Raw genomic sequence first — 56,588 nt, forward strand, 5'->3', positions numbered from 1 at the left:
TCTTGCTTGTTATAATTTGTCTTCACAAACAAATTGTAAAGCAAATGAAACGAGAGGCCAACCCCCAAAAAGGTTAGCCTCTCGTTTTGTTGTTCTGGCCTATTTTGCAACAGCCCCTTCTTTTTTATTCCCATGACATGAATAGTCCGCCCCTCTCCCTCATAGTCTGGTGTTACCATACAGGAAATGAGGGATTGACACCATGAAAGCCGTACTCGCCCTGTCTCTGGTACTGCTGTGCCTGCTGCCCACCCATGCCCGGGCCGCTGAAGTGGATATCACCGCGCCCTCCGCCATTCTCATGGAGAAAAGCACCGGAGAGGTGCTCTTCGAGCAGGATGCCCACGCTGTCTACGAGCCCGCCTCGGTGACCAAGGTGATGACCCTGCTGCTGGTGATGGAGGCCATCGACGCCGGGACGCTCTGCTGGGATGACGTGATCACCGCCTCCCCCTACGCCTGCTCCATGGGCGGCTCCCAGATCTGGCTGAAAGAGGGAGAACAACTCACCGTCAGCGAGATGATGAAGGCGGTGGCCGTGGCGTCTGCCAATGACTGCGCCGTGGCTCTGGCGGAGGCAGTCTCCGGCAGCGAGACCGCCTTTGTCCAGCGCATGAACGAGAGGGCCAAAGAGCTGGGCATGGAGTCCACCGTCTTTTGCAACTGTACCGGACTCCCCGCAGAGGGCCACGTGTCCTCCGCCTACGACATCGCCCTCATGAGCCGGGAGCTGATTTTGAATCACCCCCAGCTGCGGGAGTACACCACCATCTGGATGGACACCCTCCGGGACGGTGCATTTCAGCTGACCAACACCAACCGGCTCATCTACTCCTACCCCGGGGCCACAGGGCTGAAAACCGGCTCCACCGACACCGCCCTCTACTGCCTGTCCGCCACAGCAGAGCGAGACGGCATGGAGCTCATCGCCGTGGTGATGCACGCCGCCACCCCCTCTGACCGCTTTGACAGCGCCGCTGCCCTGCTCAACTACGGCTTTGCCAACTACTCCCTCACCCAGGTCTATCCCGATCAGGTACTTCCCCCCATCTCGGTGCTGTTGGGGGAGCAGGACACGGTACAGCCTGTGCTGGACCACAACTGCACCATCCTCACCCACCAGAGCCAGAGCGCCGCTGTCACCACTCAGGTCCATCTGCCGGAGGAGGTCTCCGCCCCGGTGGATGAGGGGCAGAAGCTGGGCGAGATGATTGTGTATCTGGACGGCGAGGAACATGAACGGGTAGACCTGGTGGCCTCCACCGGGGTGGCCCGCCTCACCGTGTGGGGCATTTTCCAGCAACTGCTGGACACCCTGCTCTTCCTCCCCACCCATGCATAACAAAACGGCGTAGGAAGCCCTCAAACGCTTCCTACGCCGTTTCCTATGTTGATTACTTCTCGGTTGCCACCAGCATCTCACCGGCCCGGTAAATGTCGCCAGCGCCTACCGTGAGAATCAGGTCGCCGGGCTGAGCCAGCTCCCGGAGCTTGGCGGTCACATCCTCCAGAGTGGGGCAGAAGATACTGCCGGGAATCTGGGCAGCCAGGTCCGCCGAGGAGATGCCCAAATCGTTGGTCTCCCGGGCAGCGTAGATCTCCGCCAACAGGGTGATATCCGGCTTTTTCAGCACCCGCACAAAGTCGTCAAAGAGCTCATGGGTACGGGTATAGGTATGGGGCTGGAAGGCACAGATGACCCGCTTGTGCCCCAGACTCTTGGCCGAGTCCAGCAGCACCTCCAGCTCACCGGGGTGGTGAGCGTAGTCATCACACACCTCTGCCCCGTTGTAGTCTCCCTTGTACTCAAAGCGGCGTCCAGGCAGACGGAAGTCCCGCATGCCCTGCTCCACGGCCCAGCCGGGAACCCCCAGCACCGCAGCAGCGGCAGAGGCCGCCAGCACGTTTTTCACGTTGTGCATGCCGGGAATGGACAGCTCCACGTGGGCGTACACCTGGTCCCGGTACACCACGTCGAAGGTGGCAAAGCCGTGGTTCATCTCCAGGTTCTCGGCGTGCACGTCGCCCTTCTCCACACCGAAGGTAATCATAGGACGGGTCTCCCCCTCCAAAGCCTTCATGGTGTTGGCATCCTCACAGTTGGCCACGATGTACCCGCCGTCTGGCACCAGATCGGCAAAGGCCCGGAAGGAGTGCTCCACGTCCTCCAGGTCCTTGAAGAAGTCCAGGTGGTCCGCCTCAATGTTCAAAATCACCGCCACCGTGGGACGGAAGGAGAGGAAGGAGTTGCAGTACTCGCAGGACTCCAGAATAATGGTGTCACCCTGGCCCACCCGGTGCCCGGCCTTCAGCAGGGGCAGAGTGCCGCCGATCATCACCGTGGGGTCCAGCTGGGCGGCCATGAAGATGTGGGTGCAGATGGAGGTGGTGGTGGTCTTGCCGTGGGTGCCGGAGATGCACAGGGCGTTCTTATACCCCGTCATGATGGCGCCCCAGGCCTGGGCCCGCTCGAATACGGGGATACCAGCGGACAGAGCAGCGGCGATCTCCGGGTTATCGTTGTGTACGGCGGCGGTGCGCACCACGCAGTCCGCCCCCTCCACACTCTCAGGCAGATGTCCAATGGTCACCGGAATGCCCAAGCTGCGCAGATGTGCCACGGTGGCGCTCTCCTGCCGATCGGAACCCGTGATGATGACTCCGTTGCCCAGCAGCACCTCAGCCAGAGAGGCCATGGAGACACCGCCAATGCCCACCAGATGGGCCCGCTTTCCCGGTTTGATATACTCATGGATGTTATTGACTGACATATGCACACCCCATATAATAAAATTATCCTAATTCTTCTGGTACTATATACTCAAAACCATTATATTATACTATGCGCCATGGAGAATGGCAACCGGATTCTTCCCTTTTTTCCGTTTTTCCACAAGGAAAGGAGCACACCATGGATTACCTCACCCCCCTCCCACCTGCCGTCGCCCACTGCTGCCGCACTCTGTGGCAGGCCGGGTTTGAAGCTTATCCCGTGGGCGGCTGCGTCCGGGACCTGCTGCTGGCCCGCACGCCCCAGGACTGGGATATCTGCACCTCCGCCCTCCCCCCACAAGTCCAGAGCCTTTTCCCCCATACCGTCCCCACGGGCATCGACTATGGCACCGTGACGGTGGTGCTGGACGGGCATGGTTTGGAGGTAACCACCTTCCGGTGTGAGGGCGGGTACCGAGACGGCCGCCGCCCCGATGCCGTGTCCTTTGTCTCCTCCCTCACCGACGACCTGTCCCGTCGGGACTTCACCGTCAACGCCATGGCTCTGGCTCCAGACGGCACGGTCATCGACCCCTTTGGTGGACAGGCAGACCTGGAGAGCCGGGTCATTCGCTGCGTGGGAGACCCCATGCAGCGGTTCCAGGAGGACCGGCTGCGCATGTTCCGGGCCATCCGCTTTGCCGCCCAGCTGAATTTTACCCTGGACCCGGAACTGGTCCACGCCCTGGAGGAGTTGGGCCCCCAGCCTCACCACCTGCCCGCTGAGCGCATCCGCCCCGAGGTGGAGAAAACCCTGTGTGCCCCTGCTCCACACTGGGCCGGGCTGCTGTTCTCTTCCGGGCTCCTCAGCGGCCCGGAGGTGGACGCCTCGCCTCTCTCAGGCCTTCCCCGCGAGCCTCTGCCCCGCTGGGCAGGGCTGGCCTCCCTGATGGCAGAGAGTGGCCACGACCCGCTCTCTCTGCTTCAAAGCCTCATCCGGGACAAAAAGCTCATCGTGCCCCTGTCCCGTGGCCTCGCCCTATTTCGGGTGGACCTGCCTCAAGACGCCTCTGGCTGGCGGCACGCCCTGGCCCGGTATGGTATTCCTGCCTGTGAAGCGGGGGCTGCCATGGCCCAAGTACAGGGCAAAAAGGCCCCCAGGGAACTGCTGGACCAGGTATTGGCCCAAAGGCCCTGTCTCAGTGCCAAGGAACTGGCCCTGTCTGGGCGAGATCTGGCAGCCATGGGGTTGTCAGGTCCGGACATTGGCCGAGTCCAGGGGATGCTGCTGGGCCACGTGCTAGACCACCCGGAGGACAACACCCCGGACAAGCTCCGCCTTTTGGCAACTCAGCACATAAAATAAGCGGACAGAGCTAGGCACTGTCCGCTTTGCTTTTGAGTTTTTACAGCATCTGACGGCTGCGGGAGATGTTCATGGTGCCATCCTGCATCTCGCCCACCCAGTCCAGGCTGCGACCGGTACCCAGAGCCACACAGGAAATGGCGTCGTCGGCCACATAGGTCTCGATGCCGGTGTGGGATTCGATGAGCTTGTCAAAGCCCCACACCAGAGATCCGCCGCCGGTCATGACGATACCGTTGGTGGAGATATCCGCCACCAACTCAGGGGGCGTGCGCTCCAGCACCCCGTGGACCGCCTCCAAAATGCGGGCGCAGGGCTCCTCAAAGGCCTCGATCATCTCGCTGGAGGTGACGGTGAACACCCGGGGCAGGCCAGTCATCAGGCAACGGCCCTTGATCTCCATGCTGACCTCCTCAGGCCGGGGGAAGACACAGCCGATCTTCATCTTCAGCTCCTCGGCGGTACGGTCACCGATGAGCACGTTGTGGCGCTTGCGAATGTACTTCACCACTGCCTCGCTGAAAGAGTCGCCAGCCACCTTGATGGAAGCGGACTCCACAATGCCGGACAGGGAGATGACGGCGATATCAGCGGTGCCGCCGCCGATGTCCACCACCATGTGGCCGTCGGGCTGAGTGATGTCGATGCCAGCGCCGATGGCAGCGGCCAGAGGCTCCTCAATGAGGTACACCCGGCGGGCGCCAGCCTGGATGCCGGCGTCGATGACGGCGCGCTCCTCTACCTCGGTGATGCCGGAGGGCACGCAGATCACCACACGGGGCTTGAACAGACGGATGGGGGCCACCTTGCGGATGAACTCCCGGAGCATCCGCTCGGTCATATCGTAGTCGGAGATGACGCCCTCCCGCAGGGGACGGATGGCCACAATGTTGCCGGGGGTACGGCCCAGCATGTTCTGAGCGTCGGTACCCACCTTCAACAGCTTCCCAGTATTCTTGTCCAGGGCCACCACGGAGGGCTCCCGCAGCACGATGCCCTTATCTTTGATATATACCAACACACTGGCTGTACCCAGGTCAATTCCGATATCCTTTGCAAACATGTTATCACCTCATAGCACTTTCCACACAATACAATGCATACTATGAAATAGTATACTGGAATACAGCCATTTTTGCAATGCACATTGCTCCACAAACTTCGACACCATTCGCCCCCTGGTTTTATCTGAATTTCTCCCCAAAATACACCAAGCCCCCAGCTGTCCCAAATCGCAGCTGGGGGCTTACTTCTGGCTAGAAATTTCCAATGGACGCTACCTACTCTTTCTTTGGATTTTTGACCTTGGATTCCGAAGAGAAATGACGAACTCATGGTTTCTGCAAACGCTCACACCTTGGTTTCCGCCTTGTCTGCCACTGGCATCAGGGGATTCTCCTACGTGTCTTCTGCTTACTCAAGCCTGTTTGGAACTTTCCGAGTTTCACTTCACTTTGCGCAACCCAATCATCGAAGTCTGGATGTGTGTTACCTTCTTCCTTCATATTTTTCATATCGCGATATGTTTACTGAAGTAGTCGGTTCCGGTTAGTACATCGGACTCACCCTTCCTTTCTTCTTGTCTGTATTGTACTATGACCATCCCGTTTTGTCAACAGTTTTTATGAAATTTTTCTAAGAAATTTGAAGCAAAAACCGTGCGGCCTCAAGACCGCACGGCGTGTGCTCATTTATGGTATCCAGACCCCTCTTGGATCTTAAATGCCCGGTAAATCTGCTCCAGCAGCATCACCCGGGCCAGGTGATGGGGGAAGGTCATGGGGGACATGGACAGGCGCAGATGGGCCTTGTCCTTCACCGTCTGGCTCATTCCGAAAGAGCCGCCCACCAGGAAGGTGATATCCGAGGCTCCCTCCACCATCCAGCGGCTTACCTGCTGGGCCAGCTGGGGGCTGTCCATGGTCTTGCCCTCAATGCACATGGCCACCACTTTGCCTGCCTTGGGCAGCTTGGACAAGATGGCCGCCCCCTCCCGCTCCAGAGCGGCTTGGATTTGGGCCTGGGTAGGACGGTCCGGCAGCCGCTCCTCGGGCAGCTCGGTGACGGTGAGGCGGCAGTACCCACCCAGACGCTTGGCGTATTCCGCCGCTGCCTCCAGGTAAAACTTCTCTTTCATCTTGCCCACGCAGATGATATGTACACTCACCATGTCCTCACACCTCCATCCACGCCGAGGCCTCGCTGCGGGGGGCTACGCACAGCTCCACCTGCTGCTCTCCAATCCCCGCCTGGGCCGCCAGTTTGGCGGTGGCGGGCTGGTTGTTCTCCTTAGATAAGTGGGCCAGCACCACTTGCCGGGTGCCTCGCTCCACCGCCCAGCGGGTGAGCTGGGCTCCCACCTGGTTGGACAGGTGGCCCCGCTGCCCTGCAATGCGGCTCTTCAAGTATTCCGGGTAGGGGCCTGTGCGCAGCATCTCCGGGTCGTAGTTATACTCCGCCACCAGGGTGCTGGCCCCCTGTACCGCCTCCAGTACCGGCTGGGTCACCACACCCAGGTCGGTACAGAAGGTGAGCTTCCGGTCCCCACGGGTCACAGTGTAGCCCACGGGGCTGACACAGTCGTGGCTGACGGGGAAGCTGCCCACCACCAGGTCCCCCAGAGCAAAGCGCTCTCCAGGGTCAAAGACCCGAAACCGGGACTGCAACTCTGGATTCTTTCGACAGATCTCCCGGGCCGTACCCTCGGCGGTGTACAGTTCCACATCCAGCTGGCGGCACAGCACCGGGATGCCGCTGATGTGGTCGCTGTGCTCGTGGGTAATGAGAATGGCAGACAACTCCCCCGGCTGAATGCCCAGGCTCTTGAGCCCAGTGGTGATGCGCCGGGCGGATACCCCGGCGTCAATGAGGATATGGGTGCTGCCGTCGGTGATGACCGAGCAGTTGCCAGAGGAGCCGCTGGCCACGGTGGCAAACTTCAACAAACTTCTCTCCCTCCCCACAAAAAGCGGCAGCCCCCTTGTCGGGACTGCCGCAGTCCATGTGTATCTTTGATGTTTAGCCCGCTGCGTTGGCGTTCTCCACCTGGGGATCAGGCAGGTCCACCACCTCGATCTGGGCTCCAATGCCGGTGAGCTTGGCCACGATATCCTCGTAGCCCCGCTCCACATGGCGGATGTTGCCCACCTCAGAGACGCCCTGTGCAGCCAGAGCGGCCACCACCAGAGCGGCGCCGGCCCGCAGGTCACAGGCCTCTACCGGGGCGGCCATGAGCTGGGGCACGCCCTCAATGATGGCGATCTTGCCGTCCACCTGAATCTTGGCACCCATGCGGCGGAACTCTTCGGTATAGCGGAATCGGTTATCCCACACACCCTCGGTGATGACGCTGGTGCCCTCTGCCAGACAGAGGACCGCGGCGATCTGGGGCTGCATGTCGGTGGGGAAGCCGGGATAGGGCATGGTCTTGATGTTGGCCCGGTGCAGAGGGCCATTGCGGCGGACAATGAGGCTATCGCCGTCCTCTTCCACCTCGACGCCCATCTCCAGCAGCTTGGCGGTGATGCACTCCATGTGCTTAGGGATGATGTTATTCACCCGCACCTCGCCGCCTGCGGCGGCCACAGCGGCCATATAGGTGCCCGCCTCGATCTGGTCGGGGATGATGGAGTATTCGCCCCCGTGGAGGTGCTCCACGCCCCGCACCTTGATGACGTCGGTGCCAGCACCGGTGATTTGAGCGCCCATGGAGTTGAGGAAGTTGGCCAGGTCCACGATGTGAGGCTCCTTGGCGGCGTTTTCGATGACCGTGAGCCCATCGGCCAGAGTGGCGGCCAGCATCACGTTCATGGTGGCCCCCACGGTGACCACATCCAGGTAGATGTGGCTGCCCTTGAGCCGTCCGTCGGGCACCTTGGCGCACATAAAGCCGTTTTTCACTTCCACGTCCGCCCCCAGGGCCCGCAGACCCTTCAGGTGCTGGTCGATGGGTCGGCCGCCGAAGTCACAGCCGCCGGGCAGAGGCACTTCTGCCTGGCCAAAACGCCCCAAAAGCGCGCCAAGCAGGTAATAGCTGGCACGGATTTTACGCCCGGACTCGTAGGCCACCGGGCTGTTATGGATGGCGGTGCAGTCCACCTCCACCGTGGAACGGTTGATGGTGCGCACGTTGGCCCCCAGTTCCTGGAGGATATTGAGCATCAAGGTCACATCGCTGATCTGAGGCAGGTTGCCAATGCGGCACACGCCATTGACCAACAGAGCAGCGGGAATGATACCGACAGCGGCATTCTTGGCCCCGCTGATCTCGACTTTGCCATACAGCGGTCTGCCGCCGTGAATGAAATATTTTTTCAAAAAAGACACCTCATAGCGTCCCCGGCCTGGCCGGGTTGGTAATCGCTCCCTGAAATGGGGGCTATCTATATGGAAGAATTCTATCCTTTGGATAGAACGTACAACTTTGCTTTAATGCGCATATATTATAGCATTGCCCCCACCCCATGGCAACCTAAATTTTGTTTCTGCCGGATTTTCTCCTCTTTGCCCATAGTCTCTCCCGTTCAGGGGCTACTATTCTGATAAAGTTTGTGAATTTTTTGTTACACCCCTTGCAAAACATGGGAGTAAGTATTATAGTACAGTTAGCACTCGACCAACACGAGTGCTAAAACATGCAATTCGAGGTGTACCACTCATGGAGAAAAAACAGTTTCAAGCCGAGTCCAAACGGCTGATGGACCTGATGATCAATTCCATTTATACCCACAAAGAGATCTTCCTGCGTGAGATCATTTCCAACGCCAGCGACGCCATTGACAAGCTGGCCTATCTGGCCCTCAGCGATGGCAGCATTGATGTAAAGCCTTCTGACTTTACCATCACTGTGACACCGGACAAAGAGCACCGCACCCTCACCGTCACCGATAACGGCATCGGCATGACCCAGGAGGAGCTGGAGAACAACCTGGGCACCATCGCCCGCAGCGGCTCTCTGCAGTTCAAGCAGGAGATGGGCAAGGACAACGCCGCCGATATCATCGGCCAGTTCGGCGTGGGCTTCTACTCCGCTTTCATGGTGGCCCGCGAGGTCACCGTGCTCACCCGCCGCTTTGGCGACCAGCAGGCCTACCGCTGGGAGTCCTCCGGCGTGGACGGCTACACCATCACCCCCTGTGAGATGGAGGGCTGGGGCACCCAGGTCATTATGACCATCAAGGACAACACCGAGGAGGAGAACTACGACGAGTATCTGGACAGCAACCATCTCCAGAGCCTCATCAAGAAGTACTCCGACTACATCCGCCACCCCATCCGCATGGTGGTGGAGGACTACCGCATGAAGGAGAAGCCCGCCGACGCCCCCGAGGACTACAAGCCCGAGTGGGAGACGGTGCAGGAGGAGAAGACCATCAACTCCATGGTGCCTCTGTGGCAGCGCCCCCGCTCCAAGGTGGAGCAGGAGGAGTACGACCGCTTCTATCAGGAGAAGTTCATGGACTGGCAGGCTCCCCTGGCCACCATCACCACCTCCTCGGAAGGCACCGTCACCTACAAGGCCCTGCTGTTCATCCCCGGCCAGACTCCCTTTGACTTCTACACCCGGGAGTATGAGAAGGGGCTGCAGCTGTACTCCTCCGGCGTGCTCATCATGGACAAGTGCGCCGATCTGCTCCCCGACTGCTTCCGCTTCGTCAAGGGCGTGGTGGACTCCCCCGACTTCTCTCTGAACATCTCCCGTGAGATGCTCCAGCACACCCGTCAGCTGAAGATCATCGCCACCGCTCTGGAGAAGAAGATCAAGAACGAGCTGGCCAAGATGATGAAGGACGACCGGGAGACCTACGAGAAGTTCTGGGCCGCCTTTGGCCGCCAGCTCAAGTACAGCGTGGTGGACCAGTACGGAGCCAAGAAGGACCTGCTGCGGGATCTGCTGCTGTTCGGGTCCACCGCCTCGGACAAGCTCACCTCTCTGGCCGAGTATGTGGAGCGGATGAAGGAGGGCCAGGAGTATATCTACTACGTCTGCGCCGACTCCGCCGCCCAGGCCGCCTCCCTGCCTCAGGTGGAGCGTGTGGCCGACCGTGGCTTCGAGATTCTCTGCCTCACCGAAGAGGTGGACGAGTTTGTCATGCAGGCTTTGGCTGAGGTGGACGGCAAGAAGATCAAGTCCGTGTCCGACCCCGATGCCCTGCCCGAGACCGACGAGGAGAAGGCCCAGCAGGAGAAGCAGGCCGAAGAGAGCAAGGCTGTGCTGGACTTTGTCAAGGAGACCCTGGGGGACAAGATCAAGGAGGCCCGTATCTCCAAGATCCTCAAGTCCGCTCCCGTTTGCATGACTGCCGACGGCCCCATGTCCCTGGAGATGGAGAAGTATTTCTCCCGCATGGAGGGCGCCCAGGCCGGCATGATGAAGGCGGAGCGGGTGCTGGAGCTCAACCCCAACTCCGATGCCTTTGCCGCTCTGCGCGCTGCTGTGGACAGCGGCGACAAGGAGAAGGCCGCCACCTACGTGCAGGTGCTCTACCACCAGGCCCTGCTCATTGCAGGCCTGCCCATTGAGGATGCCGCCGCTTACACCCAGCTGGTGTGCTCCCTGATGAAGTAACCTTCCACTTTTCTTAGCCCTCGCCTGATTTTCTCAGGCGGGGGCTTTTCCTTGACAACGCTCCCGATTTTGCATATACTGTTACGGTACAATGGCTGTGATGGGAAGGAGTACCCGCCCGCTTCTGGTTCAGAGAGATGCCGGTTTGGTGCAAGGCATGGCAGAGGGCGTGGGGAAGGTGGTCCCGGAGCTGCGGCGTTGAACATAAGGAGTAAATGCCGCCGTGTCCCTACGTCAGTGGGAAAAGAGTGCGGGCTGTGTATATCCGGTCCGAATTCAGGTGGTACCGCGGACATTTTCCGTTCGCCCTGAGTCTACGACTTGGGGCGAACTTTTTCTATGCAAAGCATAGAAAAAATAGGGATGTGCCATTTCCTCGCCCCTAACGTGGCAACCGGAAATGATGCACAACAAACTGCATGGGCATCCATACATTTCCGTTTTCGCACTTATCTATGCCCATGCAGTTTTTATTGCCCCATAAAGACAAGGAGTGTTGTTATGAAGAAAGAACTGCCCAAGGTCTATGAACCCCAGGAGGTAGAGGGCCGCATCTACGAGATGTGGGAGAAGAACGGCTGCTTTGCCGGGCACCGTGACCCGGACAAGAAGCCCTTCACCATCGTCATGCCGCCCCCCAACGTCACCGGACAGCTGCACATGGGCCACGCCATGGACTGCACCCTCCAGGACATCCTGATTCGCTTCAAGCGGATGCAGGGCTACGCCGCCCTGTGGGTGCCCGGCACCGACCACGCCGGCATCGCCACCCAGATCAAGGTGGAGGAGGAGCTGCGCAAGAAAGAGGGCCTGTCCCGCCACGACCTGGGTCGGGAGAAGTTCCTGGAGCGGGTGTGGGACTGGAAGCACCAGTACGGCAACCGCATTGTGGCCCAGCAGAAGAAGATGGGCGCCTCCTGTGACTGGGATCGCTCCCGGTTCACCATGGACGAGGGCCTGTCCAAGGCCGTGCGCCACGTGTTTGTCTCCCTGTACAAGAAGGGCCTCATTTATAAGGGAAGCCGCATCGTCAACTGGTGCCCCCACTGCGTCACCGCTCTGTCCGACGCTGAGGTGGAGTACCAGGACAAGCCCGGCCACCTGTGGCACCTGCGCTACCCCATCGTGGGCGAGGAGGGCCGCTATGTCATCGTGGCCACCACCCGGCCTGAGACCATGCTGGGCGACACCGGCGTGGCCGTCAACCCCAACGATGAGCGCTACAAGGACCTCATCGGCAAGAAGTGTCTGCTGCCCCTGGTCAACCGGGAAATTCCCATTGTGGCCGACGAGTATGTGGACATGGAGTTCGGCACCGGCTGCGTGAAGATGACCCCCGCCCACGACCCCAACGACTTCGAGGTAGGTCTGCGGTGCAACCTGGAGTCCATCCGAGTGCTGGACGACCACGGCGTGGTCAATGAAAACGGCGGCAAGTACCAGGGCATGGAGCGCTACGAGGCCCGCAAGGCCATTGTGGCCGACCTGGACGAGCTGGGCCTGCTGGAGAAGATCGAGGACCACCAGCACAACGTGGGCACCTGCTACCGCTGCGGCACCGACGTGGAGCCCATCATCTCCGCCCAGTGGTTTGTGAAGATGGGACCCCTGGCCGAGGAGGCCCTGCGGGTGGTGCGGGACGGCGAGACCAAGTTCGTCCCCGAGCGCTTCACCAAGACCTACACCAACTGGATGGAGAACGTCCACGACTGGTGCATCTCCCGTCAGCTGTGGTGGGGCCACCAGATTCCCGCCTGGACCTGCTCCGAGTGCGGCCACATCACCGTGTCCGAGACTGACCCCACCGAGTGCGAGCACTGCCACTCCAAGCACATCACCCAGGAGGAGGACGTGCTGGACACCTGGTTCTCCTCCGCCCTGTGGCCCTTCTCCACTCTGGGCTGGCCGGATGAGAACAGCGAGGACTTCAAGTACTTCTACCCCACCGACGTGCTGGTCACCGGCTACGACATCATCTTCTTCTGGGTGGCCCGGATGATCTTCTCCGGCTGCGCACACACCGGCAAGACGCCCTTCCACACCGTGTTCATCCACGGCCTGGTGCGGGACGACAAGGGCCGCAAGATGTCCAAGAGCCTGGGCAACGGTATCGACCCCCTGGAGATGGCGGAGAAGTACGGCGCCGACGCCCTGCGCTTCAACCTCATCACCGGCAACAGCCCCGGCAATGACATGCGCTTCTACGTGGAGAAGTGCGAGGCCATGCGCAACTTTGCCAACAAGATTTGGAACGCCAGCCGCTTCGTGATGATGAACCTGACCATCACCGAGAATAAGCTGCCCGACACCCTGGAGCCCGAGGACAAGTGGATTCTCTGCCGCCTGGGCGAGGTCATCAATGAAGTGACCGAGAACATGGAGGCCTATGAGCTGGGTGTGGCCTCCGCCAAGGTCTACGACTTCATCTGGAGCGACTACTGCGACTGGTATATCGAGCTGACCAAGGCCCGCCTCCAGGGCGAGGACGAGTGGGCCAAGGTGCAGGCCCAGCAGGTGCTGGTGTACGTCCTCACCGAGACCCTCAAGCTCCTCCACCCCTTCATGCCCTTCATCACCGAGGAGATCTGGCAGGCTCTGCCCCACCAGGGCGACTTCCTCATGCTCCAGTCCTGGCCCAAGGCCGATCCCGCCTGGGCAGATGTGAAGGCCAAGGAGTCTATGGAGGCCGTCATGGACGTCATCCGCGCCATCCGCGCCCGCCGCTCCGAGATGAACGTGCCCCCCTCCAAGAAGGCCGCTCTCACCATCGTCACCAACGAGGCGGATATCTTCGCCTCCGGCGAGGCGCACCTGAAGCGTCTGGCCTGGTGCTCCTCTGTCACCGTCCAGAAAGAGGACCTCACCGACACCGCCGGCATGGTGTGCGACATCACCCACATGGCCAAGCTGTATATGCCTCTGGCCGAGCTGGTGGATCTGGCCAAGGAGAAGGCCCGCCTGGAGAAGGACCTGGGCAAAAAGAAGGGCGAGCTCAAGGGCCTGGAAGGCAAGCTGTCCAACCCTGGCTTCCTCAACAAGGCTCCCGAGCACGTGGTGGCCGCCGAGAAGGACCGGGCGGAAAAGCTGAAGGTGCTCATTGCCAAGATTGAAGAGCAGCTCAGCGCAATGAACTAAATTTTTCTTCCCCATTCCGGGGTGTGCCACGCACACCCCGGAATTTTTTTGCTTTTTGGCAGGCTTCGCCACGGTTCCCGTCCCACGCTGGATATAATGAGAACAATCTCAGTTCAGGAGGACAAGCCATGCCCATTACCATTGACAAGCAAAACGGGGCCACCGTCATCTCCGTGCGTGGGGAGATCGACCACCACAGCGCCCGTACCATTATGGAAAACATCGACCACACCATCTCTTCCGCCCTGCCCATGCGCCTGGTGCTGGACCTGTCCAGCGTCACCTTCATGGACAGCTCCGGCATCGCCGTCCTGCTCCGTGCCCTCAGACAGATGGACCAGCTGGGCGGAAATCTGCGGGTGGTGGGGATTCCGCCCCAGCCCCGCCGGGTGCTGGACGCCGCCGGCATCGGACGGCTCATCACATTGGAATAAGGAGGGCTACATAGTGAAAGCTTTGGATCAGACCACCGTGGTGTTCACCTCCCGGTCCGCCAATGAGGGCTTTGCCCGGGCAGTGGCGGCCTGCTTTGCCACCCAGCTGGACCCCACCCTGGACGAAATTGCCGACATCAAAACCGCCGTGTCCGAGGCGGTGACCAACGCCATTGTCCACGCCTACCCCAACACCCTGGGGAAGATCACCATGCGCATGCGGCTGTTGGAGGATCTCCAGCTGGAAATTCAAATCAAGGACAGCGGCGTGGGCATTCCCGACGTGGAGCAGGCCCGCACCCCCCTGTTTACCACCGGAAATGAGGAGCGCTCCGGGATGGGCTTTACCATCATGGAGAGCTTCATGGACACGGTGAAGGTGCGCTCCACCGTGGGCAAGGGCACCACCGTCACCATGCGCCGCCGCATCGCCCGCCGGGTGGGTGGAGGGCAATGAACACCCTGGACACCCTCTCTCTGCTGGATGCCGCCCGGGGCGGGGACAACGACGCCTGTGAGCGGTTGCTATTGGAAAACAGCGGCCTCATCTGGTCGGTGGCCCGCCGCTACTATGGCCGAGGGGTGGACCCGGAGGACCTGTACCAGCTGGGCTGTCTGGGGTTTCTCAAGGCGGTGCGGGGGTTCGACACCAGCTACGGCACCCAGTTCTCCACCTACGCCGTGCCCAAGATCGCCGGGGAAATCCGCCGCTTTCTCCGGGATGACGGCTCGGTGAAGGTCAGCCGAGGCATCAAGGAGCGGGCCATGACCCTGCGCCAGTGCCGCCAGGACCTGTACCACCGCCTGGGTCGAGACCCCACCGTGGGGGAGCTGGCCCAGGCCACCGGACTGGAGCCGGAGGACATCGCCGCCGCCGAAACCGCCACCCTCTCGGTGGCCTCCCTCCAGAGCCAGACGGGAGAGGACGGCTTCACCCTGGAGTCCATTCTGGGCTGCGACGGCATGGAGGAGGAAGTGGTGGAGCGGCTGGCCCTGCGCCAGGCCATTGACGCCCTGCCGGAGCGGGAGCGAAAAGTCATCCTGCTGCGCTTCTACAAAAATCTCACCCAGGAGCGCACCGCCCGGATTTTAGGGGTCAGCCAGGTGCAGATTTCCCGCATGGAGCGGCGGGCCATTGGGCACCTGCGGGAGTGGCTCACCGAAGAGTCCTTGCCAACCACCGTGGGATAGTCTATAATAACAGTTAATTCAGTCTATCCCAAGGAAGAGGTGTGGGTTCCCATGCAAAATACCCTCTACGTGGTGGTCCCCTGCTACAACGAGCAGGAGGTGCTGCCCGAAACCGCACGGCGGCTGCGGGACAAGCTGCAATATCTGATGAATCGCGGCCGCATCAGCCGCAAAAGCCGCATTCTCTTTGTCAACGACGGCTCCCGGGACGGAACCTGGGAGATCATTGAACGGCTGCACATCGGAAATCATCTCTTTTCCGGCCTCAACCTCAGCCGCAACCGGGGCCACCAGAACGCCCTGCTGGCGGGTCTGATGTACGTCAAGGACCGGGCGGACATGGCCATCTCCATGGACGCCGACCTGCAAGACGACATTGACGCCGTGGACGAGATGGTGGACAAGTACCTGGAAGGGGTGGACATCGTGTACGGTGTGCGCTCCAGCCGGGAGCGGGACACCTTCTTTAAGCGCACCACCGCTGAAGCCTTCTACCGTCTTATGAACGCCCTGGGGGCGGAGACGGTGTTCAACCACGCCGACTACCGCCTCATGTCCCGGCGGGCCCTGGAAGGGCTGTCCCAATTCCGGGAGGTCAACCTGTTTTTGCGGGGCATCGTCCCCATGATCGGCTACCGCACCGACGTGGTCACCTACGAGCGGGGCGAGCGGTTTGCCGGAGAGAGCAAGTACCCGCTGAAAAAAATGCTGGCCTTTGCACTGGAGGGCATCACCTCCCTGTCGGTGAAGCCCCTGCGCCTCATCACCGGGCTGGGATTTTTCGTCTTTCTCGTCTCTCTGTTTATGATTCTCTACAACATTATCCGCTGGGTCACGGGCAACACCGTCACCGGCTGGGCCAGCCTATCCTGCTCGGTGTGGCTCATTGGCGGGCTCATTTTGCTCTCTCTGGGGGTAATTGGCGAATATGTGGGCAAGCTATACATGGAGGCCAAAGGCCGTCCCCGCTTCCTTGTCCAGGACGTGGTGGACGAACAAGACTGAGTCTGTCCTAGAAAGTCCTTGCTTTTTCGTCCAACTCAGCATAAAATAGCCTCAAAGAGACTATGGGAACCATCCCCTATAAGGAGGCACCGTTATGAACATCAACATCGATCTCAACGACCTGAAGGAGCGCGCCAAGGATCTGGCCCAAAGCGGCATGGCCAAGGCTCTGGAGCTTACCGACACCGGCGTGTCCAAGGCCAAGCAGCTGGCTGAAATCAGCAAGCTCAAGGTACTCAACCTCAGCGAGCAGGACGCCATTCGTCGGGCCTATATGGACCTGGGCCGTCTGTACTACGCCGAGCGGGGCTCCGCTCCCGAGGCCGCCTATGCGGATCTGTGCGACAAGATCACCCGGTCCAAGGCTCAGATTCAGGTCAACGAGCAGCGCATTGCCGATCTCAAGTCCTCCGGCAACCTCACCGACGAGGAAGTGGAGCACGCCTGCGAGGCCGACTTCGAGGACGCCGACTGGGAGTACGTGGGCAACACCCCCACCGAGGATGCCCAGGCCACCGCTGGCCAGGCAGAAGCAGAGGCCCAGGCGGACGACGCCGATGCCTCCGACTTTGAGGAGCCCGAGGTCAAGACCGACGATCAGGTGTAACGCCAACCAACACGCAAAAAGACCGTTGCAGAGAGAAATTTCTGCAACGGTCTTTTTCTTCTCACATTTCCCGGCGGCCCTCCATAGCCCGCATCAACGTGGCGTCGTCGGCAAACTCCAGGTGGCTGCCCACCGGGATACCATAGGCCAGACGGCTGACCTTCACCCCAAAGGGCTTGAGCAGCCGGGAGAGGTACATGGCGGTGGCCTCCCCCTCCGTGTCCGGGTTGGTGGCCATGATGACCTCCTCCACCTCTCCCCCAGACACCCGCTCCACCAGCTGGGCGATGCGCAGGTCGTCGGGCCCCACGTGGTTCATGGGGGAGATGACCCCGTGGAGCACGTGGTACACGCCTTGATACTCGTGGGCTCGCTCCAGGGCGATGACGTCCTTGGGGTCGGCCACCACACACACGGTGTGCTGGTCCCGCCGGGGCGAGCTGCACAGGGAGCACAGCCCCTCCCCCTGGGTGAGATTCTGGCACTTGGGGCAGTAGCCGATGCTCCCCTTGGCCTGGAGGATGGCGTCGGCAAAGGCCTTTGCCTCCTCCTCCGGGCGGCCCAACACGTACAGGGCCAGACGCTGGGCGCTCTTACGCCCCACGCCGGGCAGTTTTGCAAATTGTTCCACTAAGTTTTCCAAAGCCGGGGGAAAATAATCCATGCTCTTGCCTCCAGATCTTGTACTTCTTACTCTAACGCCCGCAGCGCTGCCATAGCGACGGAAAGGTCAGGGGCCTCATACAGCGCAGACCCCGCCACCAGCACGTTGGCGCCCGCCTCCACCACACGCCGAGCGGTGGAAGGGTTGATGCCACCGTCCACCTCCAGGTCACAGCTGGGGTTGTGGGCCTGGATGATCTCCCGGACCCGGGTGATGGTCTTCAGCTGGGACTCCATAAAAGGCTGGCCGCCAAATCCCGGCTCCACCGTCATCACCAGCACCATGTCCAGCTGGTCAATATAGGGCAGAATGGCCTCCGGGGAGGTGATGGGCCGCAGGGCCACCGCCTTTTTCACGCCGTATTCTCCCATGATATCCAGGGCCTTCTGGATATTCTGAGGGTGGTCCGACTCCAGGTGAACGCTCACCAAATCCGCCCCCGCCTCACAGAACTGGGCGACATACCGCACCGGCTTGTCGATCATCAAGTGTAAATCCAACTGCATGTCCGTGTGTTTGCGGATGGACCGAACCACCGGAAGGCCCAGGGTTATGTTGGGCACAAACGCCCCATCCATCACATCCACATGGAGCAGGTCGGCGGTTTGGACCCGCTGGATCTCCCGCTCCAGATTGCAAAAATCTGCTGATAAAATGGATGGCGCAATCTTTACCATGTTCTCTTTCACCTTTGTCTTTCTTCTCCGATTCTTTTACCTTCTCTCAGGGGTTGGGGGAGCACACCGCCCACGGGCCATCCTCATAGGATACCACAAGCGGATACCGCGGTCGGCTGCCCGGGCGTTCTCCCCCCATCTCCCACGCGCGCCCGGTCTCCGGGTCGACTGTGTGCCGCATTGGCATAGCCGTCCGGCAAAGGAGTCCCCTTTGCCGGACGGCAATTGGAAGTTATTCGTAGACGCAGGAGGTGGCCACTTCGCTCACCTGATATCCTGCCTTGGCCAGGGAGGACAGAATCTCCTCCTTGTGCTGGTGGCCAAAGGCCTCCAGGGTCACCTTCAGCTCCACACCAGCCTGACGGTTGATGTTGACAAACTGGTTGTGGTCCAGCTTGATGATGTTGCCGTTTTCTCGGGCCACCAGCTCCGCCACACGGAGCAGCTCGCCGGGCCGATCGGGCAGTTGTACCGAGAAGGTGAAGATGCGGCCCCGGTTGATGAGCCCGTGCTGCACCAGGGAGGAGATGGTGATCACATCCATATTGCCGCCGGAGAGCACCGACACCACATTCTTGCCCTTGCACTCCAGATGGCGCAGGGCGGCGATGGTGAGCAGGCCTGCATTCTCCACCACCATCTTGTGCTTCTCCATCACATCCAGGAAGGCGTCTACCAGCTCTCCATCTCCAATGGTGAGGATGTCGTCCACGTTCTTCTGGATGTAGGGGAACACCAGGTCGCCGGGGGTCTTCACCGCCACGCCGTCGGCAATGGTGTTCACGGTGGGCAGGGTGACCACGTGCCCGGCCTCAATACTGGCCTTCATGGACGCCGCCCCCGTGGGCTCTACGCCAATGACCTGCACCGAGGGGTTGAGCAGCTTGGCCAGGGTGGCCACGCCAGCGGCCAGACCGCCGCCGCCGATGGGCACCAAAATCACATCCACATCCGGCAGGTCCTTGAAAATCTCATAGGCAATGGTGCCCTGGCCTGTGGACACGGTGAGGTCGTTGAAGGGGTGTACATAGGTGTACCCCTCCTCCTGGCTCATCAGGGTCGCCATAGATGCTGCATCATCAAAGGTCTCCCCGTGCAAAATAACACGGGCGCCGTAGTCCTTGGTGTTGTTGACCTTCACCAGGGGCGTGGTGGTGGGCATGATGATGGTGGCGGGAATGCCGGCGGCCTGAGCCGCATAGGCCACGCCTTGGGCGTGGTTGCCCGCCGAAGCGGTAATCAGCCCCCGCTCCTTCTCCTCCTGGGTGAGGGTGGAGCACTTAAAGTAAGCGCCCCGGATTTTGTAGGCCCCGGTCACCTGCATGTTCTCCGGCTTGATGTAGACATGGTTGCCGGTGGACTTGGAGAAGAAGGTGCTGTAAATCAGGTCCGTGGGGTGGAGCACACCTTCCAGGACCTTTCTGGCCTGTTTGAAATTTTCTAGGGTCATCATGGCTGTACACCTGCCTATTTTATCATTCAGGCTCTCATTTTAACCCACCAAATGGGGAAAGTCAATGCCTTGACCTGCGCTGCATTTTCTTGACACCCCCACTTTAGTGCGTTACAATAAAGCCAATATCACGCTGGTAGAAAGGAGCGTGCGCTGTGGCTTTCATTCGCAAAAAAAGCGTCCTCCCCATTTATATGGTGGGAGGCACCTGGCTGGTGTGGTCTCTGGCCGCCCCTCTGTATAAACCCACCCACTATATTATGGCCGGTCTGGCCTCTGCGGCGGTGTACTATCTGGGCAAGATCATTTTCCCGGACCGTGGCTACGAACTGGATGACCCGGAAGAGGAGACCTCTGAGCCCCAGGCCCAGAAAACTCAGGCTGAGCCGGTCAGCCCCGAGGTCCAGCAGCTGCTCCAGGAGCGGGACCGGGCCGTATCCGAAATGCGCCGACTCAACGACTCCATTCAGGACCAAACCCTCTCTCAGCAGATCGACCGCTTGGAGCACACCACTCAGAAGATCATGGATGCGGTGGCCAAGAGCCCGGACAAGCTGCCTCAAATCCGCCGATTCCTCAACTATTATCTCCCCACCACCCTGAAACTGCTCAACGCCTATGACCGCATGGACGCCACTGGGGTGGAGGGTGCCAACATCGACGGCACCAAGGGGCGCATCGAAGACATCATGTCCACCATCTGCACCGCCTTTGACCGCCAACTGGACGCCCTGTACGGCCAGGAGGCCATGGACATCAGCACCGACATCGACGTACTGGAACAGATGCTGGCCCGGGAAGGCCTGGGCGATATGAATCTGTCCGCCGATGACACCCAAAAATGACCCGTAGGAGGAATGTACCATGAACGACCATCCCGATTTCACCCCCACCCTCACCTTGAATCCCACCCTGGACTCCTCTGCCCCCGCCGCGCCCGCTGCTCCCACTCCTGCCCCCCAGGAGGCCATGGCAGAGATTCAGCTCTCCCCCCAGGAGCAGCAGATGGTGGAGGACTTTGCCCAGAAAATTGACCTCACCGACACCGCCATGGTGCTTCAGTACGGCGCTGCCGCCCAGAAGAACATTGCCGACTTCTCGGAAAACGCCCTGAACAACGTGCGCACCAAGGACCTGGGCCAGGTAGGTCAGGCCCTGTCCTCCCTGGTGGTGGAATTGAAGACCTTCGGCGAGGAGGAGAAAAGCGGCATCTTCGGCTTCTTCCAGAAGAAGAAAAAGGAGGCCATGGCCCTGAAGGCCAGCTTTGACAAGGCCGATGCCAACGTGGATAAGATTGTGGCAGTGCTGGAAAACCACCAGCTGACCCTGATGAAGGACATCGCCATGCTGGACCAGATGTATGATCTGAACACGAAATATTATAAGGAGCTGACCATGTATATCCTGGCTGGCAAGAAGGCTCTGGACAAGGCCCGCACCGAGACCCTGGCCCAGCTCCAGCAGACTGCCACCCAGACCAAAACCCAGGAGGCGGCCCAGAAGTACAACGACTACGCCAACCTGTGCAACCGCTTTGAAAAGAAGCTCCACGACCTGGAGCTGACCCGCATGGTGTCCATCCAGATGGGCCCCCAGACCCGAATGATTCAGAACAACGACGCCCTGATGCTGGAGAAGATTCAGTCCTCTCTGGTCAACACCATCCCCCTGTGGAAGAGCCAGATGGTGCTGGCCTTAGGGTTAGAGCACTCCCGTCAGGCCGCCGCAGCCCAGAGCGCGGTGTCGGATATGACCAACCAGCTGCTGCAAAAGAATGCAGAGATGCTCCACATGGGCACCGTGGAGGCCGCCCGGGAGTCCGAGCGGGGCATTGTGGACCTGGAGACCCTTCAACACACCAACCAGCAGCTCATCGCCACCCTGGACGAGGTCATGGACATCCAGACCCAGGGCGCACAGAAGCGCCGGGAGGCAGAGGTGGAGCTTCAGCGCATCGAGGGCGAGCTGAAGCAGAAGCTGCTGGAACTGCGGGGCTGATCCCCGGGGTGACCTTGGATGAAACTATTCAAACGAACCGGCGTGGCCGTCCTGCTTACCGTCATGATGATCATCCTGGCGGTGGGCATCGGCCTGGCCCGCCGACCCGGCCGCGGCGGACACGTCGCTGCCTCTCAGGACTCCCCATGGTTCGTCTCGGACCAGGCCGGGGTGCTCACCTCCTCCGGCATCAAGCAGTTGGAGAGCAACAACCGCTCTCTGGACAGCTCCATGGGTGTGGTCATCGGCTGTCTCACCTGCAACTACGGAAAAGACGACTTGGGCAACTACGCCATGGAACAGGCAGAACAGATGGGCCTGGGCGCCAACGACTTCATGGTGGTGCTGGACATCTCGGGAGAGAACTACTGGCTCATTCAGGGCAGCGGTCTCACCGACCTGTTCACCGACGATGACTGCGCCGCCTATGCCCATGAATATATGGAGGAGCCCTTTGCCAAGGGAGACTATACCCAGGCCCTGCTCTCCCTCTCCGACGCTCTGACCCAGTGGTATCAGACCCACTATCTGGCCTAACTTGGGAGGTATTATGGATATCTTAATCATCTTCCTGCTGATACTTGTGGTGCTGGCCCTGAGGGAGGGCTCCCGGTACCGCCAGTATCGGAGCGGCTACTACGGCCCCAACTACATGTACCGTCCCTTCTGGATGTTCCCCCCTCGTCCCCACCACCATCATCACCACCCCCCTCACCCGCCCATGGGTGGGCGGCCTATGGGTGGACGGCCGGGACATGGCCCCTCCACCTCCTTCCGCGGTCCCCGTCCCGGCGGCGGGTTCGGCGGTGGACGCTCCAGCCGCCCTGGCAGTTTCGGAGGCGGTCGCTCCTTCGGGGGCGGCGGCCGTTCGTTCGGGGGTGGCCGCTCTTTTGGCGGCGGTGGAGGCCGTTCCTTCGGCGGTGGCCGAGGCGGCGGACGGCGCTGACTCGAACAAGGCTGCAAGAGCATACCCCTCTTGCAGCCTTTTCCATTGCCCCCCACAGAGGCACACCAAATTTCCACCACAAGAGGTGATTTTGTTGAAATCCCGTATCAAGCCCACGCCCCTGCTATACGCTCTGGCTTTTCTCGTCCCCGTCCTGCTTCTGCTGGTGGTCTATACCCGTTTGGGGCTGGCCCCCTGGGGGAACAACACCATTCTGATGTCCGACATGTCATCCCAGTATGTGGAGTTCTTCTGTGCCTTGAAGCACGGGGATGTGTTTTTCTCCTGGTCCAAGGCCCTGGGCACCTCCTACATCGGGGTGTTCTCCTACTACGTCTCCAGCCCCCTGTCCCTGCTCACCCTGCTGGTGCCCAATGAGTACATGCCCATGGGATTGATGTTCCTCACGGTGTTGAAGGTGGGACTGGCGGGGCTGACCTGCTGCATCTTCCTGCGCTCCTACCTCCGGCACAGCGCCCTGTTTCTCCCCATGCTCTCCACCTGCTACGCCCTGTGCTCCTACACCGCCGCCTACTCCCTGTGCATCATGTGGCTGGATGGGCTCATCTGGCTGCCTGTCATCCTCCTGGGATTGGAGCGGATTCTGGCGGGGCGGCGGCCCTGGCTGTTCTTTGGCAGTCTTGTGGTGTGCTTTATCTCCACTTGGTACATTTCCTATATGATCGGTATCTTCTGCTGTATATGGCTGGTCTACCGGGGGTGGTGCGAGGTCCCTGCGCGGAAGGACCTGTTACGCCACATCCGTTCTTTCCTTCTCTCCGCTCTGGCCGCCCTGGGGCTCACCGCCTGGATGTGGGTGCCCTCCCTGCTGGCCATTTTCAGCGGAAAGCTGGGGGACGCCACCATGGACTACTCCAGTCTCACCAACTTTCCCCTGTGGCAGCTGCCCAGCCGCCTGTTCTCCGGCCAACCGGCAGGACTGACCAACTCTGCCCTGCCCTATCTGTTCTGCGGCACGGTGATCTTGATGCTGGCCCTGGTCTTTTTCTTCTATCCCGCCATTTCCGGCCGGAACAAGCTGGCCGCTCTGGCGGTGTTGGTGGTGCTGGTGCTCTCTCTGTGGCTGTCCCCCCTGGACAAGATGTGGCACCTCTTCCAAATGCCCAACTGGTTCCCCTATCGGTACAGCTTCGTCTTCTCCTTCTTCCTGGTGGTTCTGGCTGGCCAAGTGTTGGCAGCTCTGCCAAAGTCCTTCACCACCTGGAAGCTGGCCCCGGTGGTCACCCTGGTGCTGTTCTGTCTCACCGCCTGGGAGCTGGGCTACAACACCCAGACTACCATGCTGGACATTCGGGAGGTGTTCCACTGCCAGTCCTACGCCGACTACGTGGCCTACTATCAGGAGAATGAGGCCCTGGTGGAACAAGCTCAGGAGGCGGACACCGACTTCTACCGCATGGGGGCCACCTACGACCGGGGCGACAACAGCCCCCTCTCCTTCGGCTATGCCGGGATCACCCACTACAGCAGCATTTATAACAAACAGGTCAACACCTTTTTAAAGCAGCTGGGCTTTGCCCAAGGCTGGATGTGGAGCGTCTACTACGGCTCCACCCCCGTCACCGACAGCCTGCTGGGAGTCCGCTATGTGCTCAGCAACCAGGAGTTCCCCGGCTATGAAGAGGCGGGCCACAGCGGCAGCCTGACCCTGTGGGAAAACCCGGACGCTCTGCCCCTGGCCTATGTCTCTCAGGGACAGGTTTCCACCATTCTTCCCCGTGGGTACACTCCCTTTGAGACCCAGACGTATCTGCTCAACCAGCTCACCGGCTCCACCCAAGAGGTATTCTCCTCCATTGACCTGGAGGTACAGGAAGGTGCTAACCAGATCACCCTGCGCATCCACGGCACCGGGAATCCCGTCTACGCCTATCTGGACCAAAACGGGTTCACCGCTCTGTCTGTGGACGGCGAGTACCGCTGTTCCCTCACCCCCTATGAGGAGCAGCGCATCCATTACCTGGGCACTCCTGCTGAGGGAGAGAACCTGGAGGTAACCATCGCCTGCAACACCACCCTGTCCAGCCTGGACTGGAATGCCCTGGTGCAGCAGCTGGACCAGGACGCCCTCCGGGATGCGCTGGCCCTGTTGGACAACACCCAGGTGGACACAGTCACCAACTCCCGCGTCTCCCTCCAGGCCACCACTGACACACCCTCCACTCTGGTCACCACCATCCCTGCCGAGGACGGCTGGACCGCCTACGTGGACGGGAAAAAGGTGGACACCGGGGTGTGCTGGGACACCTTCCTCACCGTGGAACTCACCCCCGGCACCCACCAGGTCACCTTCCGCTATACTGCGCCCGGGCTCACCCTGGGCCTGGGTCTGGGCGGTGTCACCGTTGTAGCCTTCCTGGGCTGGCTGGTGTGGAAATGGAATAAATCCTGACAGACACAAAATGCCGTGGTGCAACCAAGCACCACGGCATTTTTCTGGTCAATGTTCTTTGGTGGGCTCCTCCGCCAAGGGGCGGCGGCGGTACTCTCTGGGCCCCCACTCGGGCAGGGGCAGGCGCTGCATGGCTCCAAACACATAGTTTTTCAGATTGGGGTAGGTCTTGGACAGCTCCGCCACCAGCTCCTTCACCTCCTGACGGCGGGTGTTACCATCCGCCGGACAGGGGTTGTGGACGATGGGCAGGTTGTGCCGCTTGGCAGCTCCCCGCACCATCCCCTCCCCGCAGTAGAGCAGGGGGCGAATCTGGGTGATGCCCATGCGGTCCAGATAGGTCACCGGCTGGAAGCAGGACAGCCGCCCCTCATAGAAGAGGGAGAGGAAGAAGGTCTCCACAGCATCATCGTAGTGGTGGCCCAGGGCAATCTTATTCAGCCCCAACTCGGCCATGGCATTGTGGAGGGCTCCACGGCGCATCTTGGCACACATGGAGCAGGGATTCTTTTCCTTGCGCACATTAAAAATAATGTCAAAGATCTGGGTGGGGATGATGTGGTAGGGCACCTCCAGCTGGTCACACAGGGTTTGCACCGGGCCGAAGTCCATCTCCGGCACGCCGGGATGCACCGTCAAGGCGTGGAGCTCAAAGGGCACGGGGTAGAATTTTTGCAGCCGGGCCATGGCGGTGAGCAGCACCAGGGAGTCCTTCCCCCCCGAAACCCCCACAGCGATACGGTCTCCGGGCTGAATCATATCATAATCCTCAATACAACGGCGCAAATGGGATAAAATCAGCTGCATTTATTTGACCTCCAAATAGCAAAATGAAAACGAGATTTTAAGAGTATTCAAGAGAACACATGAGAATACAGGAGTATATAAAACACAAATTAAAAAAAGCATGTTTTTTTGTTGACACCAGGCAACCCCCGTATTATAATACATCCTGCGCCTTCTTGTAAAGGAAGGAAACCCCGTGTTTTTTTATAATAAATCAAGATAAATGGAGGAAACCGATATGTCTACCTTTATGGCAAACAAGGGTAACATCGAGCGCAAGTGGTACATTCTCGATGCTGCCGGCAAGCCTCTGGGCAAGACCGCTGCCGCCGCCGCTACCCTGCTGCGTGGTAAGCACAAGCCCGAGTACACCCCCCACGCCGACTGCGGCGACTTCGTCATCGTCATCAACGCTGACAAGGCCGTCCTCACCGGCAAGAAGGGCGAGCAGAAGTTCTATCGCACCCACTCCGGCTATGTGGGCGGTCTGAAGGAGACCAAGTACCGCATCCTGATGCAGGAGAAGCCCGAGCTGGCTATGCGTGTGGCTGTGCGCGGCATGCTGCCCCGCAACATCATCACCAAGGACTCTCTGAGCCGCCTGAAGATCTATCGTGGCGACGCTCACAAGCACGAGGCTCAGAAGCCCGAGGCTTGGACTGTTGAATAAGGAGGTAACCGACTATGTATAAGAGCAAGAAGCCCTATCACTACGGCACCGGCCGTCGGAAGTCCTCCGTGGCTCGTGTGCACCTGTTCCCCAACGGCACCGGCTCCATCACCATCAACGGCCGTGACATCGAGGAGTACTTCGGCCTGGAGACCCTGAAGATGGTGGTCCGTCAGCCCCTGAACACCACCGGCGTCATCGGCAAGGTGGACGTGGTTGCCACCGTCACCGGCGGCGGCGTCACCGGTCAGGCTGGCGCTCTGCGCCACGGCATCTCCCGCGCCCTGCTGGAGATGGACCCCGAGTTCCGCGCCTCTCTGAAGGCTGCCGGCTTCCTGACCCGCGATCCTCGTATGAAGGAGCGTAAGAAGTACGGTCTGAAGGCCGCCCGTCGCGCTCCCCAGTTCAGCAAGCGCTAATCTCACTTACCCAAGAGATAATTTCCACTGCTTCTCAGTACGTCTTTGGACGCTGTTTTGCAGAAAATTGGATGGTTTTGGAGTTGTGAGAGTTCCTCAGGAGTGTTCCGTTTTGCTTCGTAAGAAGCAAGCAAGGAGCACACAAGGAACAAGAATCGCAAGCGAAAACAAAAGCCTTATGAAGCAGGAGATCGTTCCGCAAGGAGCGTATCTCCTGCTTTTTTTGTGTTGCACGGCTTTTCCTTCTTCCGTTTAGATCTTGTTGATTGCCTCCACCAGTGTTTCAATATCCAGGTGGGTGTAGACACGTTCGGTGAGCGTCATGGCACCGGAGTGTCCCACAATCTTCTTGATCATGGTTTGGTCTACGTGGGCTTCTGTCAGCATGGAGATACAGGTGTGCCGGGTACAGTGTGGCGTTTGGTCATATCCAAGCTGCTCCATCAGGGGCGTGAAGTAACTGTCGTAGTAGTTCCTGTAGTCAAAGTGCTTTTGATCCGGTGTGTGGAGCAGATATTCACACTGAGAACCTTCGTACCACGCTTTGTAGAATGGTAGCACCTTGTCGGCAATGGGAACTTTCCGCAGGCCGTTTTCGGTTTTGCTGGCGATCACATCGAAATACTGTTCTTCCAGATGTACGTTTTCCTTTTTCAAGTCGAGGAACTCCGAGATGCGGCAACCGTTGTAGATCAGCATCAGCACGATCTGATAGTACGGGTCCTCTGCAAGCTCCCATAGGCGGGCAATCTGCTCCTTTGTGAACTTGTTCCGGTCACGTTTGTTTGGATTCTTATCCTTGTACCGGCTCAAATCCACAAACTCGGAGTAATCCTTGTTGCAGATATCGTTTTTCATGGCGTAGGCATACAGCTGGTTGAACAGCCCCTTGAGTTTTTTCAGAGTGGGGTAATTCTTCTCACAGGTGTCCACCACAAATTGAAGATCCATCAGCCGAATATCCCGAAATACCTTGTTGTAAAGTGTTCCGCATACCCGATAGGACGCCTCATAGCCTTTTACATTTGACTTGGAGATGGTGGGAAACTTCTCCTTTGACCAGCGTTCATAGACCTCCTGGAAGGTGGCTTTGGATGCCTTGATGTCAAAGGGATTGTTGTTGTACTCTGCCAGCATTTGCAGCCCCTCTGCTCTGGTTGCCGCATAGCCGATGGTGATTTGTTCCTGAACGGTTTTCCCTGTTTCAGGATTGACGTGCCACCCTACCGTTTTCCTCACTGCATAGGGCCTTCTTCGCTTTCCGGACATTTTCTTGACGCTTCCATATCCGTTGGGTAATCTCAAAAAATCTCAAACTTCCTTTCTCCCAGCGTTTGAATTAAATTTGATAAAGGGTATGCAACACCCTTTGTTATTCCTGGTCGCCGTTTTCCTCGGCGGCCTTTTTCATTTTCTCCAGCATCTGCCGATCCAGTTCGTTGCGCCGCTGAATGCGCTCCAAATCGGAGAGGACTTCCACTTCCTTGTCCTGCAACTTGGCATCTGCGTAGTAGGCCAGTTCCTTTTCAATCCAGCGGTCAAAGGATTCCGCATCGGTCCAATAGGTTTCCAGTTTTTCACGTTCGTCCCGGAACTCTTCCAAAATCAGACACAGGGAATCATTCATCTCGGCGGAGTGGTCATTCCCTTTGAATTTCAGGGAACAGGACCATTCTTCGCTGTGGGGCGGGCGCTGGACATCGATCTCGAACCGGATACCGGCCTTCTTGTTTAACTGGTAAAGAACCGCAATCACATCAGCCAGGCTGTCCAACTGGATTTCGGGTTTCTGGTAGCCAATTAGGTCTGCCGGAGATATGTTTAAGATTTTGGCGATGGCATTGATCATTGCTATGGATGGCTCAATTTCACCGCTTTCGTATTTTTGAACTGTGCGCATCGTCTTGTCCAGGCGTTGTGCAAGCTCTGTTTGGCTCAAGTGAGCTGCCTTGCGGGCAGCTTTGATTCTCTCGCCAATTTCGGCTGGGTTGCTGTGCATTGTCATCACCTCGTTTGTATTGTAACACGAGGCTGTGCGAATTGCAAGGTCGTAATACGAATAATTTTTTCGTATTCAGTGTTGACAAGCAGTCTTGGATGGCTTATAATCAAAATACGAACTAATAATTCGCATATCAGCAATAAGGAGGTCATTAACATGGAAAAGAAAGTTTATGTCGAACTGCCGCCCTTCACTGGACGCAATGTCCCCATCACCGAGATTGCAGCCGCCATGCACAAGGATGCCCAGTATGTGCGCATTGGTTTGCAGCAGGGAATCCTGAAATTCGGCTATGCGATCAAGCTGGAAAACTCCAACGAGTACAACTACTACTGCCCCGACAGAAAGGTGTGGGAGGAAATTGGATACTTCCAGCCGGAAACCGCATAAAAAAAGAGCCCTCATCCTGGCAGATGAGAACTCTTGGCGGACAGTACAAACGGCAGCTGCCGTGTGACTATCACTCAGCAAGGATATTATAACACGACAGCTGCCAAATTCAACAATTATTTAAGGAGGAACAGAATTTGACAGCTTTACCAGACAGCATCATACAAAATGGTCTGTTCTGCTGCTGGAAGTATGAGGAACGGAATGGAAGGAAAACGAAGGTGCCATACCAGCCGGAAACCGGCCTGGGAGCGAAAAGCAACGATCCTTCCAGCTTTGTACCTTATAAAACAGCAGTGCAGGCCAGCGGATATGATGGCATCGGAATTGGCATTTTCAACGGCATCTGTGCGATTGACCTGGATAACTGCGTTTCAGACAGCGGCTATTACACCCAGACCGCCGCAGAAATTGTGGCCTTAATGCACAGCTATACCGAGTACAGCCCCAGTGGAAACGGTCTGCACATCCTCTTTTCGGCAAAAGGCTTTCAGTATGATACCAAGCGATTTTACATTATGAACCATCAGGCTGGAATAGAGGTTTATGTGGCGGGAGCAACCAACAAATATGTCACCGTGACCGGAAACCGCTGTGAGGATTATGAGTATGGGGACCGGACCCAGGAGCTGCAAGTGTTACTGGACAAGTTCATGCGCAGGCCAGAGGTAGGCGCAGAAAATGCAATAAATGCAAAAAACTCTGATTTAAGCGTGGACCAGCTTCTGCAACTGGCAAAAAGCAGTAAGAATGGGGCAGCGTTCACAGCCCTTTGGAACGGTTCGTTGGAGGGATATTCGTCCCCATCAGAGGCCGATCTGGCACTGTGCAGTCATCTCGCCTTTTGGACAGGACGGGATGCTGCCAAGATGGACACTATGTTCCGGCACTCGGGATTGATGCGGGAGAAATGGGACCGGCAGCAATCCGGCACAACGTATGGTGCAATCACCATTCAGAAGGCAATCGAGCATTGCCGGGAAATCTACACTCCAAAAGCGGAGCCGTCACCGGTTTTTCAACCTATTGTTCCGCTGACGCCACAGTGGAGTGATCTGCCTGCATTTCCGGTAGACGCTCTCCCGGATGTAATTCGGAATTATGTGAGTGCGGTGGCCGAACACAGTCAGACTGCCCCGGACATGGCAGCGGTGATCAGCCTGGGTGTGCTGGCAACCTGCTTACAAGGAAAATACAAGATAGAGGGAACGCCGGGATACTATGAACCTTTGAGCTTGTACACAGTGGTAATCGCCGCACCGGGGGAGCGAAAGTCCAGCGTCATGCGGGATATGACCACATTCCTCTATGAGTATGAGCAGGAATATAACAAGGCGCACACCATGGAAATACGGGAAAACCATTTGCAGCGGGAATCTCTGGAGCGCCAGATCTCCGGTCTGCAAAAGAAGCTGGAGCGCAAGGAAAGTCGGGAAATGGAGCTGGAGCTGCGGCAGCTTCAGGAGCAGCTGGAAGAAACTCCAGAATTAAAGCCGGTTCGCTTTTTTGCGGACGATTGTTCCAGTGAAGCTCTGACCAGCTTAATGGCGGCCAACAACGGAGTGTTCTCCGTGATCTCCACCGAGGGCGGTATCTTTGACATCATGGCCGGACGGTATTCCAACAAATCCAACATTGATGTCTGGCTGAAAGGTCATTGTGGAGATGCCATTTATGTGGATCGAATGACCCGTGAAGCAGAGTGCATCATGCACCCGGCACTGTCGGCTATCCTCTCTATTCAGCCCAGTGTGCTGGATGAAATCATGTCCAATACTACCATGACCGGGCGGGGCTTGATTGCCCGCTTCCTGTATGCGTCCCCACCGTCCAAAATTGGCAGCCGGGTCTTTCGCACCCAGCCGATCCCGCCCGAGGTAGTTGCCGCTTACCGCAGCTTGATTTTTCGCCTGATGGCTCTGCCGATTGGTGGAGATGCCCAGACGGTACACCTTTCAGAAAAAGCCTTTGACCTGATGGCCGATTACTTTCAGGAACATGAGAAGTTTCTGGTTGGCGAGGGGCAGGCAATTTCCGATTGGGCAAGCAAATATATCGGTGCCGTACTCCGGATTGCGGGACTGTTGCACTGTGCTGATATGGAAGATGACAAAGCAGAAGTGACAGCTTCTACGATGAGCAAGGCGATTCAGATCGGCAAATACTTTCTGGCTCATTCCACCTACGCCTATTCCATGATGGGCGCTGACTTAACCATCCAGAAAGCCAAATTTGTCCTGGCAAAGCTGAAAAAGAAGAACGTATCGGTGATCAAACGTTCTGAGCTTTTTCAGATGTGCCGGGGGAAGTTCTTTAAGAAAACGGAGGAGATTTTTCCGACGCTGGAACTGCTGGAGGGACATGGATACATTCGGCTGGAAGAACCGGAACGCCAGTCTGTGGGCAGACCAGCCGATGTGAAAATCATTGTGAACCCCGCAGCATGAAACCGGAATTTTCTGCATTTATTGCATTTCCTGCACAGAGTTGCACTCTGGTATCGCACCACCGTCCCCATCGAAAAATCCGCAGATTTGGAGATGGATGGTTCGGGAGAATCCGGAGGATTTTCCCGAACTGTGGTCGGCAGGATTGCTTACAGGAGCAAGGATGCCGGACACACCTGGCTTGCTGTGTGGATAGCACACGCAAGACAGGGAGACTCCCGCAGGAGCCGCATCCCCCAAGGGGAAGATTCCCCCACAGTGTGGGGGAAATGTCGCAGAGCGACAAAGGGGGAGCGGTCCGCAGGACCCCACGATACTTTGCAGCCGCAGGATGAAAGTATCATAGTGGGTTATTACACTTCCGCAGGAAGTGCGCCCCGGCCCGCAGGCCGTACAAACGTGAAAGGAGCTCTATGGCGAGAAACGACGGGATTGACCGTACCAGTGCAAGAAACGTAAACTTGACTGCCGCCAAAATCGGAAATGCCCAGCGGCACAATGAACGAGAAAAAGAATCCTATACCAACCCAGATATTATACCAGAATGCACCCCTCAGAACATCCATTTTAAGAAACCTACCGCCGGATATGCAGAGATGTTTGCTCAGATGGAGCAGGATGGCATAATCTCCACTCGTGGTTTGAAATCAGATGCCAACCTTTACGGGGAACTGATTTTTGATGTCAACTCCGCCTACTTCTATAACCATGGCGGGTATGAGTTTGCCAAGCGATTTTATGGGGACGCTTACAAAGCTGCCATAGAGATCGTTGGCGGCGAACAGTATATTCTCTCCGCTGTTATGCACGCCGATGAGCGTAACCGGGCCATGTCCGAAGCACTGGGGCAGGATGTATTCCATTATCATCTCCATGTGGTTTATGTTCCAGTTGTGGAGAAGCAGATCCTCTGGTCCAAGAGGTGCAAAGACAAATCACTTGTGGGAACCGTCAAGGAAACGATCATGCAGGTGAGCAGCAGCAAAAAATGGTTGTCCAAACCGGCATTGGATGAACAGGGAGAGCCCATTCGCCAAAAGAATGGAAAGTCCGTGCTGCGGAAGTCTTACAGCGTTCTCCAAGATGATTTTTTCAAAGCTATGCGCAACGCAGGATATACAGATGTGGAGCGTGGAGAACGAGGCAGTTCCGAGGAACATTTGACCGTGACACAGTTCAAGGTGGAACGGGAACAGGAGCGATTGGAACAACTTACTGCACAAACGCAGCAGAAAGAGCAGCAGGCAGCTTCTCTGGAAAAGAAGATTGAGAAAATTCAAAAACAGCAGATTGCCGTTCAGGAAGTGGAGCAAATAGAACCCCGTACAGTTCCTTTTTCTACAAAAGTCATGTTGGATCGTTCTGAATATGAAAATCTGGCAGCTGCGGCAAAGAAGTTCTATGTCCAGGAGCGCAAGGAATCCAAGCTGCAAATGGCTCTGGATGCAGCGATGAAAATAATAAGTGAGTTGAAAGCAAAGGTCACCGCACTGACCGCAGAGTTGGCAGAGTACAAGTCTATTCGTGGTCAGCTTCACACAGCGGACTTGGAGAAGGAAAATGGTAATCTCCGCAGGAAGCTCCGTAGCTATGAAACTGTAATTTCTCGGAATAATTTGTGGGCGTATTTTTCGCAGCATAGAAGAAACGAGATTGATAGAGGAGAGTCGCGATAATTAACAAATAGGAGGTTGGGTTTTTACCTGGCCTCCTGTTTGTCAAACAAGGCGGAGAAATATCTTATCTACAGCTATAAAACAAAGATGGAGCCGGTCTAAGTTTGTTGATTTATGTGACATTTTGTGGTACACTATTACACAAGTACACAATTAAATGTGCATGCGAGGTAAACGATTATGGCAGAAAGAAACATGGTAAATCTGACAATCACGATGACACGGGAAGAGCGCAAGGCGCTCAAGCAGATTGCTTTGGATAAAGACATGACGGTTTCTGCCCTTCTGCGTGAATGGCTGAAAGAATATCAGGCAAAGGAGGCAGAGCAATAATGGCAAAGAACGCTGACCTGGGTGCTGCAAGGACAGCTAAGAAGGATGAATTTTATACGCAGTTGACTGATATTGAGAAGGAAATGCGGTATTATCGCAAGCACTTCCAAGGTAAGACTGTGCTGTGTAACTGCGATGACCCGTTTGAGAGCAACTTTTTTAAGTATTTTGCTCTGAACTTCAATCGTTTGGGGCTGAAAAAGCTGATTGCAACTTGCTACTATTCGTCTCCGATTGCAGGGCAGCAGTTACAATATGGTTGTGACGCAAACGGCCAGATGACTTTTTACTTTGAAGATAAGGGCGTGGAAGAGAATAAAAGCAAGCGTCCTTATAAGGCTGTGGTTACTCAAGTATATGACAAGAAAGGCGACGGCGGTGTGGACATGCTGGATGTGGCAGAACTGTTCCGCTCCGGCGAAAACGAGTTGGTGGAGTTGGAGGGCGATGGCGATTTCCGTTCGCCTGAATGTCTGGATTTGTTGGATGAAGCCGATATTGTGGTCACAAATCCCCCATTTTCGTTATTCCGTGACTATGTAGCGGTGTTGATGGAACACCAGAAGCACTTCATCATAATCGGCAATGTAAACGCAATTACATACAAAGAGATTTTCCCTCTGATTATGGAGAATAAGCTCTGGTTTGGAGCAAGTATCCATTCGGGTGACCGGAAGTTCTATGTCCCAGACGATTATCCGCTAAATGCTGCGGGCTGTGGTGTAGATGAAGATGGAAAGCGGTATATTCGGGTCAAAGGTGTTCGTTGGTATACAAACCTTGATTTGAAGCAGCGCCATGAAGAGATGATTCTGGTAAAGCGCTATAATCCTGCTGAATATCCAATGTTTGATAATTACGACGCCGTTGAAGTATCTAAAACATGCGATATTCCATGTAATTACGATGGCGTAATGGGCGTTCCTATTACTTTTATGGATAAATACAGTCCAGATCAGTTTGAAATTTTAGGCTGCACCGAAAGTGAAGGGAAAGGATTTTCTCATGGTTTATGGCATGAGGATTCGGGTGTTGCTCAGCCCCTTATTGATGGAACCCGAAAGTATAAACGAATTTTCATTCGAAACAAACACCCAGAACCGCCAAAAGAGGTGAAATGATATGCAGATCAATGAACTAAAAGTGACTGTCGGTGAAGTCTGTGAGGGATACTTCAACGACGCAGAGGAAGGTGTCGTTGGCTACGACGAGCGCCTTGATATAAGACCGAAGTATCAGCGGGAGTTCGTCTATAAAGACGCTCAGCGTGATGAAGTCATTCGCACTGTCATGAAGGGCTTGCCGCTTAACGTGATGTATTGGTGTAAGGTAAAGAAAGAGGATGGTTCCGACGGATTCGAGGTGCTGGATGGTCAGCAGCGTACCATTTCCCTGTGCGAGTATGTAGACGGTACCTTCTCTGTAGATGACAAGTATTTTTATAATCTTCCGGCCGACAAGAAGCAGCAGATTCTTGACTATCCCCTGTTTGTGTATGTCTGTGATGGTACGGACAGCGAAAAGCTGGATTGGTTCCGTATTATCAATATTGCAGGCGAAGAATTGACCGATCAGGAGTTGCGGAACGCCGTCTATGCCGGTAGCTGGACTTCTGACGCAAAGCGGTATTTCTCTAAGACCGGTTGCGCAGCAGGTACGCTGGCTGGTGATTATTTGAAAGGCGCTTCTATCCGTCAGGAATACCTTGAAACGGCTATTTTCTGGGCGGCCAGCGCTGAAGGAAAAACCATTGAAGCGTACATGGCTGAGCATCAGAACGACCCAAGTGCGGTGCAGTTGTGGAACTATTTCCGCTCTGTGATCGACTGGGTACAAGCGATTTTCCCGAAAAAGCGCAAAGAAATGAAGGGGCTTCCGTGGGGCCTTTTCTACAATCAGCACGGCAAGCGGACAGACCTTGACCCCAAGAAGCTGGAGACGGAAATTCAGCGACTCATGGGCGATGAAGATGTGACCAAAAAATCCGGTATTTATGAGTACCTGCTGACTGGCCAAGAAAAGAAATTGTCGATTCGTGCTTTTGACCGCCGAGATGCTCTGGCTGCTTACGAGAAGCAAGAACATAAGTGTGCTATTTGTGGTGAAGAATTTGAGTTTGAACAGATGCACGCTGATCATATTACACCTTGGAGCAAAGGCGGCAAGACAACGCCTGATAACTGTCAAATGCTTTGCCGGGATTGTAATCTAAAAAAAGGTGCACAGGAATAGGCTTCAAGAGAACGTGGCTAAAGAATTGGGCTGCAAGGAGGGGATTAATTGAAGAATATGTTTAATATCTACTATATCAACAACGAGAAAGCTTCCGAAATTTCAATGTTGTTTGATAATCAGATAGTAGAGAAAATTACTCGTATTAAGAACACAGAACTATCATTAGCGGGTGATATGGATGCCACTACAAGCGCTGCTTCAAAGATTCCCGTTATTGGTCAGTATTTGCCCAGCATAGATCTAAATGGTAATTTATCTCATAGTAGATCTAATGGAGTGGAAGATACCGTAAAAGTAGTAAGCTCTAAATCAACAATTCTCAAACCTATTTATGAAAAAGCCAAAGAAGTGCGTCGGTTGGACGATAGCAAGGTTGGGAATTTGGTAAAAATTAAAGATGTTTACCTTACTGTCGTAAATTCCAATGATGTTTTGGCTACAAAAGCGCTTATGAGTGGTTTGGTGAGTCAAGTACCTGTTAAAGGCATTGGTAATATGAACTTCACCTCTCTTGTGGAGGTAATGTTTAAAGGCTCCGCCTATGTTCTTTGCGGTGAGTTGCCACATAGATTTGGCTCCAATGAGCACATGATGCTCAAAATTCCCATGAGCGCTGAAAATGAAATGGAAAGTCAGTACAGCATTTCGGACATTGAGATCGGTAAAGTTACTGTGCTTGGCATTTATCGAGGAGAATTTGAACGCAGTGATGTTGAGCGAAAGATCAATCGCATGATGGCGTTAAACGATAGCAGTAAAAAGAATCAAGAGCAGACAGTCGATTTTCAAGACAGTGGTATGGATATTGAAGATGGCGTCCAAGAAGAGGCTAAAAAAGATATTCCGAATGCTTCTGGTACGCAGGGGAAGGTTCATTACATCGATGTTATTGCAATTATTCAGGACCTTAATGCTTAGGTGTTATTATGGATAGAGTAAGTATTTATGAGTACGATCGAAAGAACCGAGAGCGTGTTGTTAAAGCAATTGAAGAAGCTGATGGGCAAATATTAAGTTGGTCTTTTTTCGCCAAAGATCAATCAAAATTTGACTTTCCTGCAGGTACTCGCTCGGTCTTTATTGATTTGTCTTCATTATTTTATAGCGAAGATCGGGCTGATGCTCTTGTTGCACCAGCAGAACTTATGTTGAATGCTGTTCAAAAAGAGCAGTCTGTTGCCTTGTATGTCATTATCGAGCGTCAATATAGCAAACAAGTTCAAGATTTGCTGTATTACAAAATTGATAAAGTTCTTGAGCTTGAGAGCTTCCTTAAAATTGAAAAGGACCCAATTCAAAATATTGTTGACGTTAATCAGTCTGATTTTGACAATATCTTAGATTACTTAAATCAAAATCTTTTTGGCAACGAACTATTCAAAAAACGCTTAAAGGAGGAATTAACAAAGTATAGGCTTTTCAATCGAATTGGCCAACAGCCGATTTTCTCTGTTTTAATATGTGGTGCATCGGGCATTGGTAAAACAGAAGTCGCCAGATTGCTCCATCAGAAGTTGGCACCAGAGGAACCAATGATAAAAATTAATTTCGGCAATTATAGTGCTCAAGATGCACTGAATAGTTTGATTGGTAGTCCACGAGGTTATATTGGCAGTAATAAAGGTGAATTACCGGACAAGCTTATGCGTAGCCGAAGTAAGGTAATCCTGATAGATGAATTTGAAAAAGCCAGCAAACCCGTTTATAACTTTTTCTTGCAGCTGCTTGAAGAAGGAAAATTTACAGACTCCTTAGGACGAGAGTATGACTTAGATAAATACATTATTGTCTTTACTTCCAATATGCCTAAGGAAAAGATCGGAGAATTTCTTCCTCCTGAATTGCGTTCAAGGTTTAATTATAAATGCGCTTTCTGGCCGCTTTCCACAAAGGAAAAAGAACAATATGTAGCATTTAAGAGCGAACGTTATTTAGAGAAAATAAGGTGTGAATGTCCCGAAATAGATAGCGATTTGAAGGCTTCTGATATAGTGCGTATTGATGTTTCACGCTATTCCAATATGCGTGACATCAATGGTGAAATAATGCGTCAGATCACAGACGCGCTGTACGAGCAGATCGTCGAGTAGAAGTAATAAATCAGCCGAGTAGCTAACTACTACCCGGCTGATCGTTGATATTGTTATTCGTCCATGACCTCAAGCATCATTCTGGCACCCAGCTTAAAGCTATTTTGGAACAGCAGGCACTCTGCCATGGTCTGATACTCACGAACGGCGTCCGTATATCGAGAGAACAGTTCTTTCTGTTCATCCGTCATGGTTGCCTGAAGCTTTTCTTCATTTCGGGTAATCAGGTGAAGCACTTCCTTGTATTCCTTGCAGGCGTTTGTGTCGTATTCGGTCGGTTCAATGTTGCCATACCAAAATTCTTCAAGAAGTCTCATACGGCATCCTCCCCATAGATCAGCTCTTGGAGGATGATTTCCTCTGCCCGGTTTCGGATGTTATTCATAGCTCCCACCCATGCCATCTGATCCTGCGCTTTCAGCTGCTCATTGATACCCTCCTTCTCTGCCAGCTGTGTTATGAGCAGATGGAGTTTGTTTCGTGCCTGGGTATCAATATCAGCCAGATAGCTGAGCAATCTTCCGCTGAGAATGAGATTAGAATAGAGCATAGGTCGATGCTCTTTCAGGTATTGCTGGTGCTTTCTGCCCCACATGCCAATAGAAGATGTCCCCGCTTCATCCAGCACTAAGCAGGGGATATAGTAGTTGCCCTGGAGTGCATACCAAAGGCCGTTGCTTTGATCGAAAATGTATTTTTCCATTATGCTGTCCTCCGTGTCTGAATTTAATTTTGAGGTGAAGACAAGAACAGCAACCAAGTGTCTTTCCTTACCGTTGTCCTGCGTCGCCCTGGGCAGCGATACGCAAGGCACACATAAGGAGCAAAACCTGCTTTTCGTGCGTCTTGCACGAGGATGAAAATTAGAATCTGGTGTGCAGAAAAACCGCAGTATTAAGCCAAAAATCAGGTGGAAAGCGAAAGGATTACCGGATGTTTGGCAGGGACAGCACCAAGTCCTTGAAGTTCAGCAAGCGCTAATCAGCACTTCAAACTGGTTCAAAGATGCTCAAAAACCCCGAAAAACTGCGGTTTTTCGGGGTTTTTCTATTTCACATCTTTTGTTGCCCTTTGTCTGTTTCTGGCTGGATTTGAACTGTTCTGACCCTGTTTTTCTTGATTAAAAATGGGGCAACAGGCCCTTTTTGACTCCGTTATGATTAAAAAATGGGGCAACTGCGAGCCGAAATCGGGGTGTTTTAGAGGGCATTTTCCCCTTCATTTTTTCGATTCCATGACGGCCTTTGTGAACGGTTTTTCTTTTGAAGGGGATGTCCTGATTTGTCAGGATTTGACCAAACCGAATCCAGTTTATCTTGTCCTTCTGCCATTGCGCTGCGGGGCAGGTATAGTATAATAAAAATCGTAACAAGGGGTGATGATAGATGGACGATAGCTACTGCCTGCTCCCGGAGCGCATTTCCGAGCAGTTTTCTGAAATCGACAGCGACATTGTGATGGATTTGGCGGCTGCCAGCCCGGAATATGCCAAGTTAAAGGCCCAGATGGAAGAACTGAAACGCCAAAATCCTGTGATTGGCGCTCTGCTGGAGGGCAAGGGAGAACTTTCTTTTACTGCTGAGGAGCATGAAGCCTGGAAGGAATTTATCCGGCTGTATATGCGGGACGATAATATGGAACGGGAACACATCTACTTCCGGGGCCATGCAGACGGATTTGCCTATCTGAAGAAAATCGGCACTTTCAAAACGGAATAGCTCTTTAGGCGGCATGGAGAAATTCATGCCGCCTTTTACATACCAAAATTCATTCAAACCCAAAAAAGGTTTTATGGATAATAAGTTTTTACGGATTACAAGTAAAAACCATTGATATTCTTGGAGTTTTTCGCTATACTATTAGTAAGGAACAAGGAGGCGAACGATATGATTATCCGACCACAATATATGAACACGCTGAAAACCTATCGGGATGTTCCGCTGGTGAAGATACTGGCAGGAATCCGGCGCTGTGGTAAATCCACAATTTTAGATATGCTGCGGGACGATCTGCTGAAAAGCGGGATTGCCGCAGACCACATTATCAGTATGCGCTATACGTCGGAGGACTTTGACGACGGTATGACCGACAAGGCTATGTATCAGGGCATCAAGGAGCAAATGACCGGCAATGGGCGCTACTATCTGCTGCTGGACGAAGTACAGGAAATTACCGGCTGGGAAAAAGCTGTCAACAGCCTGCTGGAAAATTCCAATACCGACATTTATGTGACCGGCTCCAATTCCAAACTGATGTCCAGCGAGATCTCCACCTATTTGACGGGGCGGTATATCTCCATCCCGGTCTTTACTCTGTCCTTTGCGGAATATCTGGATTTTAAGAAACCGGATTCCCGTTCCCCCAAGGAGCTGTTAAACGAATACCTGCGGCTGGGCGGTTTTCCCATTGTGGCGCTGGGCAGCTTTGACGAACGCTCCGCCTATCAGATTGTGGAGGGCATTTATAACTCCGTGATTACCAACGATATTACCAAGCGGCATAATATCATGAACTTTGATTTATTCAACCGTGTTGTCAAGTATATCGTGGAAAATGTGGGCAAGACCTTTTCCGCCAACGCCATTGCGAAGTTCCTCAAAAGCGAGGGGCGTTCCCTATCCGTGGAGGCGGTTTACAACTATCTGAACTGGCTGGAAAAGGCGTTTGTGATCTATCGCTGCCAGCGGTATGATTTGCAGGGAAAATCCGTGCTGAAAACCCAGGAAAAATTCTATCTGGCAGACGCTTCTCTGAAATACTGCATCATGGGCTTTCATCCTACGTCCATTGCCGCTATGCTGGAAAACATCGTGTATTTTGAACTGCGGCGGCGGGGCTATGAAGTTTATATCGGGAAAAATGAAACGAAAGAGATTGACTTCGTAGCGGTGCGGCGCGATGAGCGTATCTACGTCCAGGTGTGCCGCAGGCTGCCGGAGGAATCGGATCGGGAGGTTGCCAATCTCCTCGAAATCAAAGACCACTATCCGAAATATGTGGTAACGCTGGACGAATTGGCCACGGGAAACATCAATGGGGTGAAAATCGTGCATTTGGCGGATTTTCTGTTAAATGACACATACTGATTGATTTGTTAGGAAACATCCCAATAAAACTAGAATAGAGTAAATTTGTATAGACTTTGATGTTGAGATAGAACAAATCAGAAAATCTTAATTTATAAAGAAAGTGGCAAATTGGAATTTTACAGCGAGGTGAAAAAGGTTGAACTATGCTGAATATGGGAAAGGAAATAGTAATGTAATTATCCTCCTACATGGAGGTGGTTTGTCATGGTGGAATTACAAAGAAATTGCTGAAATGCTACAAACGGATTATCATATAATTATACCTATATTAGACGGTCATGCAGGAAGTGATAAACGATTTACGACGATAGAAAATAACGCTTTAGAGATTATAGAATTTATAAATGATAAACTGGATGGTTCCGTTTTATTGATTGGAGGACTATCACTTGGAGGACAGATTTTACTTGAAATTTTATCTCATCGTAAGGATATATGTAAGTATGCAATAGTGGAAAGCGCACTTGTAATACCTTCAAAATTCACATATTTTATGATTAAGCCTGCGTTTGGGAGTTGTTATGGTTTGATAAAGTATAAATGGTTTTCAAAATTACAATTCAAATCATTACGAATAAAGCAGCATTTGTTTGATAATTATTACAAAGATACTTGTGCAATAACAAAGGGCGATATGATTGCTTTTTTACAGGAAAACTCATTATATTCCTTAAAAGATGGGATTGAAGAGAGCGAAGCAATTGTTCATATTTTTGTCGGAGAAAAAGAAAATCACTCAATGAAAAAATCAGCAGAACTAATTCATAAAAAACTACAGAATAGTTCTATACAAGTTCTTCCTAATATGTATCATGGAGAGTTTTCAATAAACCATGCAGATGATTATGTAAGAAGACTATTAGAAATAATAGAACAAAAATAAATCCCAGTTTATAGAACTAAGAAAATTGGAATTTTAGGAGGTAATTATAAATGCGTAAATGTATCCGCTGTGGTAGTGAAATGAAAGAAAATTGTGCTATTAAGATCGAAGGAGGTGGATACGGTATTATCTTATCATCAGATGAAAATAAACTATTTGGTGGAAGGATGGGCAAACCTAAAGTAGCCATTTGTCCCAAGTGTGGAGAGGTGTCTATTTATTTGGAGGATGTTGAAAAGCTCAAATAACATATAAAAAGTATAGGCAGAAAAAGCCGATTGGAGCAATCCAGTCGGCTTTTTCCATATCTGAAAAGAGTACAGCCCCCTTTACATAGCCCTACCCCACAAGGGGCGGCTAATCTACGGCTATGTGAAGGGGGCTGTATTTTTTTATGCCTTTTTACGATTCAGAAGCCATCGAACGGGCAAGGCAGGTGGACCTGCTCACCTACCTGCAAACCTGCGAACCCCAGGAGCTGGTCCATGTGTCCGGCAATGTCTACTGTACCAAGACTCATGACAGCCTGCGGATTTCCAACGGCAAATGGTGCTGGTTTTCCCGTGGGATCGGCGGTTACAGCGCGCTGGACTATCTCATCAAGGTCAACGGCTATTCCTTTTGGGAGGCCATGGAAACCATCTCCGGAAGGGCTGCCATCCCCCCGCCTTCCTTTGTACCAGCGCCGAAAGAGGAAAAGCCCAAGCACCTGCTTCTGCCCCAGGCCGCCCCGGATAACCGGGCGATGATGGCCTATCTCAAGGGCCGGGGCATTGACCAGGAGATTTTGGACTACTGCGTCCAGACCGGGCGGATTTATGAGAGCCGGAACAAAGGCCACAGCAACGTGGTTTTTGTGGGCTTCGACAAGGACGGCAAGGCGCGGTTCGGCTGCCTGCGGGGAATCCGTGAAGCCCGGTTCCACGGGGATTTAAGCGGCAGTGATAAGCACTTTTCCTTTGCCCTGCCCGCTTGCGTGGAAAATCCGGCGGTCCATCTGTGCGAGTGCGCCATTGATGTCATGTCCTACGCCACGCTCTGCAAGCTGGACGGGATTGACTGGCGGCGGCACAACCTGCTGTCCCTGGCCGGGGTGTACCAGCCGAAGAAAAAGATGGAGGAAAGCAAGCTGCCAGTGGCCCTCACCCGGTTTTTGGAGGACCACCCCCATGTGAAAACGGTCTATCTCCATCTGGACAATGACACCGCCGGCAGGCTGGCGGCCAGGGCAATCATAGCTGTCATGCCAGCGGGCTACCGGGTGGAGAACAGACCCCTGCCCCGTGGAAAGGATGTGAACGATTTTCTGTGCCACCGGCTGGGGATTCCCATTCGGGGCAGCCACAGCAAAGAGCCGGAGCGGTGAGTTGCCGGTTTCCCAGCTTCGACAGATTCTCCCGCTTGCAAATTGTTATCATATATGTTAACATTAAAGCAGTGAGGTGAGAGTATGGATGAACTGCGCAAACGGCAGAAAATCATATCCCAGCTTGTGGAGGCCCGTCTGGAGCAGGGCATTTCCCAGGCAGAACTGGCAAGGCGGCTGGGAATCCAGCGTTCCGGCATTAACCGCCTGGAAAGTGGGACACAGAACCCCACGCTTGATATGATCTTAAAAATCGCTTCGGCGCTGGGGAAGGATGTTTCACTGGAACTAAACGACAAGGAGGAGCCTATGAGTCATGTTTACAGTCTCCGCATTTATGATACGGAGCTCATGCGCTTTTCCATGGAAAAGCAGGGCTTGTCCGGCCTTGTAGCCGAAATCTTATACACCAACGAGGAGCAGGCCCATTTGCTGCCTTTGGATATGGAGCGCACCGGCGAGGGCGTCATTCATTGGCTGGAGCGGCGGGTTATCCCCAAAAACCGCGCCTTTGTGGACGAGATTTTGAAAACCCTTGGCCTCAGCCATAACGACACCAAGGGAATCATCGATGTATGCAAGGGGCTGTCGCTGAACGACAGCTATTGGGTGGTGCCGGAAGGATTTGAGGGGAAATTCTCCCAATACAATCTTTACGAAAACCGCTTTTCCGAGATACTGGCGCTGGTGGCCTATACCGGCGCAGGCGGGAGCCGGCAGGCGTTTACCACATCCCCAGAGCTGACCACAGGCGGTATGCTGCCCAAGGCGTGGCGCTATGTGGAGCACGATGGGATTTATCTCTATAAGGGCGGCACGACCGGCGCGTCCAATGCGGGCCGGGAGCCGTATTGCGAGTATTATGCTTCGCAGATTGCGGAAACCATGCGTCTGAACGCCGTGCATTATGACCTGGAGAACTGGAAAGGCATTACCGCCTCTAAGTGCGCCCTGTTTACCAACATCGACACGGCCTATATCCCCATCGGGCGAATTGTCCGAACCGGGGGCATTGCCGCCTGCCTTGCCTACTACGACAAGCTGGGGCCGGAGTTTTCCGAGCAAATCCGCAGTATGCTGGTGTTTGACGCCCTGATTTACAACGAGGACCGACACTTTGGAAACTTTGGCGTCCTGCGGGATAACCACAGCGGCAACATCATCGCGCCAGCCCCCATTTTTGACAACGGGCTGTCCCTGTTCTGCTATGCCGGCAAGGAAGATTATGCGAACCTGGACGAGTATGCAAAAACCCGTTCTAACCCCTACAACATCTCCTATGAGGAGGTGTGTGCGGAGGTCATGGGGCCAAAGCAGAAAGAGCAGCTCCGCCGCATGATCGGGTTCCGGTTCAAGCGCCATGAAAGCATTAATCTGCCGGAAGAACATTTGCAGGCCATTGAGAAGCATTTGGAGGGCCGGGTGCGTAAGCTGCTGGCAATCCCCACCCGCCGTCTGAAACAGGAGAAGGCGCGGTAAAAACGAATCTCTTTTTTGGAGAGCGTTCTGTGAACCGCTCCCCGTCAAGAGGACAGTGAAAAAATATAAAGTTTTCCCGGCCAGTAGCCTATATTGAACTGCACCCCATTTGTTAGACAGTATGTTATACTGAATAACAAGTGGGGTGCTTGGGAGAGGACGTCAAAGACGATCATGTGCCGGGTATCCGGGTCAAACCGTTCCAGGGCCATGATATCGTGTCCGGCCAGCTTCTGCGCCCCGGACTTCTGCCTGGCCTCCGCCAGCATCTCCCCGATAGTCTGGGGTTTTCCCGGCAGACGGTAATTTGTCTGGACCTCCCGGATCAAATCCATGCACTCGTTGTTTGACAGGGAGCGCAGCTTCGCCATGAGGCTTTCCGCCGTATCCCTGGTAGCCTGGTTCCTTGACAGGCGCCAGGTCATATAAATTTCATTCAGAACAGCGTTCGGGTCTGTACTCTCGATCTGGTACGCCATCCTCATTTCCGCTTCATTCAGTTTCATCTATCCAGCTCCTTTCCAAAAATGGGCACAAAAAAACGCCACAGGTTTTTGTACCTATGGCGTCAGTGTGGAGCAACAGAAAAGGGATACCATTGACGAAAACGGTATCCCTGCTCTGTAAACTTATTCAGTTTTAATTGCCGCATTGCCTGTTGCTATCCACAAAGCCTTGATTTTACTGGTTTCTTGCTACCATCCTTATCAAAGCCTTGTATTTCCGGGGTTTTTCTATGTATTCTACGGTATCCCTTCACGATTGTCCCTTCTTCTATGTGGATAGATCCGTTTGACAAATGGAATAGACCGTTGTAAAATGCCTTTTTATGAATTCATGATCCATTCTTTGTTTGAAAGGGACGACTGTTTTGAGAACCATTCTTTACGCCTTGGTGGGATACCTCTCAGGTAGTGTGCTGTATGCCCAGATATTCGCCAGGCTTTTCCACAAGCCAGACCTCATAGAGCGGAGCAACGACCACAACCCAGGTACCGCAAACGCCTTCCAGTACGGCGGCTTCTGGTGCGGTGTGCTCACCCTTGTCTGTGATCTGCTCAAAGGGTTTATCCCCGTATTTGCCTTCCTGGCCGGACCTAGGCCAGATCCCATTGCCTGTGCCCTGGTGCTGGCTGCTCCAGTGATTGGACACGCCTTCCCCGTGTTTTACCGCTTTCAAGGGGGAAAAGGCATTGCCGTCACCTTCGGCTGCCTGCTTGGCCTCCTCCCCATCTGGCAGCCAGTGGCGACGCTGGCCATGTATTTCATATTACTTTCTGTCGTGCTCCAAATCAGCCCCCACTTTTACCGCACCTTGGTGGCCTATCTCTGTGCTCTGGTCCACATGATTTTCATTGTGAAGATTCCCGCCATCTGGATGGGATTTTTGATCATCTCTGGGGTGGTCCTGTTGCGGCTACATATGAGCAAGGAGCAGAGAGAGCAAATTGAGGTGAAATGGGTATGGACGCGCTGATTCTCTCTTGTGGCACCGGAGGTGGACACGACTCCGCCGCAAAGGCAATTGTGGAAGAGCTGCACATGCGAGGCCATCACGCCGTCATGCTCAATCCCTACACTCTGCGCAGTCAGTCCCTTGCCCGCAGAATCAACGGTGCCTATATCTCCATGGTACAGAACACGCCCCGGCTGTTTGGCGCCGTCTACACCGCCGGGGAGCTGTACCGGAAATTGCCGTGTCGGTCGCCGGTGTATCACGTCAATCATCGGATGGTTCCGTTTATGAAAAAGTATCTGGCCAGCCATTCCTATGACGTGATTATTACCACCCACCTGTATCCAGCAGAAATCCTCACCAATATGAAAAACAGGGGCCTGCAGATTCCCAAAACCATCTTTGTCTCCACCGACTACGTCTGCATTCCCTTTACCGAGGAGACCAACTGCGACGCCTATGTCATCCCCGCCCCGGACCTGGCCTCCGACTACGTGCGCCGTGGCATTCCGTTAGAGAAGCTGCACCCCTTGGGCATCCCCACAAGCCCCGTCTTTGCCAACCGCCAGAGCAAAGAGGAGGCCCGCAGACGCCTGCATCTGGACCCCCACAAAAAATACATCCTGACAGCAGGGGGAAGCATGGGCGGCGGCACCATCCGAGAGACCATAGAGACACTGATGGACGGGGTTGCCCAACGTCAGGATGTGTCTCTGGTGGTTGTCTGCGGCAACAACCAAGAGCTGTACAACACCCTCATGGCCAAACGCCCAAAAAACACCGTGATCGTGGGATACACCCAGGACATGGCGGACTATATGCGGGCCTCGGACCTGTTTGTCACAAAGCCCGGGGGACTCTCCTCCACCGAAGCGGCCGTATGCGGCATTCCCATTTTGCATACAGCGGCCATCCCCGGCTGTGAAACCTGCAATGCCCAATACTTCCACACCCATGGCATGAGCCAAGTGTGTCAGGACCCCCACCAGCTCATGGCAGTTGCCATGGACCTTCTGTTCGACCAGGCCCAGTGCGATGCCATGGTGGCCCGTCAACATGCCACGTTGGATGGGTCCGCCCGAGGGATTCTCTGTTCCTTTGCGGAATATCTATCAAAATAGCTCCATACACCCCCGGAACACTCGTTCCGGGGGTGTTCGTCTTGTATGGGGAAACTCCCTGTGGTATCATGAACCCAAGAAAATTACCAGCTTAGGAGGTCTCTTTATGAACATTGTGGTGGCCATGGACTCGTTCAAAGGCAGCCTCTCCTCCATGGAGGCGGGCCAAGCGGTCCGGGCAGGGATTGCCCAGGCAGACCCCAGAGTATCGGTGACCGTCCGCCCTCTGGCCGACGGGGGCGAGGGCACCGTGGAAGCCCTGATCTCCGGCATGGGCGGCCAATGGCAGCAGGTGACGGTGACCGGGCCGTTGGGTGCTCCTGTGGTGTGCTCCTATGGCATCCTCCCCGACTCAGGCACCGCGGTGGTGGAGATGTCCGGGGCAGCGGGCCTCACCCTGGTGCCGAAGTCCCAGCGCAATCCCCTATACACCACTACCTACGGCGTGGGCGAGGTCATCCGAGACGCCATGGCCAAGGGCTGCCGCCGTTTCCTGGTGGGCATCGGAGGCAGCGCCACCAACGACGGAGGTGTGGGCATGCTCCAGGCCCTGGGCTACGGCTTTTTCGACGCGGAGGGCCGCCCCATCCCCCACGGCGCCCAGGGGCTTTCCCATCTGGCCCGCATCACCTGCGACGGAGTTCTCCCCCAGCTGGCCCAGTGTGAGTTCCGGGCGGCCTGCGATGTCACCAATATTCTGTGCGGCCCCCAGGGTTGCAGCGCCGTCTACGGTCCCCAGAAAGGGGCCACACCTGAAACCATTCAGGATATGGACCAATGGCTATTCCATTACGCCCAGCTGGCCCAGGCCGTGTGCCCGGACACCGCCCACCCCAATGCACCGGGAACGGGAGCTGCCGGAGGGCTGGGCTTCGCCTTCCAAACCTTCCTCCGTGGGGCGTTGGAGCCTGGGGTTTCCATCGTGCTGGAAGAAACCCATCTGGAGGACTTCATCCGGGATGCCGACCTGGTCATCACCGGAGAGGGACGGCTGGATGGCCAGACTGCCATGGGAAAAGCCCCGGTGGGAGTGGCCCAGCTGGCCAAACGGCACCACAAGCCGGTGGTCGCCCTGGCAGGCTGCGTCACCCCAGACGCCACCGCCTGTCACACCCAGGGCATTGACGCCTTCTTCCCCATCCTCTCTGGCCCCTGCTCCCTGGAGCAGGCCATGGAGCCGGACACCGCCCGGGCCAACCTGGCCGCCACCGCTCAACAGGTGTTCCGGCTCTTTCAAACTGGCATGACAAACTAACCTCCTTAGAAAATCAGGGTTGACAAAACCAGGTAGGGTATTGTATACTCCCGTTCAGTTAGCTTTTGCTAACTGCCAAAAAACAAAGATTTCCCCAAGGAGGAATGGTATGTACCCCTACATTCTGGTATCCATCGCCCTGGCCCTGCTCTTCGCTGTCAGCTGTCACGGGGCTATCCGAAAGCGCCCCGGTGCCTTCTACGCCCTGGCCATCCTGTTGGTGGTGGGTGAAGTGCTCTACTACAGCCTGGGCCTTCGGGCCACGGCACCCCAGTGGGTGAACACCTACATTGTCAATCTCTTCACCCGGGGCACGCTGCCCACCGCCCTGTTCATGGTGGTGATGTATGTGGGGGCGCTGGACCACCGCAGACCGCTGGTGCGCAAGTTGCTGGCCATCCGAGGCCCTCTGTCCATTATGGCCTGCATTCTCACTCTGGGCCACAACCTCATGTACGGCATCCGGCATTTTGTCATGCTGTTTGTGGCCCCGGAAACCATGCGGCCCACCACTCTGGTGGCAGCCATTCTCTCCCTGCTCATGATCCTCCTCATGATTCCTCTCATGGTGACGTCCTTCTCCCGTGTCCGCCGCCGCATGAGCGCCGCCAGCTGGAAACGGTTGCAGCGCCTGGCCTATCTCTTCTTTGGGCTGATTTACGCCCATGTGATGGTGCTGTTTGTCCCCCAGTTCTCCCACAAATATCTGGACATCATCCTCTACACCGCCATCTTCGGGGGCTATCTGGTCCTCCGCGTGTCCAAAGCCCTGAAAGTTTACGAACAGAAAAAGGCGTCCTATCTCCGATGCGCCTGAAAAAACTCCCCGGAACTCATACAGTTTCCGGGGAGTTTTCTGTCTCTTGGTCTGTCATCAGCCCCTTGAGCTGCTTCAAAAAACATTCCGACGCCTTGGAGAACACCTGGTAGCGTTTCCAGATGATAGACGCCTCCGACCGCATGGACGGGGACAGGGGCCGGAAACACAGAGGGCTGTCCCCGCTGACGTTGATGAGCTGATCAAAGCACAGGGCATAGCCCAGCCCCTCCTCCACCATCAGGGAGGCGTTGAACACCAGATTATAGGTGGCCACGATGTTCAGCTTGGCATAGTCCCGCTCAAACCACTTGGTCAAAGACCAGTTGTCCGCCTTCTGGGCGGAGACAATCAGGGGCTTATCCCAGAGGTCCTGAGGCTGAATATACTCTTTGTCTGCCAGCGGGGCGTCCTTGCGCATGAGCACCCCCCAGGTGTCGTGAACAGGAACCTTCACCGAGCTGTAGATACTGGTGTCCACCGGGCCATAGACCACGCCAAAGTCGATGAGCCCCCGGTCCAAGTAGTCCTGAACAAAGGCCGCATTGCCGCTGCGCACATGGTAGTGGATGTCGGGGTACTTGGCCTGGAGCTGTTTGGCTGCCCGGGCAAACAGGCGAATCATATCCGATTCCCCCGCCCCGATGTACACATCCCCCGCCACCACCTCGTCGGACAGGGAAATCTCCCGCTCTGTGATCTGCACCAGCTCCAAAATTTCCTCTGCCCGCTTGCGCAAAATCATCCCCTCTTCGGTGAGCAGCACCTTTCGGGACCCCTTGGTGCCCCGGATGAGCAGCTGTTTCCCCAGCTCCTCCTCCAGAGCCTTGAGCTGGGTGGAGAGGGTGGGCTGGGAGAGGTGCAGCGATGCCGCCGCCCCGGAAATACTCTGCTCTCTTGCCACCGCCAGAAAATATTGTAATACCCGCAGTTCCACGCCTCTCGCCTCCTTTTTCCCCAGTATACCACCCACAGCCATAGCTTTCAACTATGCCTCATCATTCAGTATAAGTATTTGATATATAGAAGGTTCCTCGGTATACTGGGTATCGAAATGGAAGGTGAGCAAGGGATGACCACACAGGACCTGATCTTGAATCTGAAAGCCGCCGGGCTGGACGCCCCACAGGTAGAGCAGTACCTGGCCTACGCACAGGCGGAAAACACCGCTCAGCAGCTACAGCTTCTGTCCCGTCACCGTGCGGCCCTGTTGGACCGGGTGCACCAGATGGAAAAACAGATTGGGTGTCTGGACTATCTGGTCTACCGGATTCAGCGCCGCTCCGCTGACCCCCACACCAGTTCTAGAAATGGAGGAACGACACCATGAGATACATCCACCATGAAACCTTTGACCAAGAGCGAGCCCTGTATGGCCAGCGGGACATTCAGGTCACCGACTGTGCCTTTGACGGACCCGCCGACGGGGAGAGCGCCTTCAAGGAGGGGGCCAACATCCAGGCCCTGCGCTGCTTTTTCAACCTGCGCTATCCCTTCTGGCACGACGACGGCCTGGTGATTCGAGACAGTGAGCTGACCCCCATGTGCCGGGCGGCCCTGTGGTACTCCCACCACATTGAGATCACCAACACCAAACTCCACGGCATCAAGGCGCTGCGGGAGTGTGGCCAGGTGGCCCTGCGGGACTGTGACATCATCTCCCCGGAGTTTGGCTGGTCGGTGCACGACATCACCATGGACCACTGCACCGCAGAGAGTGAATATTTTATGATGCGCTCCACCCATCTGCGCTTCACTGATGTGATCTTCCGGGGCAAATACTCCTTCCAGTACATCGAGGACGCCATCTTCGACAACTGCCGCTTTGACACTAAGGATGCCTTCTGGCACGCTAAAAACGTGGTGGTGCGCAACAGCATAGTGAAAGGGGAATATCTGGCCTGGTACTGTGAAAACGTGACCTTTGAGCACTGCACCATCATCGGCACCCAGCCTCTGTGCTACTGCAAGGGTCTAAAGCTAGTGGACTGCCGCATGGAGGACACCGATCTGGCCTTTGAAAAGAGTGAGGTGGAGGCCACGGTGCTCACCCCGGTGGTGAGCATCAAGAACCCTCGCTCCGGCCGCATTGTGGTCCCCTCTGTGGGCGAGATCATCCGGGATGACCCGGAGTCCCGGGGCGAGATTCTCTGCGGCTCGGACGCCCAATAACCCATGAAGCGGATTGGATATGCCCTGTGGGCCGTGGTGCTGGCTCTGTGTCTGGCGGCCTGTGCCACTACCTCCCACCCCAGTCCCACCTCTACCATTTCACCGGAATCAAAGGAGGATACCACTGTGGACACCCACACCTTCTATCTCACGGTGGAGGGAGTCACCTTCCCCGCCACCTTTGCGGACAACCAGGGCGCCGAGGCCCTGGCGGACCTGCTCACCGACGGCCCCCTCACCCTCTCCCTGGAGGACTACGGCGGCTTTGAAAAGGTGGGCAGCCTGGGCCAGTCCCTCCCCACCAGCAACACCCACATGTCCACCCAGTCCGGGGACATTATGCTGTACCAGGGCAACCAGATTGTCCTCTTTTACGGCTCCAATTCCTGGAGCTACACCCGCCTGGGACAGGTCACCGACCTCACCGGATGGCAGGAAGCTCTGGGCCACGGCGACGTCACCGTGACCTTCTCCCTCTCCAAACCCTAAAAGCTAAAGCGCCTGGAATCCTCGGATTCCAGGCGCTTTTTATATCCTTATACGGTCAGGAAAATAAGCTAAAGAGAAATGCCACCGCGCACAGAACCGCATAGAGAACGAAGCCTGCATTGCCGTACACCGTTTTGGCCCGGCCTTCCCGGGGCAGCTCCTCCGGGGCGGGCTGAAGGGTGAAGGACTTGCGCATAACGATCCCAATCACCAGGCCCGCAATGACCAGCACCAGCTGCACCACCACATAGGCCAGGTAGATGAGCAGGCCGGGCAGAATGGCCGCCAGCATCTCCTGGTCCAGATTCTGGGGGTTCAAGTTGGACAGGGCATCCAAGTCCAGGTTGGACACCACCCACAGAGGCACCACCGAGCCCATGAAGTTGATGATCATGTGCATCAGCACAGGATAGCGGAGGCGACGGGTGCGCAGGTACACATAGGCAAAAATCAGGCCCATGCCGAAGGCGTAGAAGAACTGAAACAGGTTCATGTGGAACATGGCAAAGGCCAGGGCGGAGAACACCATGGCAGTCTTTTCCCCATACTGGGCGCAACGGTCCAGCAGCTGCTTACGGAAAACCAGCTCCTCCATCAGCGGGGCCAAAATTACCACGGTAAACAGAATCAACGGGTTTCCACCGCTGACCATGGCCTCCACACCATTTTGTGCTGTTCCGCCGGACAGCAGCCCGGACAAGAAGGTGCCAACCAGATTTCCGATGAACATCACCGGGAAGCACATCAGCAACAGCGCCCAAAACTTTCCTCCCCCCAGTTTGGTCTGGGACTGCTCCACCACGGGCATCTTGCGGAGGATCAACAAAAACAGAGGCACACCCACCAGGTACTGCGGGATAAAGGAAGCCGCCCACAAAAACCAGGCGTTCTCTAACACGTTCACACCCATGGCAAACAACACGCCCCCAATCGCCACTGCCACAAGCTGCAGCACGACAATGACCATCGCATAGGCACACAGGGCCCATCCCAATCTGCCAAAGCAGGACTTTGCTTTCTCCACTGATACCAAGTTCTCTTCCTCCATGTGGTATTCCCTCCCATTTCTCTCTCGTTTGAGGTCTTGCTTTCGCCCATTCTCTCATATCTTCCACAAAGAATCAATCCCCCTGTGCAACTTCTCTCCCCTCATCCTCTATCTTTCCATTGACAGATTCAATCGAATGCGTTAGACTGGCAGTGTAATCGAACGCATTAGACTAAGGAGGTGACACCATGGACACGCCGAAGATTTTCGAGAGTGAGTACCGTTTCTGCCTGATTTTGTGGGAGCACGAGCCCATCAAAAGTGGGGAGCTGGTGGCCCTGTGCAAGGAGCAGCTGGGGTGGAAAAACTCCACCACTTACACGGTCATCAAGCGTCTGGCCCAGCGAGGGGTGCTGAAGAACGAGAACACCATTGTCACCTCTCTGGTCTCCAAGGACCAGGTGCAGGCCGCTGAGATCGACGAGCTGGTGGAGACCAAATTTGAGGGTTCGCTCCCCGCCTTTGTGGCGGCCTTTACCCGCCACCAGAAGATGACCCAGAAGGAGATCGACCAGGTACAGGCGATGATCGACCAATTTAGAAAGGGGAATGGGCCATGACTGAGCTGTTTTTGCACATCGTAAACATCAGTATTTCTGCCAGCTGGCTGGTGTCGGTGGTACTTCTGGCCCGCCTGGTGCTGAAACGGGCCCCAAAATGGGCCCATGTGCTGCTGTGGGGCATTGTGGGAGTACGGCTCATCTTCCCCTTCTCCCTGGAGAGCGCCCTGAGCCTCATTCCCAGTGCCGAGACCATCTCCCCTACCATTCTCACCGACGGCATCCACAGGGTCTACACCGGATTTCCCACCCTGAACCAGTCCATCAATCCCGTACTCTCCCAGGCCGCTACCTCTACCACGGACGCCGCCCCCAATCTCCTGGAGATTTGGCTTCCGGTTCTGGCGGTCCTCTGGTTCTTTGGTGTGGCGGCGCTGCTAGGTTGGAGTGCCGTGAGCTATCTGCGCCTGCAGCGGCGGGTGGCCACGGCGGTACAGCTGGAGAACAATCTCTACCAGAGTGAGGCGGTGCTCTCCCCCTTCGTGCTGGGGTTGGTTCACCCCCGGATTTACCTTCCCTTCTATCTGGACCAGGACACCATGGAGCACGTGGTGGCCCACGAGCGGGCTCACATCCAGCGCAGAGATCACTGGTGGAAACTCCTGGCCTTTGTGCTGCTGAGCGTGTACTGGTTCAACCCTCTGCTGTGGCTGGCCTATCTGCTGCTGTGCCGAGATATTGAGCTGGCCTGTGACGAGAAGGTGGTGCGGGGCATGGAGCCCCGGCAGCGGGCGGACTACTCCCAGGCACTGCTCTCCTGCTCGGTGCGCCGCCCTGCCATTGCCGCCTGTCCTCTGGCCTTTGGGGAGGTTGGGGTGAAGCAGCGGGTGAAGTCGGTGCTGCGCTATCAGCGGCCCACCGTTCTGGCGGTGTCCGCCTCGTTGGTGGTGTGCGCCATCGTTGGAGTGTGCTTTCTCACCAATCCCCCCATGTCCCGAGGCTTCCCCATGCAGGGACACAATGTGGCAGATTTAGACCCCCAGGAGATTGTAGAGCAGATCGCGCACATAGAGCATCTCCAGTATCCCTCCGAGCTCAACGTCAACACCGACCAGTTTGAAGTGCTCCTCAACGCAGACTTTCAGTGGGAAAAATCCGGCACCGTTCGCTTTTTCTACACCCAGCACAACCAGACTTACCGCGCACAGCTGCGGCTGAATCTGGAGGACAGCACGTATACGGTCACCCAGCCCACCACCTGTCCAGAGCAGACTACCATATACAAACTGCGGGACTATTTGGAGGCCTTGAAGTATCTGCCCCAGGAGGAAATTCGCCGTCTGGCCCCAGATGCTGACCAATTTTCCATCACCCATGTGGCCGAGGGTATTCCAGGTGGTGAGCGCACCATCACCTACACCGACGACGGGGTGAGTGACCTGGGTGGATGGTTCATCCACCTGGTGGTTCAGCCCCTGTACCAAAAAGCCAATGGAGGGTACCACGGCACCGGAGACGAGACCATCCACCTGTTCTACGGCAGACCCCCCGCCCAACGCCTGGCCACCTATTGGGGCGCAGACCTCCCCGGCACCTTTCATCTGAAAACTCCAGACACCACCCTTGATTTTGACGCATCGTATCTGGAGCTATTCAGTGATGGCTCCTTCACCTGGTCCCGCTCCATTCTCATGAGTTCTGTCACTCGGGGGTACTATGAGGAGACAGCGAACACCCTGACCTTGTATATATACAGCGACACCATCTATGTATTTGATAAGAAGGGGGACTCCCTGATCTACAATGCGGACGCCTCCACGCAATCTCTGCCCATGGAGGAGTGGGCATATCTGCCCGGCGCATAACAAAATCCCACGGAAACCCTGAATGGGTCTCCGTGGGATTTTTTCATGCCATCAGAATTAGAAGAACACCTGCTTGTCCACAGGGGCGGTGCTGGCAATCAGCTTGCCCTTGCGGTAGTTGCGCAGGACGTTGGCGTCATAGTTCAATGCGTCGTACCAGTCCTTGGCGTCCAGGATGATGAAGTTGGCATCGTTGCCCTCCTTGATGCCATAGGCATCCCCCAGGTGGAGGGTACGGGCAGCGTTGGTGGTGACGAAGCGGTAGGAGTTGACGATCTCCTCATAGCCCAGCATGTGGCCCGCATACAGGCCCATGAACACCTGGTCCCGCATTTTGGCATTGCCCAGAGGATTCCAGGGGTCGAAGATATCGTCGGAGCCGAAGGAGACGTTGATGCCCTCGTCGGTGAGCTCCTTCACCCGGGTCATGCTGCGGCGCTTGGGGTAGGTGTCAGTGCGGCCGCCCAGGTGGACGTTGACGCAGGGGTTGGCCACAAAGTTGATGCCGGACAGCTTGAGAAGCCGCATCAGGCGGATGACGTAGGCGTTGTTGTAGCTGTGCATGGCGGTGGTGTGGGAGGCGGTGACCTTCTCCCCCATGCCCATCTCATAGGCCCGGGCGGCCAGGGTCTCCAGACCACGGGAGGCCTCGTCGTCGATCTCGTCACAGTGGACATCCACCAGCTTGTTGTACTTGGCAGCCAGGTCCATGCAGATGTTCAGAGACTCCACGGAGTACTCCCGGGTGAACTCGAAGTGGGGGATGGCTCCGGCGGCGTCCGCTCCCATCTCCAGGGCCTGCTCCAGCAGCTTGGCCCCGTTGGGGTAGCT

The 56,588-nt window shown here is 55.5% G+C and carries 57 protein-coding genes and 1 other annotated feature (1 of these 58 running past the window's edge); of the genes, 40 read left to right on the top strand and 17 right to left on the bottom strand.

Translation table 11 applies throughout. From position 1 onward, the window contains the following. Nucleotides 1–202: 202 nt before the first annotated feature. Entirely contained in the window at nt 203–1,342 is a 1,140-nt protein-coding gene (locus tag B5F98_RS04625) for a D-alanyl-D-alanine carboxypeptidase family protein (protein WP_087369914.1), read from the top strand. Nucleotides 1,343–1,394: 52 nt separating this feature from the next. Here B5F98_RS04625 and murC read toward each other — a convergent pair whose 3' ends face one another. Further along, nucleotides 1,395–2,771, bottom strand: a complete 1,377-nt coding sequence (murC, locus tag B5F98_RS04630) for a UDP-N-acetylmuramate--L-alanine ligase (RefSeq protein ID WP_087369916.1) — start codon at nt 2,769–2,771, stop codon at nt 1,395–1,397. Between the two features lie 140 nt (nt 2,772–2,911). On the opposite strand from murC, the gene B5F98_RS04635 reads away from it, so the two are divergent. Further along, nucleotides 2,912–4,078, top strand: a complete 1,167-nt coding sequence (locus B5F98_RS04635) for a tRNA nucleotidyltransferase (RefSeq protein ID WP_158099781.1) — start codon at nt 2,912–2,914, stop codon at nt 4,076–4,078. A 40-nt stretch (nt 4,079–4,118) separates the two neighbouring features. Here the strand turns inward: B5F98_RS04635 and mreB are convergent, their stop codons facing one another. The 4 genes from mreB to B5F98_RS04655 form a co-directional block, all read right to left on the bottom strand. Continuing rightward, entirely contained in the window at nt 4,119–5,141 is a 1,023-nt protein-coding gene (mreB, locus tag B5F98_RS04640; RefSeq protein WP_087230817.1) for a rod shape-determining protein MreB, read from the bottom strand. A 624-nt stretch (nt 5,142–5,765) separates the two neighbouring features. Further along, entirely contained in the window at nt 5,766–6,248 is a 483-nt protein-coding gene (gene rlmH / locus B5F98_RS04645) for a 23S rRNA (pseudouridine(1915)-N(3))-methyltransferase RlmH (RefSeq protein WP_087369920.1), read from the bottom strand. A 4-nt stretch (nt 6,249–6,252) separates the two neighbouring features. After that, complete coding sequence (locus tag B5F98_RS04650; protein ID WP_242961598.1) at nt 6,253–7,023, bottom strand: MBL fold metallo-hydrolase; 771 nt, start codon at nt 7,021–7,023, stop codon at nt 6,253–6,255. A gap of 73 nt (nt 7,024–7,096) precedes the next feature. Further along, a complete protein-coding gene (locus tag B5F98_RS04655) occupies nt 7,097–8,395 on the bottom strand; it encodes a UDP-N-acetylglucosamine 1-carboxyvinyltransferase (protein ID WP_087230827.1) in 1,299 nt (432 codons plus the stop codon). A gap of 340 nt (nt 8,396–8,735) precedes the next feature. Between B5F98_RS04655 and htpG the strand changes: the two genes are divergently transcribed. The 7 genes from htpG to B5F98_RS04690 all read left to right on the top strand — a co-directional run bounded on the left by htpG (nt 8,736) and on the right by B5F98_RS04690 (nt 17,018). Continuing rightward, the gene (gene htpG / locus B5F98_RS04660) at nt 8,736–10,646 is read left to right on the top strand and encodes a molecular chaperone HtpG (RefSeq protein WP_087369924.1); all 1,911 of its coding nucleotides are present in this window, start codon (nt 8,736–8,738) and stop codon (nt 10,644–10,646) included. A gap of 88 nt (nt 10,647–10,734) precedes the next feature. After that, nucleotides 10,735–10,960 (top strand) — a binding site (T-box leader). A 187-nt stretch (nt 10,961–11,147) separates the two neighbouring features. After that, nucleotides 11,148–13,781 (top strand): valine--tRNA ligase, encoded by a 2,634-nt coding sequence (locus B5F98_RS04665; protein ID WP_087369926.1) that lies wholly within the window; start codon nt 11,148–11,150, stop codon nt 13,779–13,781. A gap of 128 nt (nt 13,782–13,909) precedes the next feature. Further along, on the top strand, nt 13,910–14,215 hold the full coding sequence (locus B5F98_RS04670; RefSeq protein WP_087230842.1) for an STAS domain-containing protein: 306 nt from the start codon (nt 13,910–13,912) through the stop codon (nt 14,213–14,215). Nucleotides 14,216–14,228: 13 nt separating this feature from the next. Next, nucleotides 14,229–14,672, top strand: coding sequence for an anti-sigma F factor (gene spoIIAB, locus B5F98_RS04675; protein ID WP_087230845.1), 444 nt, complete (start codon nt 14,229–14,231; stop codon nt 14,670–14,672). Further along, nucleotides 14,669–15,406, top strand: coding sequence for a sigma-70 family RNA polymerase sigma factor (locus tag B5F98_RS04680; RefSeq protein WP_087369928.1), 738 nt, complete (start codon nt 14,669–14,671; stop codon nt 15,404–15,406). Before spoIIAB ends, B5F98_RS04680 begins: the two co-directional genes overlap by 4 nt. 51 nt (nt 15,407–15,457) lie before the next feature. After that, nucleotides 15,458–16,411, top strand: coding sequence for a glycosyltransferase family 2 protein (locus B5F98_RS04685; protein ID WP_087369930.1), 954 nt, complete (start codon nt 15,458–15,460; stop codon nt 16,409–16,411). 94 nt (nt 16,412–16,505) lie between these two features. Further along, nucleotides 16,506–17,018, top strand: coding sequence for a hypothetical protein (locus B5F98_RS04690; protein ID WP_087369932.1), 513 nt, complete (start codon nt 16,506–16,508; stop codon nt 17,016–17,018). Nucleotides 17,019–17,079: 61 nt separating this feature from the next. On the opposite strand, the gene recR is transcribed toward B5F98_RS04690, so the two are convergent. The 3 genes from recR to ilvA all read right to left on the bottom strand — a co-directional run bounded on the left by recR (nt 17,080) and on the right by ilvA (nt 19,812). Continuing rightward, nucleotides 17,080–17,682 (bottom strand): recombination mediator RecR, encoded by a 603-nt coding sequence (gene recR / locus B5F98_RS04695; RefSeq protein ID WP_087230857.1) that lies wholly within the window; start codon nt 17,680–17,682, stop codon nt 17,080–17,082. A gap of 26 nt (nt 17,683–17,708) precedes the next feature. After that, a complete protein-coding gene (gene rpe / locus B5F98_RS04700; protein ID WP_087370070.1) occupies nt 17,709–18,359 on the bottom strand; it encodes a ribulose-phosphate 3-epimerase in 651 nt (216 codons plus the stop codon). A gap of 232 nt (nt 18,360–18,591) precedes the next feature. Then, nucleotides 18,592–19,812, bottom strand: coding sequence for a threonine ammonia-lyase (gene ilvA / locus B5F98_RS04705; RefSeq protein ID WP_087230863.1), 1,221 nt, complete (start codon nt 19,810–19,812; stop codon nt 18,592–18,594). A gap of 155 nt (nt 19,813–19,967) precedes the next feature. Between ilvA and B5F98_RS04710 the strand changes: the two genes are divergently transcribed. The 5 genes from B5F98_RS04710 to B5F98_RS04730 all read left to right on the top strand — a co-directional run bounded on the left by B5F98_RS04710 (nt 19,968) and on the right by B5F98_RS04730 (nt 25,169). Beyond that, nucleotides 19,968–20,657: a 5-bromo-4-chloroindolyl phosphate hydrolysis family protein gene (locus B5F98_RS04710; RefSeq protein WP_242961599.1), complete on the top strand. Its 690-nt coding sequence runs from the start codon at nt 19,968–19,970 to the stop codon at nt 20,655–20,657. A gap of 19 nt (nt 20,658–20,676) precedes the next feature. Beyond that, a complete protein-coding gene (locus B5F98_RS04715) occupies nt 20,677–21,810 on the top strand; it encodes a toxic anion resistance protein (protein ID WP_087230866.1) in 1,134 nt (377 codons plus the stop codon). Between the two features lie 18 nt (nt 21,811–21,828). Then, nucleotides 21,829–22,347 carry a TPM domain-containing protein gene (locus B5F98_RS04720; protein ID WP_087369934.1) on the top strand — a complete coding sequence of 173 codons (519 nt, stop codon included), beginning with the start codon at nt 21,829–21,831 and terminating at the stop codon, nt 22,345–22,347. Between the two features lie 13 nt (nt 22,348–22,360). Further along, nucleotides 22,361–22,756 (top strand): hypothetical protein, encoded by a 396-nt coding sequence (locus B5F98_RS12925; protein WP_158099782.1) that lies wholly within the window; start codon nt 22,361–22,363, stop codon nt 22,754–22,756. Between the two features lie 94 nt (nt 22,757–22,850). After that, on the top strand, nt 22,851–25,169 hold the full coding sequence (locus tag B5F98_RS04730; protein WP_158099783.1) for a YfhO family protein: 2,319 nt from the start codon (nt 22,851–22,853) through the stop codon (nt 25,167–25,169). Nucleotides 25,170–25,217: 48 nt separating this feature from the next. Here B5F98_RS04730 and B5F98_RS04735 read toward each other — a convergent pair whose 3' ends face one another. After that, nucleotides 25,218–25,976 (bottom strand): tRNA 2-thiocytidine biosynthesis TtcA family protein, encoded by a 759-nt coding sequence (locus B5F98_RS04735; protein ID WP_087230874.1) that lies wholly within the window; start codon nt 25,974–25,976, stop codon nt 25,218–25,220. A gap of 217 nt (nt 25,977–26,193) precedes the next feature. Here B5F98_RS04735 and rplM point away from each other — a divergent pair, with 217 nt between their 5' ends. Both rplM and rpsI read left to right on the top strand, forming a co-directional pair. Continuing rightward, the gene (gene rplM, locus B5F98_RS04740) at nt 26,194–26,625 is read left to right on the top strand and encodes a 50S ribosomal protein L13 (RefSeq protein ID WP_087230877.1); all 432 of its coding nucleotides are present in this window, start codon (nt 26,194–26,196) and stop codon (nt 26,623–26,625) included. A 14-nt stretch (nt 26,626–26,639) separates the two neighbouring features. After that, nucleotides 26,640–27,044, top strand: coding sequence for a 30S ribosomal protein S9 (rpsI, locus tag B5F98_RS04745; RefSeq protein WP_087230881.1), 405 nt, complete (start codon nt 26,640–26,642; stop codon nt 27,042–27,044). Nucleotides 27,045–27,296: 252 nt separating this feature from the next. Here the strand turns inward: rpsI and B5F98_RS04750 are convergent, their stop codons facing one another. Together B5F98_RS04750 and B5F98_RS04755 are read right to left on the bottom strand one after the other, a co-directional pair. Then, nucleotides 27,297–28,283 carry a tyrosine-type recombinase/integrase gene (locus B5F98_RS04750; protein ID WP_338134529.1) on the bottom strand — a complete coding sequence of 329 codons (987 nt, stop codon included), beginning with the start codon at nt 28,281–28,283 and terminating at the stop codon, nt 27,297–27,299. A 133-nt stretch (nt 28,284–28,416) separates the two neighbouring features. Beyond that, entirely contained in the window at nt 28,417–29,043 is a 627-nt protein-coding gene (locus B5F98_RS04755; protein ID WP_158099784.1) for a helix-turn-helix transcriptional regulator, read from the bottom strand. 159 nt (nt 29,044–29,202) lie between these two features. Between B5F98_RS04755 and B5F98_RS04760 the strand changes: the two genes are divergently transcribed. The 8 genes from B5F98_RS04760 to B5F98_RS04790 all read left to right on the top strand — a co-directional run bounded on the left by B5F98_RS04760 (nt 29,203) and on the right by B5F98_RS04790 (nt 38,217). After that, nucleotides 29,203–29,436, top strand: coding sequence for a hypothetical protein (locus tag B5F98_RS04760; protein ID WP_033121804.1), 234 nt, complete (start codon nt 29,203–29,205; stop codon nt 29,434–29,436). A gap of 137 nt (nt 29,437–29,573) precedes the next feature. Next, entirely contained in the window at nt 29,574–31,883 is a 2,310-nt protein-coding gene (locus B5F98_RS04765) for a DUF3987 domain-containing protein (protein WP_087369944.1), read from the top strand. A 413-nt stretch (nt 31,884–32,296) separates the two neighbouring features. Beyond that, a complete protein-coding gene (locus B5F98_RS04770) occupies nt 32,297–33,559 on the top strand; it encodes a plasmid recombination protein (protein WP_087369946.1) in 1,263 nt (420 codons plus the stop codon). A gap of 180 nt (nt 33,560–33,739) precedes the next feature. Further along, entirely contained in the window at nt 33,740–33,892 is a 153-nt protein-coding gene (locus B5F98_RS12930; RefSeq protein ID WP_158099785.1) for a hypothetical protein, read from the top strand. Continuing rightward, complete coding sequence (locus tag B5F98_RS04775; RefSeq protein ID WP_087369948.1) at nt 33,892–35,013, top strand: adenine-specific methyltransferase EcoRI family protein; 1,122 nt, start codon at nt 33,892–33,894, stop codon at nt 35,011–35,013. Before B5F98_RS12930 ends, B5F98_RS04775 begins: the two co-directional genes overlap by 1 nt. Nucleotide 35,014: 1 nt before the next feature. Next, nucleotides 35,015–36,124 (top strand): DUF262 domain-containing protein, encoded by a 1,110-nt coding sequence (locus tag B5F98_RS04780; RefSeq protein ID WP_087369950.1) that lies wholly within the window; start codon nt 35,015–35,017, stop codon nt 36,122–36,124. Between the two features lie 48 nt (nt 36,125–36,172). Next, nucleotides 36,173–37,045, top strand: coding sequence for a hypothetical protein (locus B5F98_RS04785; protein ID WP_087369951.1), 873 nt, complete (start codon nt 36,173–36,175; stop codon nt 37,043–37,045). Between the two features lie 8 nt (nt 37,046–37,053). Next, nucleotides 37,054–38,217 (top strand): AAA family ATPase, encoded by a 1,164-nt coding sequence (locus B5F98_RS04790; protein ID WP_087369953.1) that lies wholly within the window; start codon nt 37,054–37,056, stop codon nt 38,215–38,217. A 53-nt stretch (nt 38,218–38,270) separates the two neighbouring features. Here B5F98_RS04790 and B5F98_RS04795 read toward each other — a convergent pair whose 3' ends face one another. Together B5F98_RS04795 and B5F98_RS04800 are read right to left on the bottom strand one after the other, a co-directional pair. Beyond that, nucleotides 38,271–38,534 (bottom strand): DUF6809 family protein, encoded by a 264-nt coding sequence (locus B5F98_RS04795; RefSeq protein ID WP_087369955.1) that lies wholly within the window; start codon nt 38,532–38,534, stop codon nt 38,271–38,273. After that, nucleotides 38,531–38,920, bottom strand: a complete 390-nt coding sequence (locus B5F98_RS04800) for a TnpV protein (RefSeq protein WP_087369957.1) — start codon at nt 38,918–38,920, stop codon at nt 38,531–38,533. The genes B5F98_RS04795 and B5F98_RS04800 overlap by 4 nt, the downstream gene beginning before the upstream one ends. A gap of 453 nt (nt 38,921–39,373) precedes the next feature. On the opposite strand from B5F98_RS04800, the gene B5F98_RS13090 reads away from it, so the two are divergent. The 7 genes from B5F98_RS13090 (at nt 39,374) to B5F98_RS04830 (ending at nt 45,034) form a co-directional block, all read left to right on the top strand. Beyond that, complete coding sequence (locus tag B5F98_RS13090) at nt 39,374–39,574, top strand: hypothetical protein (RefSeq protein ID WP_206418093.1); 201 nt, start codon at nt 39,374–39,376, stop codon at nt 39,572–39,574. A 28-nt stretch (nt 39,575–39,602) separates the two neighbouring features. Beyond that, the gene (locus tag B5F98_RS04805; protein WP_087369959.1) at nt 39,603–39,935 is read left to right on the top strand and encodes a hypothetical protein; all 333 of its coding nucleotides are present in this window, start codon (nt 39,603–39,605) and stop codon (nt 39,933–39,935) included. Between the two features lie 168 nt (nt 39,936–40,103). Then, complete coding sequence (locus B5F98_RS04810) at nt 40,104–41,303, top strand: ATP-binding protein (protein ID WP_087369961.1); 1,200 nt, start codon at nt 40,104–40,106, stop codon at nt 41,301–41,303. Between the two features lie 139 nt (nt 41,304–41,442). Continuing rightward, a complete protein-coding gene (locus tag B5F98_RS04815; RefSeq protein WP_087369963.1) occupies nt 41,443–42,189 on the top strand; it encodes an alpha/beta hydrolase in 747 nt (248 codons plus the stop codon). A gap of 50 nt (nt 42,190–42,239) precedes the next feature. Further along, nucleotides 42,240–42,437, top strand: coding sequence for a nucleic acid-binding protein (locus B5F98_RS04820; RefSeq protein ID WP_087369965.1), 198 nt, complete (start codon nt 42,240–42,242; stop codon nt 42,435–42,437). Between the two features lie 146 nt (nt 42,438–42,583). Beyond that, nucleotides 42,584–43,555 (top strand): DUF3991 and toprim domain-containing protein, encoded by a 972-nt coding sequence (locus B5F98_RS04825; RefSeq protein WP_087369967.1) that lies wholly within the window; start codon nt 42,584–42,586, stop codon nt 43,553–43,555. 84 nt (nt 43,556–43,639) lie between these two features. After that, on the top strand, nt 43,640–45,034 hold the full coding sequence (locus tag B5F98_RS04830; protein WP_087369969.1) for an XRE family transcriptional regulator: 1,395 nt from the start codon (nt 43,640–43,642) through the stop codon (nt 45,032–45,034). Between the two features lie 44 nt (nt 45,035–45,078). Here B5F98_RS04830 and B5F98_RS04835 read toward each other — a convergent pair whose 3' ends face one another. Next, entirely contained in the window at nt 45,079–45,540 is a 462-nt protein-coding gene (locus B5F98_RS04835) for a DUF5720 family protein (protein ID WP_242961600.1), read from the bottom strand. A gap of 365 nt (nt 45,541–45,905) precedes the next feature. Here B5F98_RS04835 and B5F98_RS04840 point away from each other — a divergent pair, with 365 nt between their 5' ends. The 4 genes from B5F98_RS04840 (at nt 45,906) to B5F98_RS04855 (ending at nt 49,683) form a co-directional block, all read left to right on the top strand. Beyond that, entirely contained in the window at nt 45,906–46,511 is a 606-nt protein-coding gene (locus B5F98_RS04840) for a glycerol-3-phosphate acyltransferase (protein ID WP_158099786.1), read from the top strand. Beyond that, nucleotides 46,499–47,611, top strand: coding sequence for a glycosyltransferase (locus B5F98_RS04845; protein WP_158099787.1), 1,113 nt, complete (start codon nt 46,499–46,501; stop codon nt 47,609–47,611). The genes B5F98_RS04840 and B5F98_RS04845 overlap by 13 nt, the downstream gene beginning before the upstream one ends. A gap of 106 nt (nt 47,612–47,717) precedes the next feature. After that, on the top strand, nt 47,718–48,866 hold the full coding sequence (locus tag B5F98_RS04850) for a glycerate kinase (protein WP_087369975.1): 1,149 nt from the start codon (nt 47,718–47,720) through the stop codon (nt 48,864–48,866). Nucleotides 48,867–48,975: 109 nt separating this feature from the next. Continuing rightward, entirely contained in the window at nt 48,976–49,683 is a 708-nt protein-coding gene (locus B5F98_RS04855) for a ferric reductase-like transmembrane domain-containing protein (RefSeq protein ID WP_087369977.1), read from the top strand. A 16-nt stretch (nt 49,684–49,699) separates the two neighbouring features. Here B5F98_RS04855 and B5F98_RS04860 read toward each other — a convergent pair whose 3' ends face one another. After that, on the bottom strand, nt 49,700–50,620 hold the full coding sequence (locus B5F98_RS04860; protein WP_087369979.1) for a LysR family transcriptional regulator: 921 nt from the start codon (nt 50,618–50,620) through the stop codon (nt 49,700–49,702). A 135-nt stretch (nt 50,621–50,755) separates the two neighbouring features. Here B5F98_RS04860 and B5F98_RS04865 point away from each other — a divergent pair, with 135 nt between their 5' ends. Genes B5F98_RS04865 through B5F98_RS04875 form a run of 3 tightly spaced genes read left to right on the top strand, consistent with a single transcriptional unit; the run spans nt 50,756 to nt 52,344 of the window. Continuing rightward, complete coding sequence (locus B5F98_RS04865; protein ID WP_087369981.1) at nt 50,756–51,013, top strand: hypothetical protein; 258 nt, start codon at nt 50,756–50,758, stop codon at nt 51,011–51,013. Further along, nucleotides 51,010–51,855: a DUF3737 family protein gene (locus B5F98_RS04870; protein WP_087369983.1), complete on the top strand. Its 846-nt coding sequence runs from the start codon at nt 51,010–51,012 to the stop codon at nt 51,853–51,855. Before B5F98_RS04865 ends, B5F98_RS04870 begins: the two co-directional genes overlap by 4 nt. 3 nt (nt 51,856–51,858) lie before the next feature. Next, on the top strand, nt 51,859–52,344 hold the full coding sequence (locus tag B5F98_RS04875) for a cyclophilin-like fold protein (protein WP_087369985.1): 486 nt from the start codon (nt 51,859–51,861) through the stop codon (nt 52,342–52,344). A gap of 55 nt (nt 52,345–52,399) precedes the next feature. On the opposite strand, the gene B5F98_RS04880 is transcribed toward B5F98_RS04875, so the two are convergent. Beyond that, nucleotides 52,400–53,392 carry a type II CAAX endopeptidase family protein gene (locus B5F98_RS04880; protein WP_087369987.1) on the bottom strand — a complete coding sequence of 331 codons (993 nt, stop codon included), beginning with the start codon at nt 53,390–53,392 and terminating at the stop codon, nt 52,400–52,402. Between the two features lie 188 nt (nt 53,393–53,580). Between B5F98_RS04880 and B5F98_RS04885 the strand changes: the two genes are divergently transcribed. Together B5F98_RS04885 and B5F98_RS04890 are read left to right on the top strand one after the other, a co-directional pair. Continuing rightward, nucleotides 53,581–53,952: a BlaI/MecI/CopY family transcriptional regulator gene (locus B5F98_RS04885; protein ID WP_087230915.1), complete on the top strand. Its 372-nt coding sequence runs from the start codon at nt 53,581–53,583 to the stop codon at nt 53,950–53,952. Then, entirely contained in the window at nt 53,949–55,757 is a 1,809-nt protein-coding gene (locus B5F98_RS04890; RefSeq protein WP_087369989.1) for a M56 family metallopeptidase, read from the top strand. Before B5F98_RS04885 ends, B5F98_RS04890 begins: the two co-directional genes overlap by 4 nt. A 57-nt stretch (nt 55,758–55,814) precedes the next feature. Here B5F98_RS04890 and codA read toward each other — a convergent pair whose 3' ends face one another. Next, nucleotides 55,815–56,588: the 3' portion of a cytosine deaminase gene (gene codA / locus B5F98_RS04895; RefSeq protein WP_087369991.1), read on the bottom strand. Its footprint extends 465 nt past the window's final position; the window shows 774 of its 1,239 coding nt (coding positions 466–1,239); the start codon falls outside the window, past its right edge; its stop codon occupies nt 55,815–55,817.

Origin of the sequence: Pseudoflavonifractor sp. An44, from assembly GCF_002161675.1 — a bacterium.
GTDB lineage: Bacteria > Bacillota > Clostridia > Oscillospirales > Oscillospiraceae > Enterenecus > Enterenecus faecium.

What these genes read in the sequence shown, in the direction of transcription:
- B5F98_RS04635 (WP_158099781.1), top strand. Translation starts at nt 2,912, where the DNA reads ATGGATTACCTCACCCCCCTCCCACCTGCCGTCGCCCACTGCTGCCGC.
- B5F98_RS04715 (WP_087230866.1), top strand. Translation starts at nt 20,677, where the DNA reads ATGAACGACCATCCCGATTTCACCCCCACCCTCACCTTGAATCCCACC.
- B5F98_RS04825 (WP_087369967.1), top strand. Translation starts at nt 42,584, where the DNA reads ATGCCTTTTTACGATTCAGAAGCCATCGAACGGGCAAGGCAGGTGGAC.
- B5F98_RS04775 (WP_087369948.1), top strand. Translation starts at nt 33,892, where the DNA reads ATGGCAAAGAACGCTGACCTGGGTGCTGCAAGGACAGCTAAGAAGGAT.
- B5F98_RS04670 (WP_087230842.1), top strand. Translation starts at nt 13,910, where the DNA reads ATGCCCATTACCATTGACAAGCAAAACGGGGCCACCGTCATCTCCGTG.
- B5F98_RS04790 (WP_087369953.1), top strand. Translation starts at nt 37,054, where the DNA reads ATGGATAGAGTAAGTATTTATGAGTACGATCGAAAGAACCGAGAGCGT.
- B5F98_RS04865 (WP_087369981.1), top strand. Translation starts at nt 50,756, where the DNA reads ATGACCACACAGGACCTGATCTTGAATCTGAAAGCCGCCGGGCTGGAC.
- B5F98_RS04845 (WP_158099787.1), top strand. Translation starts at nt 46,499, where the DNA reads ATGGACGCGCTGATTCTCTCTTGTGGCACCGGAGGTGGACACGACTCC.
- B5F98_RS04690 (WP_087369932.1), top strand. Translation starts at nt 16,506, where the DNA reads ATGAACATCAACATCGATCTCAACGACCTGAAGGAGCGCGCCAAGGAT.
- rplM (WP_087230877.1), top strand. Translation starts at nt 26,194, where the DNA reads ATGTCTACCTTTATGGCAAACAAGGGTAACATCGAGCGCAAGTGGTAC.
- B5F98_RS04680 (WP_087369928.1), top strand. Translation starts at nt 14,669, where the DNA reads ATGAACACCCTGGACACCCTCTCTCTGCTGGATGCCGCCCGGGGCGGG.
- B5F98_RS04830 (WP_087369969.1), top strand. Translation starts at nt 43,640, where the DNA reads ATGGATGAACTGCGCAAACGGCAGAAAATCATATCCCAGCTTGTGGAG.
- B5F98_RS04835 (WP_242961600.1), bottom strand. Translation starts at nt 45,540, where the DNA reads ATGAAACTGAATGAAGCGGAAATGAGGATGGCGTACCAGATCGAGAGT.
- rlmH (WP_087369920.1), bottom strand. Translation starts at nt 6,248, where the DNA reads ATGGTGAGTGTACATATCATCTGCGTGGGCAAGATGAAAGAGAAGTTT.
- B5F98_RS04625 (WP_087369914.1), top strand. Translation starts at nt 203, where the DNA reads ATGAAAGCCGTACTCGCCCTGTCTCTGGTACTGCTGTGCCTGCTGCCC.
- B5F98_RS04870 (WP_087369983.1), top strand. Translation starts at nt 51,010, where the DNA reads ATGAGATACATCCACCATGAAACCTTTGACCAAGAGCGAGCCCTGTAT.
- B5F98_RS04720 (WP_087369934.1), top strand. Translation starts at nt 21,829, where the DNA reads ATGAAACTATTCAAACGAACCGGCGTGGCCGTCCTGCTTACCGTCATG.
- B5F98_RS04810 (WP_087369961.1), top strand. Translation starts at nt 40,104, where the DNA reads ATGATTATCCGACCACAATATATGAACACGCTGAAAACCTATCGGGAT.
- htpG (WP_087369924.1), top strand. Translation starts at nt 8,736, where the DNA reads ATGGAGAAAAAACAGTTTCAAGCCGAGTCCAAACGGCTGATGGACCTG.
- B5F98_RS04885 (WP_087230915.1), top strand. Translation starts at nt 53,581, where the DNA reads ATGGACACGCCGAAGATTTTCGAGAGTGAGTACCGTTTCTGCCTGATT.
- B5F98_RS04890 (WP_087369989.1), top strand. Translation starts at nt 53,949, where the DNA reads ATGACTGAGCTGTTTTTGCACATCGTAAACATCAGTATTTCTGCCAGC.
- B5F98_RS12925 (WP_158099782.1), top strand. Translation starts at nt 22,361, where the DNA reads ATGGATATCTTAATCATCTTCCTGCTGATACTTGTGGTGCTGGCCCTG.
- B5F98_RS04875 (WP_087369985.1), top strand. Translation starts at nt 51,859, where the DNA reads ATGAAGCGGATTGGATATGCCCTGTGGGCCGTGGTGCTGGCTCTGTGT.
- B5F98_RS04805 (WP_087369959.1), top strand. Translation starts at nt 39,603, where the DNA reads ATGGACGATAGCTACTGCCTGCTCCCGGAGCGCATTTCCGAGCAGTTT.
- B5F98_RS04735 (WP_087230874.1), bottom strand. Translation starts at nt 25,976, where the DNA reads ATGCAGCTGATTTTATCCCATTTGCGCCGTTGTATTGAGGATTATGAT.
- B5F98_RS13090 (WP_206418093.1), top strand. Translation starts at nt 39,374, where the DNA reads ATGATTAAAAAATGGGGCAACTGCGAGCCGAAATCGGGGTGTTTTAGA.
- B5F98_RS04755 (WP_158099784.1), bottom strand. Translation starts at nt 29,043, where the DNA reads ATGCACAGCAACCCAGCCGAAATTGGCGAGAGAATCAAAGCTGCCCGC.
- B5F98_RS04880 (WP_087369987.1), bottom strand. Translation starts at nt 53,392, where the DNA reads ATGGAGGAAGAGAACTTGGTATCAGTGGAGAAAGCAAAGTCCTGCTTT.
- mreB (WP_087230817.1), bottom strand. Translation starts at nt 5,141, where the DNA reads ATGTTTGCAAAGGATATCGGAATTGACCTGGGTACAGCCAGTGTGTTG.
- B5F98_RS04665 (WP_087369926.1), top strand. Translation starts at nt 11,148, where the DNA reads ATGAAGAAAGAACTGCCCAAGGTCTATGAACCCCAGGAGGTAGAGGGC.
- B5F98_RS04685 (WP_087369930.1), top strand. Translation starts at nt 15,458, where the DNA reads ATGCAAAATACCCTCTACGTGGTGGTCCCCTGCTACAACGAGCAGGAG.
- rpe (WP_087370070.1), bottom strand. Translation starts at nt 18,359, where the DNA reads ATGGTAAAGATTGCGCCATCCATTTTATCAGCAGATTTTTGCAATCTG.
- recR (WP_087230857.1), bottom strand. Translation starts at nt 17,682, where the DNA reads ATGGATTATTTTCCCCCGGCTTTGGAAAACTTAGTGGAACAATTTGCA.
- B5F98_RS04780 (WP_087369950.1), top strand. Translation starts at nt 35,015, where the DNA reads ATGCAGATCAATGAACTAAAAGTGACTGTCGGTGAAGTCTGTGAGGGA.
- murC (WP_087369916.1), bottom strand. Translation starts at nt 2,771, where the DNA reads ATGTCAGTCAATAACATCCATGAGTATATCAAACCGGGAAAGCGGGCC.
- rpsI (WP_087230881.1), top strand. Translation starts at nt 26,640, where the DNA reads ATGTATAAGAGCAAGAAGCCCTATCACTACGGCACCGGCCGTCGGAAG.
- B5F98_RS04795 (WP_087369955.1), bottom strand. Translation starts at nt 38,534, where the DNA reads ATGAGACTTCTTGAAGAATTTTGGTATGGCAACATTGAACCGACCGAA.
- ilvA (WP_087230863.1), bottom strand. Translation starts at nt 19,812, where the DNA reads ATGATGACCCTAGAAAATTTCAAACAGGCCAGAAAGGTCCTGGAAGGT.
- B5F98_RS04760 (WP_033121804.1), top strand. Translation starts at nt 29,203, where the DNA reads ATGGAAAAGAAAGTTTATGTCGAACTGCCGCCCTTCACTGGACGCAAT.
- B5F98_RS04770 (WP_087369946.1), top strand. Translation starts at nt 32,297, where the DNA reads ATGGCGAGAAACGACGGGATTGACCGTACCAGTGCAAGAAACGTAAAC.
- B5F98_RS04850 (WP_087369975.1), top strand. Translation starts at nt 47,718, where the DNA reads ATGAACATTGTGGTGGCCATGGACTCGTTCAAAGGCAGCCTCTCCTCC.
- B5F98_RS04855 (WP_087369977.1), top strand. Translation starts at nt 48,976, where the DNA reads ATGTACCCCTACATTCTGGTATCCATCGCCCTGGCCCTGCTCTTCGCT.
- B5F98_RS04820 (WP_087369965.1), top strand. Translation starts at nt 42,240, where the DNA reads ATGCGTAAATGTATCCGCTGTGGTAGTGAAATGAAAGAAAATTGTGCT.
- B5F98_RS12930 (WP_158099785.1), top strand. Translation starts at nt 33,740, where the DNA reads ATGGCAGAAAGAAACATGGTAAATCTGACAATCACGATGACACGGGAA.
- B5F98_RS04800 (WP_087369957.1), bottom strand. Translation starts at nt 38,920, where the DNA reads ATGGAAAAATACATTTTCGATCAAAGCAACGGCCTTTGGTATGCACTC.